71 protein-coding genes (2 of these 71 running past the window's edge) are annotated in these 55,492 nt (G+C 32.0%); 20 read left to right on the top strand and 51 right to left on the bottom strand.

All coding sequences use genetic code 11. From position 1 onward, the window contains the following. Positions 1 to 14, bottom strand: the beginning of a protein-coding gene (locus MOV42_RS13310) for a hypothetical protein (RefSeq protein ID WP_324171653.1). Its footprint begins 328 nt before the window's first position; only the first 14 of its 342 coding nucleotides appear in the window; its start codon is at positions 12 to 14; the stop codon falls past the left edge of the window. An 82-nt stretch (positions 15 to 96) separates the two neighbouring features. Continuing rightward, on the bottom strand, positions 97 to 258 hold the full coding sequence (locus tag MOV42_RS13315) for a helix-turn-helix domain-containing protein (protein WP_324171654.1): 162 nt from the start codon (positions 256 to 258) through the stop codon (positions 97 to 99). A 308-nt stretch (positions 259 to 566) separates the two neighbouring features. On the opposite strand from MOV42_RS13315, the gene MOV42_RS13320 reads away from it, so the two are divergent. The 4 genes from MOV42_RS13320 to MOV42_RS13335 are packed head-to-tail and all read left to right on the top strand — an operon-like array spanning position 567 to position 2,634. After that, positions 567 to 1,322 (top strand): DUF234 domain-containing protein, encoded by a 756-nt coding sequence (locus MOV42_RS13320; protein ID WP_324171655.1) that lies wholly within the window; start codon positions 567 to 569, stop codon positions 1,320 to 1,322. 2 nt (positions 1,323 to 1,324) lie between these two features. Then, positions 1,325 to 1,861, top strand: coding sequence for an RBBP9/YdeN family alpha/beta hydrolase (locus MOV42_RS13325; RefSeq protein WP_324171656.1), 537 nt, complete (start codon positions 1,325 to 1,327; stop codon positions 1,859 to 1,861). Between the two features lie 40 nt (positions 1,862 to 1,901). Next, positions 1,902 to 2,087 (top strand): hypothetical protein, encoded by a 186-nt coding sequence (locus tag MOV42_RS13330; RefSeq protein ID WP_324171657.1) that lies wholly within the window; start codon positions 1,902 to 1,904, stop codon positions 2,085 to 2,087. Positions 2,088 to 2,136: 49 nt separating this feature from the next. Continuing rightward, positions 2,137 to 2,634, top strand: a complete 498-nt coding sequence (locus MOV42_RS13335; RefSeq protein WP_324171658.1) for a GNAT family N-acetyltransferase — start codon at positions 2,137 to 2,139, stop codon at positions 2,632 to 2,634. A 10-nt stretch (positions 2,635 to 2,644) separates the two neighbouring features. Here the strand turns inward: MOV42_RS13335 and MOV42_RS13340 are convergent, their stop codons facing one another. Further along, on the bottom strand, positions 2,645 to 3,088 hold the full coding sequence (locus tag MOV42_RS13340) for a DUF4395 domain-containing protein (RefSeq protein WP_324171659.1): 444 nt from the start codon (positions 3,086 to 3,088) through the stop codon (positions 2,645 to 2,647). 97 nt (positions 3,089 to 3,185) lie between these two features. Here MOV42_RS13340 and MOV42_RS13345 point away from each other — a divergent pair, with 97 nt between their 5' ends. Together MOV42_RS13345 and MOV42_RS13350 are read left to right on the top strand one after the other, a co-directional pair. Further along, complete coding sequence (locus MOV42_RS13345) at positions 3,186 to 4,382, top strand: molybdopterin-dependent oxidoreductase (RefSeq protein WP_324171660.1); 1,197 nt, start codon at positions 3,186 to 3,188, stop codon at positions 4,380 to 4,382. 6 nt (positions 4,383 to 4,388) lie between these two features. After that, entirely contained in the window at positions 4,389 to 4,682 is a 294-nt protein-coding gene (locus MOV42_RS13350; RefSeq protein ID WP_324171661.1) for a sulfite:cytochrome C oxidoreductase subunit B, read from the top strand. A gap of 16 nt (positions 4,683 to 4,698) precedes the next feature. On the opposite strand, the gene MOV42_RS13355 is transcribed toward MOV42_RS13350, so the two are convergent. Continuing rightward, positions 4,699 to 6,381 (bottom strand): diguanylate cyclase, encoded by a 1,683-nt coding sequence (locus MOV42_RS13355; protein ID WP_324171662.1) that lies wholly within the window; start codon positions 6,379 to 6,381, stop codon positions 4,699 to 4,701. A gap of 56 nt (positions 6,382 to 6,437) precedes the next feature. Between MOV42_RS13355 and MOV42_RS13360 the strand changes: the two genes are divergently transcribed. Continuing rightward, a complete protein-coding gene (locus tag MOV42_RS13360) occupies positions 6,438 to 8,273 on the top strand; it encodes an ABC-F family ATP-binding cassette domain-containing protein (RefSeq protein WP_324171663.1) in 1,836 nt (611 codons plus the stop codon). On the opposite strand, the gene MOV42_RS13365 is transcribed toward MOV42_RS13360, so the two are convergent. The 5 genes from MOV42_RS13365 to MOV42_RS13385 are packed head-to-tail and all read right to left on the bottom strand — an operon-like array spanning position 8,265 to position 12,391. After that, positions 8,265 to 8,744, bottom strand: coding sequence for a glutathione peroxidase (locus MOV42_RS13365; RefSeq protein WP_324171664.1), 480 nt, complete (start codon positions 8,742 to 8,744; stop codon positions 8,265 to 8,267). The two genes, MOV42_RS13360 and MOV42_RS13365, sit on opposite strands and share 9 nt — an antisense overlap. A gap of 16 nt (positions 8,745 to 8,760) precedes the next feature. Then, the gene (gene dbpA, locus MOV42_RS13370; RefSeq protein WP_324171665.1) at positions 8,761 to 10,122 is read right to left on the bottom strand and encodes an ATP-dependent RNA helicase DbpA; all 1,362 of its coding nucleotides are present in this window, start codon (positions 10,120 to 10,122) and stop codon (positions 8,761 to 8,763) included. Further along, entirely contained in the window at positions 10,119 to 10,310 is a 192-nt protein-coding gene (locus MOV42_RS13375; protein ID WP_324171666.1) for a YwbE family protein, read from the bottom strand. The genes dbpA and MOV42_RS13375 overlap by 4 nt, the downstream gene beginning before the upstream one ends. A 10-nt stretch (positions 10,311 to 10,320) precedes the next feature. Beyond that, positions 10,321 to 11,565, bottom strand: coding sequence for an EAL and HDOD domain-containing protein (locus MOV42_RS13380; RefSeq protein ID WP_324171667.1), 1,245 nt, complete (start codon positions 11,563 to 11,565; stop codon positions 10,321 to 10,323). A gap of 46 nt (positions 11,566 to 11,611) precedes the next feature. Then, entirely contained in the window at positions 11,612 to 12,391 is a 780-nt protein-coding gene (locus MOV42_RS13385) for an RNA methyltransferase (protein ID WP_324171668.1), read from the bottom strand. 42 nt (positions 12,392 to 12,433) lie between these two features. Here MOV42_RS13385 and MOV42_RS13390 point away from each other — a divergent pair, with 42 nt between their 5' ends. Then, positions 12,434 to 13,006: a cytochrome b/b6 domain-containing protein gene (locus tag MOV42_RS13390; RefSeq protein ID WP_324171669.1), complete on the top strand. Its 573-nt coding sequence runs from the start codon at positions 12,434 to 12,436 to the stop codon at positions 13,004 to 13,006. Here MOV42_RS13390 and MOV42_RS13395 read toward each other — a convergent pair. The 5 genes from MOV42_RS13395 to MOV42_RS13415 form a co-directional block, all read right to left on the bottom strand. After that, positions 13,003 to 13,596, bottom strand: coding sequence for a 2OG-Fe(II) oxygenase (locus MOV42_RS13395; protein WP_324171670.1), 594 nt, complete (start codon positions 13,594 to 13,596; stop codon positions 13,003 to 13,005). The two genes, MOV42_RS13390 and MOV42_RS13395, sit on opposite strands and share 4 nt — an antisense overlap. Before the next feature lie 42 nt (positions 13,597 to 13,638). Continuing rightward, positions 13,639 to 15,639, bottom strand: a complete 2,001-nt coding sequence (locus MOV42_RS13400; protein WP_324171671.1) for an ATP-binding protein — start codon at positions 15,637 to 15,639, stop codon at positions 13,639 to 13,641. Next, entirely contained in the window at positions 15,626 to 16,792 is a 1,167-nt protein-coding gene (locus MOV42_RS13405) for an ATP-binding protein (protein WP_324171672.1), read from the bottom strand. Before MOV42_RS13405 ends, MOV42_RS13400 begins: the two co-directional genes overlap by 14 nt. A gap of 146 nt (positions 16,793 to 16,938) precedes the next feature. Next, a complete protein-coding gene (locus MOV42_RS13410) occupies positions 16,939 to 17,913 on the bottom strand; it encodes an iron-sulfur cluster assembly scaffold protein (protein WP_324171673.1) in 975 nt (324 codons plus the stop codon). A 10-nt stretch (positions 17,914 to 17,923) separates the two neighbouring features. Then, positions 17,924 to 19,138 (bottom strand): NifS family cysteine desulfurase, encoded by a 1,215-nt coding sequence (locus MOV42_RS13415; RefSeq protein WP_324171674.1) that lies wholly within the window; start codon positions 19,136 to 19,138, stop codon positions 17,924 to 17,926. 222 nt (positions 19,139 to 19,360) lie between these two features. Between MOV42_RS13415 and MOV42_RS13420 the strand changes: the two genes are divergently transcribed. From MOV42_RS13420 to MOV42_RS13445, 6 genes are all read left to right on the top strand, one after another. Next, the gene (locus tag MOV42_RS13420; protein ID WP_324171675.1) at positions 19,361 to 19,870 is read left to right on the top strand and encodes a hypothetical protein; all 510 of its coding nucleotides are present in this window, start codon (positions 19,361 to 19,363) and stop codon (positions 19,868 to 19,870) included. Between the two features lie 68 nt (positions 19,871 to 19,938). Next, positions 19,939 to 21,201 (top strand): 3-isopropylmalate dehydratase large subunit, encoded by a 1,263-nt coding sequence (locus MOV42_RS13425; RefSeq protein WP_324171676.1) that lies wholly within the window; start codon positions 19,939 to 19,941, stop codon positions 21,199 to 21,201. Between the two features lie 9 nt (positions 21,202 to 21,210). Then, positions 21,211 to 21,783, top strand: coding sequence for a molybdenum cofactor guanylyltransferase MobA (gene mobA, locus MOV42_RS13430; protein WP_324171677.1), 573 nt, complete (start codon positions 21,211 to 21,213; stop codon positions 21,781 to 21,783). 40 nt (positions 21,784 to 21,823) lie between these two features. Further along, a complete protein-coding gene (gene moaC / locus MOV42_RS13435; protein ID WP_324171678.1) occupies positions 21,824 to 22,294 on the top strand; it encodes a cyclic pyranopterin monophosphate synthase MoaC in 471 nt (156 codons plus the stop codon). Further along, the gene (locus MOV42_RS13440; protein WP_324171679.1) at positions 22,275 to 22,544 is read left to right on the top strand and encodes a DUF493 domain-containing protein; all 270 of its coding nucleotides are present in this window, start codon (positions 22,275 to 22,277) and stop codon (positions 22,542 to 22,544) included. The genes moaC and MOV42_RS13440 overlap by 20 nt, the downstream gene beginning before the upstream one ends. A gap of 16 nt (positions 22,545 to 22,560) precedes the next feature. Continuing rightward, positions 22,561 to 23,619, top strand: a complete 1,059-nt coding sequence (locus tag MOV42_RS13445; RefSeq protein ID WP_324171680.1) for a DUF6781 family protein — start codon at positions 22,561 to 22,563, stop codon at positions 23,617 to 23,619. 25 nt (positions 23,620 to 23,644) lie between these two features. Here MOV42_RS13445 and MOV42_RS13450 read toward each other — a convergent pair whose 3' ends face one another. The 15 genes from MOV42_RS13450 to MOV42_RS13520 form a co-directional block, all read right to left on the bottom strand. Further along, entirely contained in the window at positions 23,645 to 24,235 is a 591-nt protein-coding gene (locus tag MOV42_RS13450) for a DUF302 domain-containing protein (protein ID WP_324171681.1), read from the bottom strand. Positions 24,236 to 24,269: 34 nt separating this feature from the next. Further along, complete coding sequence (locus MOV42_RS13455) at positions 24,270 to 25,622, bottom strand: FAD/NAD(P)-binding oxidoreductase (protein WP_324171682.1); 1,353 nt, start codon at positions 25,620 to 25,622, stop codon at positions 24,270 to 24,272. Positions 25,623 to 25,648: 26 nt separating this feature from the next. Further along, positions 25,649 to 26,599: a DUF302 domain-containing protein gene (locus tag MOV42_RS13460; protein ID WP_324171683.1), complete on the bottom strand. Its 951-nt coding sequence runs from the start codon at positions 26,597 to 26,599 to the stop codon at positions 25,649 to 25,651. Positions 26,600 to 26,617: 18 nt separating this feature from the next. Further along, positions 26,618 to 27,073, bottom strand: a complete 456-nt coding sequence (locus tag MOV42_RS13465) for an MOSC domain-containing protein (protein WP_324171684.1) — start codon at positions 27,071 to 27,073, stop codon at positions 26,618 to 26,620. A 14-nt stretch (positions 27,074 to 27,087) separates the two neighbouring features. Further along, positions 27,088 to 27,537: a thioredoxin family protein gene (locus tag MOV42_RS13470; protein ID WP_324171685.1), complete on the bottom strand. Its 450-nt coding sequence runs from the start codon at positions 27,535 to 27,537 to the stop codon at positions 27,088 to 27,090. A gap of 27 nt (positions 27,538 to 27,564) precedes the next feature. Beyond that, entirely contained in the window at positions 27,565 to 28,656 is a 1,092-nt protein-coding gene (locus MOV42_RS13475) for an MBL fold metallo-hydrolase (RefSeq protein ID WP_324171686.1), read from the bottom strand. A gap of 8 nt (positions 28,657 to 28,664) precedes the next feature. Then, positions 28,665 to 28,967, bottom strand: a complete 303-nt coding sequence (gene soxZ, locus MOV42_RS13480) for a thiosulfate oxidation carrier complex protein SoxZ (RefSeq protein WP_324171687.1) — start codon at positions 28,965 to 28,967, stop codon at positions 28,665 to 28,667. 69 nt (positions 28,968 to 29,036) lie between these two features. Next, on the bottom strand, positions 29,037 to 29,498 hold the full coding sequence (locus tag MOV42_RS13485; RefSeq protein ID WP_324171688.1) for a thiosulfate oxidation carrier protein SoxY: 462 nt from the start codon (positions 29,496 to 29,498) through the stop codon (positions 29,037 to 29,039). A gap of 15 nt (positions 29,499 to 29,513) precedes the next feature. Beyond that, positions 29,514 to 30,731, bottom strand: coding sequence for a c-type cytochrome (locus MOV42_RS13490; protein WP_324171689.1), 1,218 nt, complete (start codon positions 30,729 to 30,731; stop codon positions 29,514 to 29,516). Beyond that, on the bottom strand, positions 30,712 to 32,013 hold the full coding sequence (gene soxC, locus MOV42_RS13495; protein ID WP_324171690.1) for a sulfite dehydrogenase: 1,302 nt from the start codon (positions 32,011 to 32,013) through the stop codon (positions 30,712 to 30,714). The genes MOV42_RS13490 and soxC overlap by 20 nt, the downstream gene beginning before the upstream one ends. 406 nt (positions 32,014 to 32,419) lie before the next feature. Further along, positions 32,420 to 32,734, bottom strand: coding sequence for a c-type cytochrome (locus tag MOV42_RS13500; RefSeq protein WP_324171691.1), 315 nt, complete (start codon positions 32,732 to 32,734; stop codon positions 32,420 to 32,422). 301 nt (positions 32,735 to 33,035) lie between these two features. Continuing rightward, positions 33,036 to 33,479 (bottom strand): hypothetical protein, encoded by a 444-nt coding sequence (locus MOV42_RS13505; protein WP_324171692.1) that lies wholly within the window; start codon positions 33,477 to 33,479, stop codon positions 33,036 to 33,038. Between the two features lie 5 nt (positions 33,480 to 33,484). Further along, positions 33,485 to 34,972, bottom strand: coding sequence for an FAD/NAD(P)-binding oxidoreductase (locus MOV42_RS13510; protein ID WP_324171693.1), 1,488 nt, complete (start codon positions 34,970 to 34,972; stop codon positions 33,485 to 33,487). A 129-nt stretch (positions 34,973 to 35,101) separates the two neighbouring features. Beyond that, complete coding sequence (locus MOV42_RS13515) at positions 35,102 to 35,473, bottom strand: hypothetical protein (protein ID WP_324171694.1); 372 nt, start codon at positions 35,471 to 35,473, stop codon at positions 35,102 to 35,104. Between the two features lie 157 nt (positions 35,474 to 35,630). Further along, positions 35,631 to 35,990, bottom strand: a complete 360-nt coding sequence (locus MOV42_RS13520; RefSeq protein ID WP_324171695.1) for a c-type cytochrome — start codon at positions 35,988 to 35,990, stop codon at positions 35,631 to 35,633. Positions 35,991 to 36,208: 218 nt separating this feature from the next. Between MOV42_RS13520 and MOV42_RS13525 the strand changes: the two genes are divergently transcribed. Continuing rightward, positions 36,209 to 36,562, top strand: coding sequence for a DUF6488 family protein (locus tag MOV42_RS13525; protein ID WP_324171696.1), 354 nt, complete (start codon positions 36,209 to 36,211; stop codon positions 36,560 to 36,562). A 16-nt stretch (positions 36,563 to 36,578) separates the two neighbouring features. Here MOV42_RS13525 and MOV42_RS13530 read toward each other — a convergent pair whose 3' ends face one another. The 12 genes from MOV42_RS13530 to glmM all read right to left on the bottom strand — a co-directional run bounded on the left by MOV42_RS13530 (position 36,579) and on the right by glmM (position 46,223). Beyond that, a complete protein-coding gene (locus MOV42_RS13530; protein ID WP_324171697.1) occupies positions 36,579 to 36,992 on the bottom strand; it encodes a PAS domain-containing protein in 414 nt (137 codons plus the stop codon). A gap of 10 nt (positions 36,993 to 37,002) precedes the next feature. After that, positions 37,003 to 38,076 (bottom strand): chorismate synthase, encoded by a 1,074-nt coding sequence (aroC, locus tag MOV42_RS13535; protein WP_324171698.1) that lies wholly within the window; start codon positions 38,074 to 38,076, stop codon positions 37,003 to 37,005. After that, positions 38,077 to 38,757, bottom strand: a complete 681-nt coding sequence (gene rnc, locus MOV42_RS13540; protein ID WP_324171699.1) for a ribonuclease III — start codon at positions 38,755 to 38,757, stop codon at positions 38,077 to 38,079. It abuts the gene before it with no gap. A gap of 11 nt (positions 38,758 to 38,768) precedes the next feature. After that, complete coding sequence (gene rnhA / locus MOV42_RS13545; RefSeq protein WP_324171700.1) at positions 38,769 to 39,197, bottom strand: ribonuclease HI; 429 nt, start codon at positions 39,195 to 39,197, stop codon at positions 38,769 to 38,771. Further along, positions 39,172 to 40,218 carry a tetratricopeptide repeat protein gene (locus MOV42_RS13550; RefSeq protein WP_324171701.1) on the bottom strand — a complete coding sequence of 349 codons (1,047 nt, stop codon included), beginning with the start codon at positions 40,216 to 40,218 and terminating at the stop codon, positions 39,172 to 39,174. The genes rnhA and MOV42_RS13550 overlap by 26 nt, the downstream gene beginning before the upstream one ends. Then, entirely contained in the window at positions 40,219 to 40,686 is a 468-nt protein-coding gene (locus tag MOV42_RS13555) for a hypothetical protein (RefSeq protein ID WP_324171702.1), read from the bottom strand. A 125-nt stretch (positions 40,687 to 40,811) separates the two neighbouring features. Then, positions 40,812 to 41,363 (bottom strand): peptide deformylase, encoded by a 552-nt coding sequence (def, locus tag MOV42_RS13560; protein WP_324171703.1) that lies wholly within the window; start codon positions 41,361 to 41,363, stop codon positions 40,812 to 40,814. Between the two features lie 7 nt (positions 41,364 to 41,370). Next, positions 41,371 to 42,447, bottom strand: coding sequence for a GGDEF domain-containing protein (locus tag MOV42_RS13565; protein WP_324171704.1), 1,077 nt, complete (start codon positions 42,445 to 42,447; stop codon positions 41,371 to 41,373). A 10-nt stretch (positions 42,448 to 42,457) separates the two neighbouring features. Continuing rightward, positions 42,458 to 43,048 carry an ATP-dependent Clp endopeptidase proteolytic subunit ClpP gene (gene clpP, locus MOV42_RS13570; protein ID WP_324171705.1) on the bottom strand — a complete coding sequence of 197 codons (591 nt, stop codon included), beginning with the start codon at positions 43,046 to 43,048 and terminating at the stop codon, positions 42,458 to 42,460. Positions 43,049 to 43,051: 3 nt separating this feature from the next. Further along, positions 43,052 to 44,353 (bottom strand): trigger factor, encoded by a 1,302-nt coding sequence (gene tig / locus MOV42_RS13575; RefSeq protein WP_324171706.1) that lies wholly within the window; start codon positions 44,351 to 44,353, stop codon positions 43,052 to 43,054. A 78-nt stretch (positions 44,354 to 44,431) separates the two neighbouring features. Continuing rightward, positions 44,432 to 44,887, bottom strand: coding sequence for a signal peptidase II (lspA, locus tag MOV42_RS13580; protein WP_324171707.1), 456 nt, complete (start codon positions 44,885 to 44,887; stop codon positions 44,432 to 44,434). Then, positions 44,880 to 46,223, bottom strand: coding sequence for a phosphoglucosamine mutase (glmM, locus tag MOV42_RS13585; protein ID WP_324171708.1), 1,344 nt, complete (start codon positions 46,221 to 46,223; stop codon positions 44,880 to 44,882). The genes lspA and glmM overlap by 8 nt, the downstream gene beginning before the upstream one ends. 135 nt (positions 46,224 to 46,358) lie before the next feature. On the opposite strand from glmM, the gene rpsT reads away from it, so the two are divergent. Genes rpsT through MOV42_RS13600 form a run of 3 tightly spaced genes read left to right on the top strand, consistent with a single transcriptional unit; the run spans position 46,359 to position 48,257 of the window. Next, positions 46,359 to 46,619, top strand: coding sequence for a 30S ribosomal protein S20 (gene rpsT / locus MOV42_RS13590; RefSeq protein WP_321777157.1), 261 nt, complete (start codon positions 46,359 to 46,361; stop codon positions 46,617 to 46,619). A 15-nt stretch (positions 46,620 to 46,634) separates the two neighbouring features. Then, positions 46,635 to 47,702, top strand: coding sequence for a peptide chain release factor 1 (prfA, locus tag MOV42_RS13595; RefSeq protein WP_324171709.1), 1,068 nt, complete (start codon positions 46,635 to 46,637; stop codon positions 47,700 to 47,702). A gap of 48 nt (positions 47,703 to 47,750) precedes the next feature. Beyond that, positions 47,751 to 48,257 (top strand): ferritin, encoded by a 507-nt coding sequence (locus tag MOV42_RS13600; protein WP_321777155.1) that lies wholly within the window; start codon positions 47,751 to 47,753, stop codon positions 48,255 to 48,257. A gap of 48 nt (positions 48,258 to 48,305) precedes the next feature. On the opposite strand, the gene dapF is transcribed toward MOV42_RS13600, so the two are convergent. The 5 genes from dapF to MOV42_RS13625 form a co-directional block, all read right to left on the bottom strand. Next, entirely contained in the window at positions 48,306 to 49,049 is a 744-nt protein-coding gene (dapF, locus tag MOV42_RS13605; RefSeq protein WP_324171710.1) for a diaminopimelate epimerase, read from the bottom strand. Beyond that, positions 49,046 to 49,639 (bottom strand): dephospho-CoA kinase, encoded by a 594-nt coding sequence (coaE, locus tag MOV42_RS13610; RefSeq protein WP_324171711.1) that lies wholly within the window; start codon positions 49,637 to 49,639, stop codon positions 49,046 to 49,048. Before coaE ends, dapF begins: the two co-directional genes overlap by 4 nt. Beyond that, positions 49,639 to 50,184, bottom strand: coding sequence for a spermidine synthase (locus tag MOV42_RS13615; RefSeq protein WP_324171712.1), 546 nt, complete (start codon positions 50,182 to 50,184; stop codon positions 49,639 to 49,641). Before MOV42_RS13615 ends, coaE begins: the two co-directional genes overlap by 1 nt. A 390-nt stretch (positions 50,185 to 50,574) precedes the next feature. Then, the gene (locus tag MOV42_RS13620) at positions 50,575 to 50,916 is read right to left on the bottom strand and encodes a hypothetical protein (RefSeq protein ID WP_324171713.1); all 342 of its coding nucleotides are present in this window, start codon (positions 50,914 to 50,916) and stop codon (positions 50,575 to 50,577) included. 2 nt (positions 50,917 to 50,918) lie between these two features. Further along, on the bottom strand, positions 50,919 to 51,275 hold the full coding sequence (locus MOV42_RS13625) for a hypothetical protein (RefSeq protein WP_324171714.1): 357 nt from the start codon (positions 51,273 to 51,275) through the stop codon (positions 50,919 to 50,921). A gap of 179 nt (positions 51,276 to 51,454) precedes the next feature. Between MOV42_RS13625 and MOV42_RS13630 the strand changes: the two genes are divergently transcribed. Both MOV42_RS13630 and MOV42_RS13635 read left to right on the top strand, forming a co-directional pair. Next, the gene (locus MOV42_RS13630) at positions 51,455 to 51,706 is read left to right on the top strand and encodes a hypothetical protein (RefSeq protein ID WP_324171715.1); all 252 of its coding nucleotides are present in this window, start codon (positions 51,455 to 51,457) and stop codon (positions 51,704 to 51,706) included. A 613-nt stretch (positions 51,707 to 52,319) separates the two neighbouring features. Further along, positions 52,320 to 52,568 (top strand): hypothetical protein, encoded by a 249-nt coding sequence (locus MOV42_RS13635; RefSeq protein WP_324171716.1) that lies wholly within the window; start codon positions 52,320 to 52,322, stop codon positions 52,566 to 52,568. Here the strand turns inward: MOV42_RS13635 and MOV42_RS13640 are convergent. From MOV42_RS13640 to MOV42_RS13660, 5 genes are all read right to left on the bottom strand, one after another. Continuing rightward, positions 52,546 to 52,902, bottom strand: a complete 357-nt coding sequence (locus MOV42_RS13640) for a hypothetical protein (protein WP_324171717.1) — start codon at positions 52,900 to 52,902, stop codon at positions 52,546 to 52,548. The two genes, MOV42_RS13635 and MOV42_RS13640, sit on opposite strands and share 23 nt — an antisense overlap. A 9-nt stretch (positions 52,903 to 52,911) precedes the next feature. Then, positions 52,912 to 53,352, bottom strand: a complete 441-nt coding sequence (locus tag MOV42_RS13645) for a hypothetical protein (protein ID WP_324171718.1) — start codon at positions 53,350 to 53,352, stop codon at positions 52,912 to 52,914. Positions 53,353 to 53,443: 91 nt separating this feature from the next. After that, entirely contained in the window at positions 53,444 to 54,199 is a 756-nt protein-coding gene (locus MOV42_RS13650) for a hypothetical protein (RefSeq protein ID WP_324171719.1), read from the bottom strand. Then, positions 54,199 to 55,293 carry a hypothetical protein gene (locus MOV42_RS13655; RefSeq protein WP_324171720.1) on the bottom strand — a complete coding sequence of 365 codons (1,095 nt, stop codon included), beginning with the start codon at positions 55,291 to 55,293 and terminating at the stop codon, positions 54,199 to 54,201. Before MOV42_RS13655 ends, MOV42_RS13650 begins: the two co-directional genes overlap by 1 nt. 2 nt (positions 55,294 to 55,295) lie before the next feature. After that, positions 55,296 to 55,492: the 3' portion of a hypothetical protein gene (locus tag MOV42_RS13660; protein ID WP_324171721.1), read on the bottom strand. It continues 352 nt past the right edge of the window; 197 of the gene's 549 nt are visible here — the last part of the coding sequence; the start codon falls outside the window, past its right edge; its stop codon occupies positions 55,296 to 55,298.

Genomic DNA, 55,492 nt, shown 5'->3' on the forward strand with positions numbered 1-55,492 from the left:
TTTAATTTTTTCATATTCTTTCCTTTGATTTATTTAAAATGATTGTATCATAAACAAAGCAAAGATTTATGTGATATTTGTTACATACCTTAGTGTTTAACAAATTTCTATTTTTAATCTTGATAGCTTAACAATATTGTTATTTTCAAAACCTTTTAATATTCTACTTATAACTTCACGAGAAGTCCCTATGATATCCCCTAACTCTTCATGTGAGATATGAACTATTTTTTCATCTTGCTCAAAGTAATAAAGCAATACACTTTATCCATTTTCATGCTGACGAACAACACGAACACGCCCATTAGTTAAAAACAATATAGTAGAGCAGATATCTCCTTAAGCATAAAGTTGCATTCCGGATGGTACTTTCATAAAAATAATCCTTATGTAATAAATGCTTTATTAATGTATAATACTAAAAATATATTAAAGGCTCTATCATCAGCTTAGACACTTCAAACCTAACTAAACAGTTTAGCACTTTTTACACAACTAACAAATTTGATAACCTAGAAAGAGCCTTAGAACTCTTTAGTGTTTTTGGTGGGGAAGCATGGGGAGAGATGGAAATTAGTACACCAACATTTGAACTTATCAAAAAACTTATCTTAGATGATTACACTTATATTCGTAATGATATAAGTGATACCACCACAGGGATGCCTCTTTTTCACTCTATCTTAAGCGGTATAGCTTTAGGAGATGGAAGAACACACTCTGCTTTTAAAAAAGCAAATATAACTAACGAAGTTGGTATAAAAGCTATAACTGAACTTTGTGAAATGGAAGTTATAAGACTAGAACCATCTAAAAAAGAGTTTACAACTTGGGCAGATGACTATAAAATCTCAGATAAACTTCTTTTTAACACACCCTTTATGCGTTTTTGGTTTGCTTTTGTATCGCCTATTTTTAAAGGCATAAAAGAGGGAGATTATAAAGAAGTTCAAAAAAGGTTTGAAAATAAACAAGCTGATTTTGTAAGTTTTATGTTTGAGCAACTATCTTTAGAGCTAGTAAAACTTGAATTTAAAAATGACCCAATTGTTGAGAGTGGAAGTTACTGGGATAAAGATGTAGAGATAGACCTCTATGCCAAAACAAAATCTGGAAAAATCGTAGTCGGTTCATGTAGATACTCAAATTCTAAAGTCAAAAAAAGTGAACTTACAAAACTTCAAGAAAAATGTGAAGTAGCAAAAATCAAAGCTGATATATTTGTTATATCTTCAAAAAAAGGTTTTTCTAGCGAACTTAAAGCACTAAAGGGAGATAATTTAAAACTCTTTACTCTCAAAAACTTAATAAAATTGGTTTGATTATGAAAGAAAAAGTTTTACTTCTACATGGTTGGGGAGGAAGTGATTTTCCTCATTGGCAAAGTTGGCTTGCTGGGGAGTTAGCTAAAGATTATGGTAAGGTTAGCTTTTTAAAATTCTCAAACTTTGATTTTCCAAATAAAAATGATTGGAAAAACGAGTTAATCAAAGAACTTGACGATTTTAAACCAGATATAGTAATTTGTCACTCTTTAGCAAATACTTTATGGTTTCATCTATGTAATGAGGAAAATATAAAAAGCGTTAAACAGCTTTTTTTAGTTGCTCCACCTAGCTTAAACTCTAAAATAGATGAAGTAAACAGCTTCTTTCCTGTAACTATTCCTAAAAATCTAAATGCAGATGAAGCACTACTTATTTGCTCCACTAATGACCCATATATGACTTTAGATGAAGCAAAAAGTTTACAAAAAGAACTAAAGGTAGAGATGCATGTAGTAAAAGATGCAGGACATATTAATGCTGATAGTGGTTTTGGTAAATGGCCATGGATGCTTCAAATACTACAAGACAACTAAACTGTGCTATAATTTAAGTAGCTAAATTAAAGGAGATATCATGAATGTTACTCAATATCCATTTCAATCTCCTTCACCAAGCCAGTTTCAAGTTGGAAAACCAGATACTAATTCTCAAGAAAGTAAATCTACCTCAACAGATGACTCTAAAGCTCTGCAATCAAGTCAAGTAAAAGAAGTTAAGCCAGTTACTGATTCTGAACACACCTTAGACATATATGTTTAAACCAACTCTATATTTTCTTAGATCTTCTGAGAATAAAATCGCAACAGATATGCTCTATTATGCAATGCGACTCGATACAGTAGATAAAAAAGTTCAAGCTTTTCCAAAGCTAGATATATACTACAAATTTTACGGTTTATCAAGTAAAGATTTAGGTCTATATGCACTTGATAATCATACTATCGCTGGAGCAGTCTGGATTAGACAACTTAAAGAAGAAGATAATGCAAATGCTTTTATAGATGCTAATACTCCTGTTTTACAAATCGCTGTAAAACCTGAATTTAGAAACAAAGGTATAGGTTTTGCAATGATGGAACAATTTTTCATAGAAGCTGCCGCTAGTTTTGAGCAAATAAGTCTCAGTGTACTAAAAGACTCCAAGGCTATAATCTTTTATGAAAGACTTGGATTTACAAAAGTTGAAGGCTCAAATGCAACTAGTCCGATTGACAAAAAACCTGTTTTTACAATGCTTAAAAAATTGGTTAGAAAAGAGATACTTAGACCAAGTGATGGCTATGACCCTAGAAAATGGATGGATTAAAAAGCACTCCTTAGCTCATAAAACCTGGATATACTTTTTTAATGATAAAGTAGATTTTACAACCAACACAGTAACCAAATAGAACTTCTAAAGATGTACAAACCAACAATGCTCCTGCAGTTAAATAAAGAGCAAAATCAAAACCTACAAATCCTTCTACTATAAGCATTATAGAAAAAAGTAAGCCAAATTGTGCAGCTAACCTTTTTGATCCAGCATCTGTCATATCTGAGTCTAATTTTAATATTTTTTTTACAAAACGAGAGAGTTGAAAAATTAGACTATAAGGTTTATGCCAATAAATGCGGATATAAAAGTCTATCACTAAAAAAATAAGTAAAAATATTTGCGAAGTGAAAAGATATGCAACAACCACAAGCGAAACAAAGAAAGCTCCTATTCTAACAATAGTTCCATCTATCTCTCTAAATGCTATTGGGCATGATGTATCCATCTAAAAACCTTTTTTTCGTATTATATCCCTTATTGTTAGAATTAAAACTTTTTCTTATAAATTATGCTAAAATCATTAAAAAACTCTTAGGATTTATATGCAAAGGCGTAATTTTTTAAAACTATCCCTAGTTGCTTCTTCACTGCTTCTTTCATCATCTGCATTAGCTAGCTTGACTTCTCAACCTATAACTTCTCAAAGAGTTTCAAAGATTGCATTCCCTGAAAAAAAACCTCTTATTACTTACTCTGACAGACCTCCAATCTTAGAAACACCTATTGATTTTTTTACAAAAGCCATCACTCCTAATGATGAGTTTTTTGTTCGATGGCATATGCCTCGTATTCCAACACATAAAAATATTGATATGTACCGAATAAAAGTAGATGGCTTTGTTCAAAATCCTCTTTATCTATCCATAAAAAACTTAAAACAAAACTATGAACAAGTAGAAATAACTGCTGTTTTACAATGTGGGGGAAATTCGAGATCAGCATTTTCACCAATAACTGGTGGCATCCAGTGGGGAAATGGTGCTATGGGTTGTGCAAAATTTAAAGGTGTTAGATTAAATGATATTTTAAAAGATGCAAAAATGCATAAAGGGGCAAGCTGGGTAGGCTTAAATGGTGATGACAAAGCAGCTTTTCACAAAACTGCAAACTTTGTAAGAGAGTTAAAACTTGATGAGATAGAAAATGATGTCATTATTGCTTATGAAATGAACGATGAAGACTTACCTTTTTTGAACGGTTACCCTGTTCGTCTTATCATACCAGGAAATTATGCAGATAGTTGGGTAAAGATGCTAAGTAATATAACTATCTCAAAAGAATACAAAGAGATGTTTTATATGGATAAAGCTTACCGTATCCCAGATAATGAGTGCGAATGTGAAAGCCCCGATGCTATAGTTGTAAAAACTAAAGCAATACAAAAGATGAATGTGAAGTCAATTATTGCTTATCCAAACTCTGGAGATACTTTTAAAAGAAATTCTAACATTAAACTAAAAGGTGTTGCCTTTGATAGTGGTAGTGGTATTAAAGATGTTAAAATCTCTATTGATAGTGGAAAAACATGGCACAAAGCAGAACTAGAAAAAGAACTCTCTTCTCACGCTTTTAGAGCTTTTAGTTTTGCCTTTAGGGTAAAACATAAAGGAAAACTAACATTAATGGCAAAAGCTATTAACAATCTTGGAGAGGCTCAACCTTTTTCTAAAGATATTGCTTGGAATCATGGTGGATATAGATATAACGGAATCGATAGTACTACTATTGAAGTGGTATAAATACAAATGAAAATATTATTATTAACATTATTAACTTTTATGAGTTTATCAGCAGAATATACTAAAGATATAAAACTACCTAATATTACCTTTGTTATGGCAAAAGATAAAAACTTTACAGCTATGCAAAGAAATTGTCAATGGTGCCACTCTTATGGTTATATCTTAAATCAAGGTAATCAATCACGAAAATTTTGGAATGGTGTTGTTGTCAAAATGAGAGATGTTTATAAAGCCCCGATAACTGATAAAGATGAAAAAATAATTACAGAATATTTATTTAAACACTATGGAAAGTAGATTAAGTATAAGTTTATTATCCAATCATATAAGTATTTCTACCATCTTTTTTAGCAGCGTACATAGCATTATCTACTCTTCTGAAAAGTGTCTCCTCTCCATCACCTTCTATGTAGATGCTAAGACCAAAAGAAGCTGTCAGCTTAGGTACAGGAGTAAAAGATGTTTTTGCTATAACTTTTTGAAGTTTTTTAGTCAATCTTTCTAAATCTTTTACACTTACATGATTAGCAATAATTACAAATTCTTCTCCTCCCCATCTAGCTACAAAATCATCTTCTCTAACATTTTTTGAAAGTATAGATGCAAACTTTTTTAAGACACTATCACCAACTGCATGCCCATAGTTGTCATTTACAAGTTTAAAATAGTCTATATCTACAAGTATTATGCCAAATTTTTCTTTATATCTTGAAGCACTTTTTAATTTCAAACCTATTCTTTTTATATATTCTGCTCTATTATGAACTTCAGTCAATAAATCATAGGTAGAAGTATGCTCTAGCTCTTTTGTTGTAACCTTTATGAGGTGTGTTAATGCTTTTTTAACAACATCATATTTTTGTGTAGGGACATTATTTAGAGTTCTTTTTTTTATTTTTGATGTTTCAGAAAGAGTTAAAAAGGTGGTTGTTATATTTAAGATTTCTGCTATGTTTGAGGAGTGAAAGTACTCTCCATAAGTAAAGAAACCAACTGTAGGTGCTAAAGACTCTAGTATATTCATCTCATCTTCAAGCTTATCTCCCATCAAGAATTTTCTTGCAGAACATGAGTAAACAAAAATAGATTCAGCAGGCATCTGATTATAGTAACTAAAATATTTAGCCGTATCATTAATAACATCTTCCATATTACCTATACTAAACCTTACAACATCTCCTTGTTCAAAATTTCCTGCAAATACCAAAGCATTATCTTCTGTTTTAGCAACAGCACCTCTTGCTATTAGAAGTTTATCTCTTTTTATTATTAGTGGAAAGTCTAAAGATGAAAATAGAAGATCATCTACAATATCTCTTCCAAGATATTTTTTATATATTTCAACGACTGGGGTATTATCTAATTCATATAATATATTCCCATCTACTTTGGTAACTATCATATCTTTACCAATTGGTGTCCAATTTAGAAGGTACTCATTATTTACAATTAAGTCATCTGAACTTAAACTAGCTATTACACAAGCATCATCACTTTGCGTTTGTTCGTCAAATATATAAGTTTTCTTAAACTCTAAGTTATCCCCTGCTCGACCACCAGCTATTATGATTTCAGGTTTTAAAAGAGATATTTTTTTAAGTAATCTCTCCGCATCACTCTTTAGTCCATCGCTAAAAATGATTAACACCTTTGTGTTATCCATAATTAAATCATCTTTAATATTACTTATTCTAAAACTTCCGTCTAGTTTATAAAACTTTGACTTTACAGTTGTGCTATCAAAGACACTAATAGAGATGAGTGTAGTTTTATTATGGATTTTATGTTTATATATTTCACCACTTGTTGTAGTACCAATAATGTGAGAATGAGGAAGCATCTTTTTAAGTAAATAGGATATTTTTAAACTATGTTTTTCGTCAATGATTCCAGTAAAAACTTGGATTAATATATTTTCATAATCAACTATTTTATTAGATTCAACAAAAAAATTTAAAGATTTTTCATTTTCAAACTGGATATTAAAACTTTTCATATAAGTATTATGCCATGATTTATCTAAATTTGATGAATTTATGTGTAGAATACGAAATGATTCAACTAACAAATATTTCAAAAAACTACGCAAAACAAGAACTTTTTAACAACCTGAACTTTAAAGTTAATTCTGGCAACCGCATCGGACTAGTAGGAAGAAACGGAAGTGGAAAATCAACGATTTTTAAACTTATTTTAGGTGAAGAAAGTGCAGATGCTGGTGATCTTTTCATCCCAAAAAACTACAAAATTGGTACTTTAAAACAGCATCTTACCTTTAGTAAGAAATCACTAAGAGAAGAAGCTACTTTAGCTTTGAGTGAAGAGATGCAATATGATGTTTATAGAGTTGAGAAAATTCTTTTTGGTTTGGGCTTTGTTCAAGATGACTTAGACAAAGACCCTCTTTCTTTTTCTGGTGGTTATCAGATTCGCATAAATTTAGCAAAACTTTTAGTAACACAACCTAACCTTTTACTTTTAGATGAGCCGACCAACTACCTTGATATTGTTTCACTAAGATGGTTAAAAACTTTTTTAAGAACTTTTGAGGGCGAAGTTATCATCATAACTCACAATCGGGAGTTTATGGATGATGTAACAACTCACACAATGGGTATAGTACGAAAATCTGTCAAACTTCTTCAAGGTAATACTTACAAGTTTTATGAGCAGTTACAAGCAAATGATGAACTCCATAGCAAACAAAAAGTATCTCAAGATAAAAAGGTAAAAGAATTAGAAGAATTTATAGCAAAAAATAAAGCTCGTGCATCTACGGCATCACTTGCTCAATCAAAAGTCAAACAATTAGAAAAGATGGATTTGCTTGATGATTTAAATTTTGATAATTCTCTTGAGTTTAACTTCAATTTTAAAGATACACCAGCAAAAGTTTTACTTGATGTAAAAAATTTAAGTTTTGGTTATTCAACTGATAAAATATTATTTAAAGATATATCTTTTAACTTGCAAAAGGGTGAATGCCTTGGAATAATAGGTAAAAATGGAAAAGGAAAATCAACTCTACTAAATACTATTGCAAAAGAGTTAAATCAGATGACTGGCAAAATAAATTACCACACAACTACATCTTTTGCTCACTTTGGTCAAACAAATATTGCTCATCTAAGTGATAAAAATAGTGTTATTGATGAGATTTATGTAGGAAATCCTAAACTGAGTGAAGCAAGTGTAAGAAGCATCTGTGGGGCTATGATGTTTAGTGGAGATAGTGCAAAGAAAAAAATCTCACTTCTTTCAGGTGGAGAAAAAAGTCGTGTAATGTTAGGTCAAATCTTAGCAAAAAATGTAAACTTACTCTTTCTTGATGAACCTACAAACCATCTCGATATGGAATCTATTGAAGCATTAACCCTAGCTATAAAAACATTTAAAGGCTCTGTTGTTATTGTTACTCACTCTGAAGAACTACTAAAAAGAGTTTGTGATAGACTCATTATCTTTTCAAAAGATGGCGCAGAGTATTTTGATGGTGGATATGAGCTATTTTTAGAAAAAATTGGTTGGGATGAAGAAAGTCAAGAGCAAACAAAAACAAAAAAAGCTCCAAAAACAAACCATAAAGAAAACAAAAAACTTAGAGCAGAGTTGGTTAGACAAAGAAACTCAAAAACTTCTCCACTTAAGAAAAAAGTACAAAAACTTGAAGATAAAATAATGCAAGTTGAAGAACTTTTAGAACTCCATCATAATGAGCTAATAGAACTTTCAAACTCTGGAGATAGCGCAAGTTTAATGGAACTTTCAAAAAAAGTTTCAGCAGAAGAAACCGAAATTGAAGAATTATTCGAAGAATTTGAAGTTGAACAAACTAAATTAGATGAGTTAATCCTAGAGTTTGAACAACAAATATCAAACTTAGACTAAAAGCTCTTTTATATCAGCCTCTATACTTGCTGGTGTAGTTGGAGACGCGTATCTTTTTAGAACTTTTCCATTAGCATCTACTAAAAATTTTGTAAAATTCCATTTGATTTTTTCACTCCACAAAAGCCCTTTTTGTTCTTTTCTTAAGAACTTATAAAGAGGTATGGCATCATCTCCATTTACCTTGATTTTCTCAAACATATCAAAATTTATTTGATGAGTATTTTTACAAAACTTTGCAATTTCTTCATTTCCTTCACTTTCTTGTTGTCCAAATTCATTTGATGGGAAACCTAAAACCATAAAACCCTTCTTTTTATAAGTTTTATAAAGCTTCTCTAAACCCTCATATTGCGGTGTCATGCCACAAGTACTTGCAACATTTACGATAAGTAAAACCTTACCCTTATACCTAGACATAGAAATCTCTTTACCATTAATCATCTTTACTTTGTACTTATATATACTCAATCTTTACTCCTAATTTTTACAATACCCAAACAGAGAATTTTTTATTTTTTATTTTACCACGGTTTAGTTTCTCATGTGCTTCATCTATAAGTTTACTCTCTATTGCAACATAACTTTGTCTTTCATAGATATCTATTTTACCAATTGAGCTACCTTTTAATCCAGCATCCCCCGTTAAAGCACCAAGAATATCACCTGCGCGAACTTTGTCTTTTTTACCACCCTCAATAACAAGTGTAATGTATTGAGGTTTCATCTCAAATCCATTTACTCTTTTTAAGTCTAAAGCATCTTCAAAGAGTCTTGTTTCATCTTTATATTCCTCAATATTTTCTATCTCGTAAGAAGAAAAAAGAGTAAAAGCCAAACCATCTTTACCTGCTCTACCAGTTCTTCCGATGCGATGTGTATAAGTTTCTGTTTGATGTGGCAAATCATAATTTACAACCATTGAAAGCTCTTTTATATCTAAACCACGAGCTGCCACATCAGTGGCTACTAATATTGGACAACTTTTGTTTGAGAACTGAACAAGAACATCATTTCGCTCATACTGTTCTAGCTCTCCATGGATTGCTAAGGCATCTATCTTTTGTTTTTGTAAGTTCTCGGCTAACTCTTTTGCTTGAATTTTTGTATTTGTAAAAACTATGACATTTTGAGGTTTAAAATTACTAAATATGTTTATAAGTATCTCTAGTTTTTTAGCATCTGAAGATTCATAAAATCGCTCAATAATATTGTTTCGTTTCTCAGTAGAGACAGTTTTTACACTCACCGCTTCATGCTGAAGAGTTTTACTAACCTGCATGATTTCATCTGTATAAGTAGCTGAAAAGAGCAGTGTTTGTTTTCTCTTTTTACAAAAAAGCAATACCTCATCAATCTCTTCTTTAAAACCCATATCTAACATTCTATCTGCTTCATCAAGAACAAGAATTTCTAAATCTTCTAAACTAAGTGTTTCTTTTTTTAGATGTTTTAAAATTCTTCCTGGTGTTCCAACTATGATATGTGCTCCATGCTCCAATGAACCAAGTTGTGGGCCAAAAGCACTTCCTCCACAAAGTGTTAAGACTTTAACATTGTGAGTGGCACGAGCCAATAACCTAAGTTCTTTTGCTACTTGGTCTGCTAACTCTCTTGTAGGACAAAGTACCAGTGACTGAACTCTAAACTTTTTAACTTTTAGTTTACTAAGAAGACCTATACCAAAAGCAGCTGTTTTACCAGAACCTGTTTTTGCCTCGGCAATAACATCCTTTCCGTCTAATATAAATGGAAGAGATTGTTCCTGAACAGCTGTCATTTCTTTATAACCTATCTCACCCAGATTATGAAGCATCTCTTTTGATAAAGGGAGTGAAGAAAACTTCAATATATTTCCTTAACTCTACCAACTTCACCACTCATAAGGCGTACCTTAATACCATGCGGATGAGATGCAGATGAAGTTAAAATATCTCGTACTATCCCATCTGTCAAAAGCCCACTTGCTTGGTCTTGTTTTAAAACTATTGCCACGCTTTTACCATGTTTTATATTTGTCCGTTTTGTGCCGTTCATCAGTAGCCTTTTATATCATTTCTTTTTCAAATTTATTAACATTTTCTATACTTTTAATAATAATTTTTTTAATCACTATTGGCTCTATTTCATATTTTTTAGAAAAATTTTCTAATGCAAGTATATCAAACTCTTCTATAGCTATAACTAAAGTATAGATATCACTTAGCAGGCAATCATTAAACCTGAGTAAGACATCGACTACCTCTTCACTTACATGAATTTCTCTTAAGATTTTCTCTAACTCCACGCCAAAAAGCGTATCAAGAAGAGAGAGAACACCTATAAAATATGCTTCACCTAGTATATTACTTCCAACATCTGGTTTTACAGCTATTAAAATATTTTCCATCAACTCAGTTCTACTTTTTACCATTAACATCAAAGGAGAATGTTTAGCATCTTTACTTACTGATTTTGAGTAAATCATAAGCATTAACCATTTAGCTAAAGGCTGTCTTCCCATCAGTGTTAAAACATGATGAATGCTTGATATTCTCTTTTTAAAATGAAACATTGCAGAATTCATATAGCGTAGAAGCTGAATTGTAATTTCATAATTTTTTTCAAATTCACTTGTTATTTCATCTATATTTGTATCATTTATCAAAAGATTATATAGTTTTAAGACATTAGCTTGAAAAGGCTCAAATTTTGCATTTTCTATAATTTTTGGTTTTGCAAAAAAGTAACCTTGAAAAAAATCACAACCTATACTTTTAGCTAATTCATACTTTTCATTATTCTCTATTTTAGAGCCTATTATTTTTATTTTATTGAGTCTCAATTCATCTATCATGGTTTTTAAATCATCATCAATATTTTCATTTAGATTAATTTTAATGTACGATAATTCTTTAAATATAGGGGAGAAATTTTTCATCTTATTAGCATCTAGACTTATATCGTTTATTGCTAGTTTATACCCTTTAGCTTGAAGCTGTTGGACTCTTTCTACAATTCTTTCGTTTACTTCAATATTTTCAAAGATACTAAATATAAAAAAATCTTTAGGAATATCAAAAATAATATCATGAAGAAGAAAATTTTTACCTATTTTGATGAAAGCACTATGACCACCAAGCAAAGGTGCAGTTCCAAATTTATTTAAAATACTGCTTATAACTGAAGCACTTGCAAAACGGTCATCGCTAAAATTACTCTCTTTTGTACCATCTCTATATAAAATTTCATAAGCAGATAGTTTACCTAAGTTATCTAAAATTGGTTGACGCCCTATATAAACACTTTTCATATTTTCCCTCAATTTTATTCTTTAAATTTTTTAAATTTTTTTATAATTATACCTTATTTACAAACTGATACATCATTATAGATGCCGCTACTCCTACATTAAAACTTTTAACATCTTCACTCATTTCTATGCTTACAATTTCATCACATATTTCTAAGACTTCTTTAGATATTCCTTTCCCCTCATGCCCCATTAAAATCACCCATTTTTTACTAGGCTTTACACTTGAAAGCTTTATGGCATCTAGACTCACTTCCGCTGCATATATTCTATAACCATCTTTTTTTAAATCTTTTATTGTTACAAATATATCTTCATATCTATTTATCTTTAGTCTAGATGCGTAACCCATGGAGACTCTTAAAGCCCGTCTTGCAAATGGATGTGGTGATTGTTTTGGAATTAAGTATGAACTAACTCCAAACCCTGCCGCACTTCTAGCAATAGAACCCACATTTTCACTTGAAGTTATATTATCAAGCATTATGATTTGCTCACCCAACTCACTAAGAGAACTCTCTGGAGGACGAACACCATGAAGCATACAATTATGATGAATTTTATGCCCAACTATACTTTGCATCTGCTCTTTTGAAGCGACATAAAGTTTATCAATATCTTTTTGTAAAATCAACTCGTTAAACTCATCATAATACTTACTAGTGGCTAAAATACTTTTAACTTTTATGTCAGTTTGTAAAAGTATATTCACAACTTTTGGGGAGTCTGCTATAAAGCTATTATCGCTTGTAAATGCTTTATCCCTAAGCTGATGATATATTTGTAATTCTTCTATATTTATCGTATCAATTTTAATCAATTTCATATTTGATATAATAACACAAACAATAAAAAATATGGACAAATCATGAAATACTCACTATACTTTAGAATCTGGCATTGGCTTCATGCTTTTATTATTTTGGGACTTCTAGCAACTGTTTTTTTGCGTAAAACTTTTTTGAGTTGGAGAACTAACTCTGAAATACTATTAAATAAATTAGCAGAAATAGATATAGAAATAACAGCAAGTCAAGCAAAAGTTTTAGCAAAAGCTGTTCGTGCCGGTATGTGGGAGTGGCATATTATTTTTGGTTATACTCTTGTTGTTTTGATTGCTTTTAGAATCTACCTAATGTTTAAAGACACTTCAAATAGAGAAAGCTTTTTTGATTTAACTTTGCATAAAAAAGCAGTTTTTCTATCTTACTTTTTTATCTATGGAACTCTTATTTTTATGAGTATAAGCGGTTTTATCATCTATTTTTATCAAGCCTTAGGACTTCTAAAAACTACCGCTCACGATATAAAAGAGATTCATGAGTTAGTATTTCAAGTCATTATGTATTTTGTGCCTCTACATATAATAGGCGTTATTATTGCTGAGAATAGAGATGAAAAAGGATTGACCTCTAGTATGCTTCATGGAAAAGAACTTTAAACTTTATCTATTCTAAACCAACCTGCGATTGAGTATCTTTTTCTCTTTGCTGGTAGGACTTCATGCGGAAATTTCTCACTCATAAAGACTATGAGTGTGTTAGCATCTGGTTTTACTTTTGCTAAAAAATTATCATCTTCATCATAAACAACAAGCTCTCCACCGTCATTGTCAGTCCAATCTTCATTTAGATAGTAAACTGTTGTTACAACACGATTTTTAGAGTTTTTAAAAGAGTCTAGATGCTTCTCATAAAACGCGCCCTTATCATAGATAGCGAAGTGACTTTCATAATAAGATAGTCCAAGATACAACTCTTTGTTTAGATACTCTTGTAGTCCAGATGCAAAATCTAAAAAACTAGCTTGAGCATCTGCACTTCTGCTTAACCAATGAATCTTATCTCTTCGTCTATTGCTATCTAGATGCAAATCTCCCAAACCAGAAATACCTGCTCTTTTAAAGTCTTGCTCATTTTTTGCTTCATTTAAAAGAGCTGAGGGGAGTTTTTTTTCAAGAGCATCTGTAATAACTACATAACCATCATTTACAAGAGCATCTGTGATCTGTTCATATTGTTTTTGATACATGGGAAGTATTTTAACTAGTTCCATCTTAAGAGATAGAACTACTTAAATAGCATATTTCTCTTTATAGACTTCAATCTCTTTTAGTACCTCATCAACACTTTCTTTAAGTTCACTACCCATCTTCTTTATCTCATTTGGAAAATCATCTTGCATAAGTGTCATCAATGCATACCAAATTGGTTTATATCTCTCTTTTAGTTGATACTCTGGCATCTCTAGGAATTTTTTTGCTTGATAATATTGTCCTTTTGAGATTAATAGAGTCAAATATAATACTTCTAAATCTTCGAAAAAATCACAACTTTCATATTCAAGATATTCTAAAAATTCTTTATAACTTTTTGAGAATTTTTCTTTCCATAATAAAGTATTTACTCTATTAATTGCTGATATCTTATTATTATTTACTATAAGTTCATTTGCTCTTTCTAATCCTATTCCTCTTATTAAATAAAATGTCAAATAATCATTTATCTCAGGATTATCTCCTATTTTAGTTACTCCTTTTTTAATATAAACTTCTGCTAAATCATATTGATTTTTCAACACATAACATGTAGCAATTTGTAGACTTATAAATGCACTATTTTTATTTGAACTTAATAATATTTTTAAGGCTTCTTCTGGTTCTTCAATTTTATCCAAGGACTTAATTATTATTTCCAAATCAGAGTCAGATAAGTCTTCACCATAATTAGAGTTGATACTTCTAAGATAAGCTCTTGCTTCATTTTTCAAAGATTGTTCAGTCTCTATATCTAACCCTGCATAGCTTAAAGCTTCCGTCATATTATATATATAAATAGGACTAAGGGTGTTTTTTTTAATTTTACCTATAAACTTAACTGCCCTCTCTTCCAACTCGTCCTCAGTACACCATGCCTCTAAAAACTTAACTAGCCACTCAACTCTCTGTCTGTCTTTTTTTCTACCAAAACGCATTAGGTACCAAATATTAAAAAATCTCTCTTTTATTTTGTATATCTTATTTTTTCCTATGGACTCTGACTCAACTATCTCATACTTTTCAAGTTTTTTGAGTTGAGCTGAGACTGACTTACTTGATTCTCTTGTCTTTTTAGCTATCTCATTTGTTAGCATCCCATCCCAGTTTATTGCAATTGTATGAACTATCTCTTGAAGTCCTGAGGGTAAATCATCCATTCGATGTTTATAAAGAGGTGTAGCTTCATCAAGTATTTTAAGCAAATCATCAAAAGCATTTCCATCTTCATCTAAAAATATATCAAACAGCATCACTAAAGTTCTAGGAACTCCACCTGTTATTCTTCTAAGTGTTTCTATTCTAGCGGGAGAGTTTTCTATAACATTTTGTATCTTCTCTTTTTGCTCATCTCTTGCGATGCTAAGTAAAAACTCTCTACTTTCTTTTGAGTTCAAACTTTTTAGTTTTATGATTTTAAAGTACTCATAAAAAGCTTTTGAGTAGTCATGATGATGCTCTAGCATCTTAGTAGAACCACCAACTATACGAAAGATAGACGAACTTATAAGAATCTCCCTTAATCGTCTTTGCTCTTTTTCACTAAGTTTACCTATCAACTCATCTACATTATCTATGAGTAAAAGTAGTTTTTTACCCTTAGCTTTTACAACTGATTCTAAGTATGAAAAACATTGTAAATCATAATCATCATCTTCAAAATGCTTTTCCATATCGTCTAATATAGTGCTAAATTCATATTCATATAAAGTCTGAAGATACTCAGCAACTTCTTCCCATAACCTACATAAAGAGCGAATTTGATACTGTTCTTCCGCAAATTTTATAGGTAGTAAAAATTTAGACAGTTCATCATCATTTTTAACTTCTATCTGTAATTTTCTAAGCAGTGTTGTTTTGCCCTGTCCTCTTTGACCTATGATTATATAGTGCTGATTTGTATTGCTATCATCTGATGACTTTAAATCTTCGAAGATATCATTAAATATATCTTCTCTGACAACAAACCTCTCTAAAAACTCATCTTCACTCATCTCATCTGGAGTATATTTATACCTTACATAATTAGTTTGCAACATTTTTATTCCACCATTGTCTTAGTATTGGAGAGTTGTATCTATAAACTTTAGGATTTTCATTATTGTTTATATACCCATCATAAATAAGCGTATGAATCATATCTTTAGCTTCATCTTCATTGAGGGAATGCTTAGTGGCTATATTTATTATCTGCGAATATTCCATGATATTATTTTCAGAAATAATATTTAAAATTTCTTTGACAAATAGATACTCATTATTAGAAAATGACTCTCTTAATTTTGTCTGCCAAGACTCAAAATAACTTCTATGTTCTAGTGCTTTATCTATAGCTTCATTTATGGCTTTGTTATCAATTACTCTTTTCCTATCTTCTCGTAAGAGTATCTTTAATTGCTGGATTAATAGTTGTATGTAAAATGGTATTAGCCATTCTACTTTTCCTAAAAAATAGTTTATAGCATCTTTATTCATCTCTATTTTTACACTAGAGCAGAGTTGATTTGTAAATTTATAAGCTTCAGATTTTAATAGTGGTAGTATTTTTACATTGTTTAAATCATTGATAATTTTAATTGAGTTTATCTTAGAGACAACACTCTCTAAACCAATAGAACCAGCATATACAAATGTGACCTTTTCTGACACTTTGGGATTTTGTCTTAGTGAACGATGTGCTTTCAAGAGGCTATTTGCATTTTTTACATCTTCGTATTTTATAATATTTTCAATAGTTTGGGCAAACTCATCTATCATAATAATTAGCTTTTTGTCTATGTCTAAATCTTTAACTAAGGTCTCAAATGCAAATGCATAATCAAGAGTTTTGCCATCTTCAAACTCTACTCCAAATGCAGATACCTTTTTTATCTTTATATTTATTAATTTTGAATAAAAAACTTTTGATTTTGATTTTAATTTATTTATAAAATCTTCTTCCATCATCGCATTAAATAGTTTATGCCAAAATTCATTCTCATTATCTGCGGATTCAGTATCAATATAAATGACTATATAACCATCTTTTGGTTCATCTTTAATCTTATGCATAATAGAAGTTTTACCAACTCTTCTTGGTGCAACAAGAAGAATATGACTACCAGAATCTATGGCATCCCAAATAGTTTCTAGTTCTATTTTTCTATCCCAAAAATCATTACCTCTGACAACTTGTCCAACGCAGTTTTTCATAACTAAATCCTCTTGACAATTTTTCTGTTGTCATTATATCTGACAATTTTTCTGTTGTCAAGAAAAAATAGAGTCTGAATTTAAAAGTAAAATTTAGGAGTTGAAAAATTAGTGAGGAAATTTAATAGCGGAGAACCCGCTATTAGTTAAATTGGTAAAACGCGGATATTTTTAGAAAGTTTTTCTTTTAATGTTGACTCAATTGCATAAAGCGTACCAGTTGAACTTGAAGCACATCCATTACAAGCACCCAAATAACGAATATAAATATCAATATGCTCATCAGAGTTTTTAATATCAATAACTTCCATATCTCCACCATCCATAACTAGGAACTGGCGAACACTTTCATCAATTACAGCATCTACTGCTTTGATTTGTTGAACTAGAGTCATAGTAGCAAAATCACCATCTGCACCAGCATCTGCTGCTGCTTTCATTTTTTCTTCATCCATCTCTTTTCTAGTATCTCTAAGAATATCTACTAAATAATACTCTCTACTTTCATGTCCACCTGGCTTAATACAGCTCTTACAAAAACCACCAGCTTTTGTGTAGTCAGTAATTTGCTCAATTGTTGTTAAATCATTTAAACGAATTACTTCTTGAAGTGTGCCAAGGCTAACTCTAGCACATTCACAAACTATGATTTCATCTTCAAAACTCTCTGCATCTACACCCATATAAAGTCCAGCTGCCTTTTTGATAACATCATAAGCCATAACTGAACAGTGCATTTTTTGCGGTGGGACTGCTGGAGTATCTGGGTCATCTCTTAGAGCTAGTTCAACATCAATATTTGTAATTTTTACAGCTTCTTGTACAGTTTTACCAATACACATTTCAGTCATTACATCTGAAGATGCAATAGCAGTACCACAACCAAAAGATTTAAATTTTGAATTTATAATCTTGTCAGTCTTAGGATCAATTTCCCAGTAAAGACGAACAGCATCTCCACATGATTCTGCACCAAAATCAGCAACAATAAGTTTATTACCGCGTTCCTCTGCCTCTGCTTCAAAGATTTCTCCTTGATGCTGAGGGTTATTCATAAGAGTTGTAACTTTATTTGAGTACGCATCCCAAAGGCTTTCGCCTAACATATCACTTTTTGCCATCGTTTATCCTTTAGTGATGGTGAAGTTCACATTCTTGAACTTCACCACCTTTAGTTGGTTGCTGTTTTGCAAATGAGCTTGAAATAGCTCTTAATCTTGTAACTGCACCTTTAAAATGAGCGATTGTATAATCAACCTCTTCATCTGTTGTAAAACGAGAAAGACTTAGTCTTATACCCGTATGTGCTAGTTCGTTATCAGCACCGATTGCAAGCATAACTGTGTTAGCTTCCAAATCTTCACTTGCACAAGCCGAACCTGTTGCTGCACCTATTGCACCATTATTTAAATCCCAAAGCATACCTTCACCTTCAACTCCACGAATCGAAATAAGTATAGTATTTGGAGTACGGTTCCATCTATCACCAACTACAAAAGTATCACTAAGTTCAAGCAGAGCATCTTCTAAACGGTCTCTTTTTTCTCTGATTTTTGCACCTGTTATCTCTATATCTTTAGTAGCAAGCTCTATCGCTTCACCCATACCAACTATAAGAGGAACATTTAAAGTACCTGAACGACGACCGCCCATATGCTCTCCACCATGTAAAAGTGGAGTTAAAGCTTGAGAATCTTTAATATATAAAGCGCCTACACCCTTTGGACCATGAAACTTATGAGCAGACATACTTACAAAATCAATATTTGTAGCTTGTAAATCAACTCTAATTTTACCAATGGCTTGAACAGCATCTGAGTGAAAAAGTACACCTTTTTCCTTACAAATCTCTCCTATTTCTTTTATAGGGAAAAGCATTCCTGTTTCGTTTGAAGCCCACATAATAGAAACTAAAGCTGTTTTATCTGTTATAAAACCTTTTACAGTTTGAGCTTCAACTATACCTTGATCATTTACAGGAAGGTAAGTGACTTTTACACCTTGTTGTTCCAAGAACTTACAGGTTGAAAGAATTGAAGGGTGTTCAACTTCTGTTGTTAGTATATGGTTTTTGTCTCCGTTTACTATTTTGTCTGTAAAAACAGACTGTAAAACCCAGTTGTTTGACTCTGTTGCACATGATGTGAAAACTATATCATCATTATCACTAGCACTTAGGGCTGTATATACTTGGTCTATCGCTTTACTTAAAGCTGGATGTGGTGCGGTTCCATATTTGTGAAGTGAGTTGGGATTACCATACATTTCACTAAAAAATGGCTGCATCACCTCTACAACTTTTGGGTCAACCATCGTTGTAGCATTATTATCTAAATATACTTGCATTTTTTACCTCATCTTTAAACAAGACAGATTTTGTCTTGTTTTACTTTTGACATGATAATAGGTTTGTTATTACGATATGCTTAAGCCAAAACAACTTATTCACTATTTTAAGGTTGAATTTTAATTTGATACTTAGATATTATAAGCATATACGCAACTATATAATGTATAATGTCATAACTAAAACAAGAGAAAATATATAAAAAAGAGAGTTCATAAAATATGTGTAATTTTAATAAACAAGATGAAGATGCAAAACTGCTTATCCATATGCTGTTGAGTAAATGTGCCCAAAATGTTGGTGGAGCAAACTTTTTACTTGGACTTATCGAAGCTATGAAAAAGAACAAGCCAAATCCACTTACGCATAAAGGCACTAAAATTAATTCTGAGCATCTAAGCATAACATGGAATAAAACCGTTTTTAAAGATAAACTTGATATCTTAGAAGAAGTTATACATTCTCACAAAAGTGAAGAAGGTCAAAACTTGAATATTTTAGAAAATGACAATGCTAAAAAAAGTAAAAAAATTCTAAATATGGTTAAAACTTTATCTCCCATCACTTTTGTTGTAACCCCGCAGAATCCAGAAAATGGTGCTGGCTTTGATTTTAAAATTTTTGAATCTATTGAAGATAATTGTGTAAAACTAAATCCTATCTTTGTAGCAATGTTATTTTGTTCAACAGAGTACATTAAAAAAGCGTTAAAGTATGTGCCAAAAAGCTAACTCTACAAAGTAAACTTAAACCTTAGATGCTATAATCGCGTCATTAATTATACAATCAAAGGTTCATTATGGCTCAAACTATAACAGAAAAAATATTTTCCCAACATGTCGGACATGAAGTTTTTGCTGGAGAAATTATCCGCTCAAAAATTGACATGGTTATCGGTAACGATATTACTACTCCTATTTCTATCTCTGCTTTTAATTTAAGTGGCGCAGAAAAATTAGCAAATCCTGATGGATTTTCAATCGTTCTTGACCATTTCATTCCTGCAAAAGATATAGCATCTGCAAACCAAGCTAGAATCTCTCGTGACTTTGCAAAAAAGCATAAACTTAAAAATTTTTTTGATGAAAAGGATATGGGAATCGAACATGCACTTTTACCGGAAAAAGGACTTGTTGTTCCGGGTGATGTAATCATCGGTGCAGATTCACATACTTGTACACATGGTGCTTTAGGAGCATTTTCAACAGGTATGGGTTCAACTGACTTAGCTTTTGCGATGATTAGCGGAGGAAACTGGTTTAAAGTTCCTGAATCTATAAAAGTAAACCTAAGTGGAAAACCACAAACTCACACAACTGGTAAAGATATTATTTTAGAAATTATTCGCCTTCTTGGTGTTGATGGAGCCTTGTATCAAACACTAGAATTTACTGGTTCTACAATAGAATATCTAAACATGGATGATAGATTTTCTATGTGTAATATGGCAATTGAAGCTGGAGCAAAAAGTGGAATAATTGCTTATGATGATGTAACTAAAGAGTTTCTTGCGGATAAAAACTTAGCTAGAGAACCTCGTATTCACTACTCTGATGAAGATGCTTCTTATGTAAGAGTATTAGAAATTGATGTTGCTAATCTTGAACCTGTTATAGCTTACCCATTTTTACCATCCAATGGGCATCCAATTAGCAAGGCAGTAAAAGATAAAATAAAAATTGACCAAGCTTTTATTGGAAGCTGTACAAATGGTCGTTTAGGTGATTTAAAAATTGCAGCAGAAATACTAAAAGGAAAGAGAGTTCACGAAGATGTTCGTCTAATCGTAACTCCAGCAACTCAAAGAATTTTAAAAGAAGCATATAAACTTGGCTATATAGATATCATAATAGATGCAGGGGGAGTTGTTTCAAACCCAACTTGTGGAGCTTGTCTTGGTGGATATATGGGAATACTTGGAGATAATGAAATAGCAGTTTCAACAACTAACCGTAACTTTGTAGGACGCATGGGTTCAAGAAGTTCTAAAGTATATCTTGCAAACTCTGCTGTTGCAGCAACTTCTGCAATAAGCGGTTATATTAGTGACCCAAGAGTTTAAAAACAATAGATGATTAATACCCCTTGTGTCATCTTTGCAGGTGGAAGAAGTAGCAGAATGAAAGAAGATAAATCTCTTCTTCCTTTTGCTGGATTTTCTACTCTTACCCAATACCAATACTCTCGCCTTAATAAAATTTTTAAAACCGTATATATCTCATGTAAAGACAAAAGCAAGTTTGACTTTGAAGCAAATTTCATAGAAGATATAAAAACAGATAATATTTTTGCTCCAACTGCTGGATTTGTTGCGGTCTTTAAGGAGTTAAAGAAAGAGCGTTTTTTTGTACTTAGCGTAGATGCTCCTTTTGTTAGTGAAAAAGAAATTCGTGAAATATTTAGTGCAGATACAAAAAGTACAGATGCTACTATTGCAAAAACAAGCTTTGGAATGCACCCAATGTGTGGCATCTACCACTCTTCTTTAGAAACCGATTTTATCAAGATGCTCAAAGAAGATAATCATAAACTTGGCTTTTTACTTAAGTCATCAAACACTCTCTATGTCAATTTTAATGATGAGATAACCTTTTGTAATTTAAATCATCCTCATGAATATCAAGAAGCCTTAGACCGTATTTAACCTCAAAACGCTATAATATAAAAAAATATAAAGATTAAACATGAATTTAACACATTTAGACGAAAACCAGAGACCTAAAATGGTCGATGTAAGTGACAAAGACAATACAACAAGAATTGCTGTAGCCTCAGGAATAATAGAGATGAGTCAAGATGCTTATGGCGCAATAGTAAACGAGAAAACAAAAAAAGGACCTGTTTTACAAACTGCTGTAATCGCAGCAATTATGGGTGTTAAAAAAACAAGTGAACTTATCCCTATGTGTCATCCTTTAAATCTTAGTGGGATAAACTGTGATATTGAAGAACTTTCTACATTGCCAGGATTTAAACTAACAGTAACAGCAAAACTTACAGGTCAAACTGGCGTAGAGATGGAAGCACTTACAGGAACGAGTCTTGGTCTGCTAACAATCTATGATATGGTGAAAGCCATAGATAAAGGCATGATTATTCGTAATGTTCAACTAGAAAAAAAATCCGGAGGTAAAAGTGGAGATTTTAAACGATAGAACTGACAAATTAGAACTCCAATATCCATGCTCTTGGACATATAAGCTAATCTCATTAGAAAAGAAAGCTTTACAAAAAGCAGTTCATGATGTGATTTCTGAGAGAGAACATAAGTTAATTCACTCAAAAAACTCAAAAGCTGGAAAATATATAAGCATGAGTCTTGACCTACTTGTTCACAATGAAGATGATAGAAACTTTATATATGAAGCTCTCAAAGCCCATCAAAACATAAAAATGGTATTATAAAAACAAGGATTTTAAAATGAATATAGAAGAAATAAATAATGATTTAACAAGCTCTTATAACCATAGATTTAAAAGTGTTGATAAAAGAGTAAAAGATGCTGTAGCACACCTAAGTAATGACTTAAAACTTGAACTTAACAATTTAAATCTAAGTGATATCAAAAGCATAACTACAACAATTTTAAACATAGAAACTTCAAAGCTTAAAAATGATGTTGAGTCACTTTTAGCACAAAAAGAAGTTTTAGAAAGAAGTTTAGAGAAAAAAGCTCAGGAGCTTCAAGAATCAAAATACTCAATTTTTAATGCTATTGAAAATTCTCTTGAAAACCAAACAGATGCCTTGTCTAAACTACATCAAGTAAAACTTCAATCTATTGACTTATATGATATGCTAAGTGAAATGGTAGAGTCTGCTATTATCACTGCTTTAGAAAAAGATAGTGATGGAGACATAGCACAAAGCACTGAAGAAGTAATTAAAGATATAACTTACGAGGCCATCAAAGAAGGCTCACTTAATACTATACGAGTAAGAAAAATCTTATCTACAATCTTGCAATCTTCTATTGATATTGCAGAAGCTACACCAACAAAAGCACAAGAAATTTTAAATGCAACGCTAAGAGGAATGAGAAGTGGTCTTATTCGTTCTATTGATAGATTTAAAAAGCGTTTAGCTTTTATGCCTGTTGAGGCTAAACATATTCTCATAGAAGATTATGACACTATTATGGAAGATTTGAACCAATCTGACACTCTTTTCTCTCAAGTTATTCAAAGTAAAGCAAGTGAGCATGGTCTAGAAACAAAAAAATTACTTCTAGAAATAAATAAAAATATGCGTTATGATTTACAGGAGTTAGTTCATATATCTAAAGAAACTGCAGATCTTATGCGCGAAAGATTTTCTAGTTTTGCAAAAACAGCAGTTAAGAAAGCTGACACAGCTATGAAATCACAAACTGCACAAGAAGCTAAAAGAATGGGTAAACAAGCGCTAGAAGTAGCTCGTATTGCCTTAGGCAGTGCTTTAAAAACAGCTAAAGATGCCATAGATAAAGATAAAAAATAGCTTTCTTGCTATTTTTTATTATGTTCTAAAAATCTCCCTCAGCGCCTAAATCCATCATCTTGTACATAGTGTCTCTAACATGTTCAGCTTTTTCCATCATCTCAGGAGGCAATTTGTGTCCACCATATAACATTAGTTCCATTGCCATTGTAACTAACCATCTGTCTCCATTATCATCTTCAACTATAAGGATTCTACAAGGCATAAATGCACCAAAAGCTTCTGAATAGTCAATAAATGTTTTTGCGATACTTGGAGAACAATAGTGAAGTATTCTGATATATCTCTGTCTTTTACCCGCATGGTCATATTCTTCTGCCATTCTGGAATCACCAACTTGAAGCATATTTGCATCGGTAGCTATACTTTTCATCGACTCTATTACATCTTCAGTAGATACTTCAGGATTAATTTTAACTTTTCTTATCATTGCATCTGCTGAACTTCCAGTGTCTAAAACCTTGTTAAACATATCCATGTATGCGCCCATAGCTCTAGGGTCAAGTTTTGAAACCTTAGTCATTTTATCACCTAGATCAAACTTAACGTATGCTACAAGCATCCCTACAAGAATAATTGCACCTATAACACTTAAAATATTTTTTATTAGATTCATTTTTTTTCCTTTGAAATTATAATCTATATGATTTTTACTTAGTGAACATATCTCCATATAGAGCATTAGCCCATTTATATACAGAGTGTCCATTAGATAGACCATCTTTTTTCCAGTTTTCACTGCTTGAAGTATTTGCAAAACTAAATGTTTTATTTGTCTTGTTATACTCGTATTGTGAGTATATATATATCGCCCTTTCTGGGTTAGTATCAACTATTGAAAAGCAAACTGTAGTTGGTGATTCCCATTTTAGAACTGGAGTTTTATTAATCTTTTGAGCTATTAGTTTCGCAACAAAATGACCTTCAGAATTTGAAGTATTTCCAGATTTAGAAAATCCCATTGGTCTGGAGTCACCAGTAACATAAATATCTTTTAAACCATTTACCTCATATGTCAGAGGATTAATATCTCCTTCAAGCATATTCTTTGCATCTTTGGCAATTCCAACTTTCTCTAAAATCTTTGCACCTCTAACATGTGGATAAAATGCAGCATCTTCAAACTTAATCTCATCAAACTCTGTCTCAACTATTTTGTTATCCAAATCGATATTTATAATAATTGTATTAGGCATATATTCAATATAATCACTATAAAGTTCATCAAATGCTGATAGAAAACCATCTTTTTTAATAGTTATTGTATTATTTTCGTCTAACAATATAACTTTGGCATCTAACTTTTTCTCTTTGAAATAATCTGCAATAATACAGGCTCTCTCGTAAGGAGCAGGCAAGCATCTATAGTTTCCACTTGGAACTGTAAGAATAAAGTTACCACCCTTAAAGTTCAGAATTTTATTTTTTAATGTTATATGTTCAGATCCAGGTATAAAACCTGCTGGGTACTCTTGTCTAAGTCTTGTTTCAAATGCGATATCATTTGTCCATCTTGAATAATCATAATCGATACCTGGTGCAAAAACTAAATGATCAAAACTAATATCGCCATTGCTTGTTTTTAAAATACGCTTTTCTTTATCAAGATCTATTGCAGTTGCATGAAAATATGTGTAATTATTTTCTCTTGCAGCTTGAAGATAATCATGAACTAAATACTCTAAATCCACCTTATCGACTAACCACAAATTACTCATTGGACCTGATATAAACTCATATCTCTGCTCAACTAAAATCACATCTGAATTTGGAGCAAATATCTTTGTATATTTTGCGATTGATAGTCCTGACCAACCGCCACCTACAACAACTACTCTAGGATTCTTTGAATCAGCAATTGGAGCTTTATAATCAGCTGAATTAGTCTCTTTATCGGGGTTTGTATTTGATTGCGGGCCATTTGAACTAGAACATCCTGCAACAGCTGTTGCAGCAACAGCTATGCCAGAAAGTTGTAAGGCTTTTCTTCTTGATATAGCCATTAAGACATCCTTGTAAATTTTTGTTGTTACTCTGTAACTTCGTTAACTACTTCTATCATAAGTTTTTGAGCGTCTTCTAAAACTTTTATAGATGATTTGTCTGTAATATTTAAAGATTTTAACCAGTTATATACAGACGGATACGCCATATGAATTGTTTTAGAACCTTTTTCTTTATACATATAAAATGTGCAAGGAGCGAATGCACCAGCTTCTGGATGAGCTATAGCAACTTCAAAAATAACCGGAAGTTTACAAATAGAGTATGCATCAAAAAAGTCATATTTAGCATATCCAACTTCTTTAAATTCATCACCTAGTTTATTGAAACCTGCAATTACAAATCCAACAGTTTCAAGTGAACTTTCCATCTCTTCTTGAATTCCCTCTAGCTCTTCTTCTATAGCATCAGCATCATTTCCCTCATCAAGTTCCATCTCGTAAGTAAATCTGGTAATTAATTCACCCTTAGGATCTATGACTTTGTATGAAGTTTTTTCAAAATGACCATTTGGAAGAGCATTTGCAAGAGTGTCTCTAACAAGTTTGCTATACGCTATCATATGTTTATTCTTAACTGATATACCAGTAACTTTTGCCATACCTTCTAATGATATAGATGAAATGGAAATATTATTTGAGCCATTATTCATGTAGAATGACATGCTTAAAGGTGTAAATAACGCAGCTTTCGGCGTTAATTTAATTAATTCCAAAGCATAATCTTTTCTATAAAGCGTAAAAAGATGGTACATCTTATGATTTGTTTTTTGGAACTTTGATTTAAATGCTATATTCATATCATTATTTCCAGAAATTAAAAACCCTGCATCTGCAAAAGCTTTCTCAATTGTAGCTCCTGTAATTTTACCCTTTGAATTATCAGCTGTATAAATCTGAATATCTTGTACTGCATTTGCCACTACTCCAGTCACTAAGAATAGTGCTACGACTAAATTTTTAATCATTGAATTCATTTCTTTCCTTTATTAATTTTATGAAACTTTTTCTATCTCATCTAGAAGATAAATATTATCACCTTTGTGTATTGTTCCGCTACTGATAACTTTTGCAAAAACACCTCTATCATCTTTAAGTAATTTTGGTAATTTCGCATCTATCTTTGCTAAACTTTTACAAAGTGTACAGTTTTGAGTTATCTCCAATACGAGGTTCCCAATACTTAGTCTTGCTCCTGGTTTTAAATGGTAAGGATTATAATCTATCAATAGATTTTCTCCAAGTGCACTATAGGGTGCTTTTATACCATTGCTAGCAGCTAGCTCATAACTATCATTAGAAGTTATTAAAACTGACCTTTGTATATTTTTATTATAATATTTATCTTCTATTACGCCCTTGTCATCAAGAGCCAACTTATCTGTATTAACTCTACCATCATGAGTAGAATAAAATAATTCTAATATTTTTCCAACTGGAAGTAATGACATATAATTCTCTCACTTTATTTAAAATCTTCTATGCTCATTTTCTCATAAGAGCGGCTCTGTACAAAGCGCAAAATATGTAAAAACTCATCTTCATCTTTATATCCAGGTTTAGCGTAAACTATCTCTCTGTTTTCATCTATAAAGATAGAGCTTGGGTAAAAATTATAACCTATACTTATAGCAAATTCTTGTTTAGTACCCTTAAAGTCTTCAAAGGTAACATAACCGCTATCTCCTATATCTATATCAACAAAAATAAAGTTTTTTTTGATATTTTGCACTATTTTTTTATCAGGTAGTGTAAATTCAATCATTGTTTCACAATAACTACAATTTGGTTTATGCAAAAAAATCAACACATGCTTGTGTGATTTCTCTGCTTTATCAACCATTGCATCTATATTGATGTTATCAGCGCCACTAATAGTAAAAATGGCTACTAATATAAAAAGAATCTTAATCATTTTATATTTAGATGATTCTTCCTCATCTTATTCTTCCTCTTCCTCTTCCTCATCTTCCTCATACATCTCTAGCTCTTCATAAGATCTAAAAACATTACCTGGACTTAGAAGATAATATAAATCTTTATTTCTAAATTCTTCAAGAGTTACATGTTTTGTAATATAGTCAGGATCAATTTCATCATCGATACCTTCGAGAACTCTGTCTTTTAAAAGAGTAAAGTATTGAACAGATTCATCAGCACCTGTTTTATCTGTAATAAAACCATGTCCTGGAACTAGGTGATTCCAATCTTTAGATGCAATAGCTTTAAGTGCATTTAACTGACCAACAACAATACCATCACGATTTGAAGTTACCCTACCATTCATTACAACATCACCAACAAGAACAACTTTATCTTCTGGAAGATATAGAAACCAATCCTCTTCAGAGTGAGCATAACCAACTTTTACATACTCAAATTTAATTCCATGAAGCGTAAACTCTGTTGTATCATCAAAATATCTTTCAACAGGAACTAGCTTAGTACCTCTAATTGCATTTTGGTAAAGAGCTCTAATCATTCTAGTTTGAGGTGGAATCTCTCTAGTATTTTCATTTGGCTTACCAGTATGCTCATCAAAACCTAAGTAGTTTACATTAACAGACTTTGGACCGATTACTGTTGCACCTTGTGTCTCTGTATAGTAATTATTACCTAACCAGTGATCATCATGCTCATGACTTATTATAAGCGATTTAACAGGCAGGTCAGCAATTTTTTTCATAGCTGCATGAGCTTGTTTAGCAAATATATAAGATGGGCCACTATCCCATGCAATCCAACTATCTTTACCTTTGATATAGCAACTATTTGACATATCCCCAGCATTCTCTTTAGTTGGCATCTCCATAGCACCGAAGAAACACCATACCCTGTCACTAACTTGCACTGGTTTTAAATTATAATCCCATTCCACGTTAGTACCAGTGCGTGGTTTAACCCACTCATAAAGTATAAAGTTGTCATCTGCATCTAATTTATGAGGCTCCTTAACGGTTGTACTTTTATTTCCAATAAATGGAATTGCTATAACAAATGCCACTATTGCTAGTAATACAAGTATTTTTTTCATAAGTACCCCTATTTAATTTTCTTCTTACCTGTCTGTTCTTTTGAATTGTTGTCAACTGTAGTAAAAATGATTTTATCACCTTTTTTACCCTTAAATTTAAACTTAACAAGTGGATTTTCAGACATGAAACCACTAGTAGATACTTCATATACTACAACATCATTAACTTTAGCAGTAATATATTTAATATATGACGCTTTAATACCTTTCTTAACCGCTTCTTCTTTGTCAGCCATTAAGCTTGTAAACATTGCCTTTACTTTAACAACACCTTTTTTTTCTTTTGCTTTAATTTTCATTTTTTTAGCCATGAATCTTTCCTTTATTATTTATTTATTTTTATCTATATCTAAAATTGCACTTGTGGTAGGATGATTAAATCAACCTCCACAACCACCAATAGATACATCTATCTCTTTTGATGCAGTATAAAGAGTACCTGTGCCTCTTTCTTTACCTACTATTGTAACAACAGCTGTTTGTCTCATTTTAATTCTGAAATCATACTCAATGATTGCACCTTTTGGAACTGAGAACACACAAGTTAAACATCTAGGATTAGCATCTTGAAAAAGTGCCACCGACTCTAGGTCCAAAGATGATTTAATCGTAATTGGGATTGAACCACCATTTTCAGCTAATTTTGGAGCTTTAAATATTAATTTATTGCTTTTCTTCAATCCAGCATTACCGTAAAGTGCTTTAATTCCATCAACTGTTTTCTCTGATTCCCATGCCTTTGGTTTAGTATCTCTAAAGTTCATTGCTTTTAAATCTGTTCCTGGCATAACGACTGCAGCAAAAGCTGCGATACCTACACCTAAAAATTTTCTTCTATCCATTTGTTATCCTTTTATTTAATGTTTTTCTTTACTTGAGTCTATCATCCACTCAACTACTAATTTAATGTCTGAAGGTAATAAATCCTCATTACCACCTTTTGCTGGCATTCCACCTATACCGTTTATAGAATTACGAAGGACCATATCAAAACCTTTTTCTCTTACTTCAGTCCATGCTTCTATATCTCCAACAGCTGGAGCACCCATTTTGTCAGTTGCATGACAAACTTTACAAGACTCATTGTAGATTTTTTCACCTTTAGAGATACTCTTATCTTCTACTTCTGGTGGTAAATCTCTAACTGTTGAGTACGCTGGTACTACATCTTTCATCTCGTAACCGATTTTCATAACTTTAGCTTCTGTTTTACCATCCATACCTGGATCTTTACAATCTGTCATACATCTTGTACCAGAACCAATATTTTTAGCACGATCGGCAAAAAAAGCTTTTACGTCTGCTGGACCAGTTGAACCATCGATATTTGGATAAAAACCGTTATTGTTTGCTAGAACTACTTTTACAAGTTTTTCTTTATTAAGAACATATTCATCATCCATCTCTTCGCCATCTATCTCAACACCATTTTGAGCTAATAAATAAGCGGTAATAGCATATGTTTCATCGTTACTTAAACTCTTAGGAGTTGCATATGGCATAGCATCTCTGATATATGTAAAAAGTGTAGTAGCTTTTGGCCAGTATGTACCGATGGTTCTTTTTGGAGCATCCATACCTGGTTCAAGTCTCTGATTTTTAAGAGTGATAACAATTCCGTTCTTATCTTTATCTTGATTACCGCCAGCTAGCTGTGGATAACCATTTCCACCACCACCAAAATCACCGTGACAAGATGCACATTGTTCTTCATAGAGTTCATCACCCTCTTCAACAGAACCTTCACCTGCAGGTAAACCTGTGCCGTCTGGCAGCGCATCTATATCCCATGCTTTAATTTCATTAGCTGTTGCAATTCTACCAAAGCTAACACCTTTAGTGCTTTGCTCATTGTAGCGATAGGCAGTCTCTATACCATGTTTTCTTTCATAAGTAACACCACCATCAATAGCAGTCTTATTTTTTATAGAATAAACTCCAACAGTACTTGGTGCTCCAACAGTAGCAGAAGCACTATTAGAAGTCGAACCACCCATGCAACCTGATAGCAATAAAACAGAAGTAGCGAAAGACGCAGTTCCAATTATAATTAATTTACGATCTAACTTGAACATTGTTTACCTCTCCTTTAGCATTTACAGCCCATGTATGGATAGCATTTCTGTGATAAACACCTTCAACACCAACTACTTTTTTCTCTTGATTAACAGTAGGTTGAACATTATCAGAATCATCATATGAACGACTTTGTAATAACAACGGTCTACCCTCATATCTATACATATAAGAGAATTTTGTCCAAGCTTTTGGTAATACTAAACCTTTAAGAGAAGCCTCTACCCAATTTTTACCACCATCAAAGCTGATATCAACTCCTCTAATAGTACCGTGTCCACTCCATGCTAAACCTTCAATCTCAACTAAATCACCTTTTTTAAGATCAGTCCATGGAATCTCTGGACATGGTGAAGTGATAACTGAATTTGTCTCAAGCGCGTAGAAGTGTTGAATAGCTTTACCACTTGCAGTAAGTGCAGTATATTTAGAAGTTTCTTCTTTAGCATACCATGGTTTATCGCCAAACTCTAATCTTTTTAACCACTTAACACATAAGTTAGCTTCCCAACCTGGTGCCATTAAACGAACTGGATATCCTTGTTCAGCTCTTAATGCCTCACCATTTTGTCCATAAACTATCATAACATCATCAAGAACTTTCTCAATTGGTAATGTTCTACTCATTTCTGAACCATCACTGCCCTCAGCAAGCATCCATTTTGCTTCAGGCTTAAGACCAAGTTCATCAAGAATTGTTTTCAAGCGAACACCTGTCCACTGAGAACAACTCATCATACCTCTTACAAACTGTAAAGAATTAAACTGTGGACCTTTCCACTCTGCAGCACCATTTGATGGACACTCCATAAATAGAATTTTACTTTCACTTGGATATCTCTTTAATTGTTCTAAAGTAAGAACAATTGGTTTCTCAACAAGACCGTGAATCATTAATCTAAATTTATTTGGATCAATATGAGCTACACCGTTGTGAGTACGAGTAAAGTGTAAACCATTCGGAGTGATAATACCTTTTTGCTCATGCAATGGAGTCATAGAAATAGCAGCATGCATATCACCAGCTGATGACATTAGAGCAGATGTTCTTCTAACTATGTTGTGCTCATACTTTGATGGCAATCCATAAGGATTATAATTACACTCATCTCCTAAAGTAGTTCCCCACTTTGAGTGATGCATAATATTTGGATCATCGGCAAGCAGTGTACCTGGTGCTAGAATACTAGCAGCAGCAACTGCACTAACAGATGCAGTTCTTTTGAAAAAATCTCTTCTGCTGATAGATGTTAATTCTTTTGAATTAGGTGTTTTATCCACATCTTCTCCTTTTTTATGTTCATATTTTATATTTACGATTTAACGCATAACACAAAATTATATAGAAATATGAATTAACTGCTCTGAAAATAGCTCTAATATCACAAAATAATCACAAATTTAACTCTATTTCGTCACAAAACGAAACACTCTTCTTATTATAATTAGTAATATAAACAAAATTCATGAATATTATTTATCTTTATATAATGATAGTAAATGTTACTACTTAGATTTTTGAAATATTAACTCTTTATTTGTAGTATTTTTAACGAAACAGGAAAAAATTGAAAATTAATTGAAGAGAACAGAAAATTTTAAAAAGATATTACAATTGACAACGACCATAAAAGTGCATTAACTACAGTCGTTGATAATAATTCTAAATCAGTATACTGATTTAGAATTATTTTAATTCGCTAATATATTTAGCAATAGCAACAATTTTATCTCTAGAAAGACTAGAAGTTGAATCTTTCATTACCTGACTACTTTTATGCATAGTATAGGTTCCAATTCTTTCATCTTGATCTCTATATGCTCTTATTGTCAATGCTAATTCAGTTACATCTCTACCAGCTAATATTGGTACTCCCTTGAGAGGACTTTTTAGAGCTTTATCGCCATGGCACAATGCACATCGTTGTTTATAAAGTTTTGCACCATCCGCGGCCATTAAACTAATACTTGCTAGTACTACTATAAGAAGAATTTTTTTCATTGTTACAACCTTTATTTAAATTTGTATCGTATTTTTACCTAAATAGACAATAGATGAAGAAGTCTATTAAAACTAATGTTTCTTTTTTTCAAATATACCCACCACAAAGTCTATAATTTTTCTTAAAATAAAGACTACACTATAGACAATAAAAGAGTATAAAAAAGGATGTGAATAGTTTCCTTTTTCCCCCATTGTTTGCAACCTAGAAAATGGATCGCTCAATAGGTCAACATGCATTATTAAAGTCAACACCAATAATGTTAACAGATAATAAAGTATCTCTTTTTTTATCGTAAGTTTAAACTTTTGAATCATCTTCATCTTCTTTTAACTCGATGATAAATTCTTGTCTTTTAATCGCTAGTTGATTTAGAATATCTTGACCAACCTCTTCTCTATCCTGCCAATCTATTTCATGATGAATATCAAAAAGCTTTTTAAAATAATCATAATGAACATCAGAGCTTGTAACTTTAAAAAAGTAATATCTTCTAAAACTAATATCATTTACATCACAAATTGCTATTTTTTTACCAATGTCGTTTGGATAAACTTCTTCTTTTATCCAATTTAAAAAAAGTTCAGACTCTTTAAAGTAATTATAAAGATGTAAATCATTATCTTTTAAGAGATTGAATGTTTCTTCTTCGTCCTCAGTAAGTTCGAGATTATAGACATTGCTGTCCAGTTCAAACTTATCATTGGATTCATCATAAATAGCGAACTCTAATTTTACTTGCATACGAATTAAGCTTTACCAGAAAGCATTCCGTACATTGTCATTGGTTTAAGAGCATAAACTTTCATTAGCCAAAATACCCATCTTTCTACTAGTGGATCTAGTGGGAATGATGGTGTAGGTTTAACAGTCCAGTCAAACTCAGCTAACATAACAGTACCGATATCTGTTATCAATGGACAAACAGTATAACCAGCATATTTTGAAGGTAATTTTTTCCCTTCCATCTGTGCTATTAAGTTATCTACAAGAACTTTATATTGTTTTCTTATCGATCCACCTGTTTTGCCCATTGGTACTTGAGCAATATCACCAAGTGAAAATACATTATCAAACTTAACATGTTGAAGTGTCTCTTTATTTACCGGAACCCAACCTTTAGCTGAACCAATATCAGATTCACCTACTTCTCTTGGAGCTACAGCATCTGGAGTGATATGTAAAAAATCATATGGAACTCTTATCTTTTCATGTTTAGAGATAACCTCAAAATCTTTCATAATTGGATCGTAAGGTCCTTTTTCTTGCCACTTAGAATCAAAAATAGCTATTTTATTCTCTTTTTCTACACCTATAAGGTTAGTTCTATAGTGCCACTTAAAGCCTTCTCTCTTGAATTGCTCATGAATAGTATCGTGATATTCAGGAACACCAAACATAGCTCCACCATTTGGATAAAAAGTAAGTTCAGCATTTTCTCTAGCACCGGCTTCTTTAAGTCTTGCGTTTGTAAGATACATAATTTTCTTTGGAGCACCACCACATTTAATAGGTGTACTTGGATGTGTGAAAAGAAACTGTACCTTTTTACCATCTTTAGCATTTTTTGCTAACTCTATAGCTTTTTGCATCTCTACCCAAGTTTTAGCAGCACCTTCGCCTGTATAGATTGAACATATACCATCATTACCTATAGCTTTGTGAAGTCTTGAATTATCTCCAGTTGAGTAAGCACGACCAGCATGCTCTAAACCTTCAATTCTTTCAAAATCAAGTTGTAAACCAGTAGCTACAATCAAATAATCATAATCAATAACTTGACCTTTTGCAGTAGTTACTTGATTGTTTGTTGGATCAAAGTCGATAACTTTATCTTCAATTATCTTCGTACCTTCTGGTACAAAATCATCTCTATTGTAAACAATTTCATCTGCATCCCAAATACCAGCTGCAACTAATGTTTGACCTGGCTGATAAGATACTGATTGTTTATTAGGCTCAATCACAGTAATATCTGGATTTTTAAGATTAAGAGTTAATCTTGCAGCTGTACTCATACCAGCAAGTCCACCACCAACGATTACAATCTTTCCATTAACGCCTGATTTAACAAGTTCTTTTTGATCTTTTTCCATTGCTTCAAGATCGCTACCGCCCATCATGAAACTTGCACCTGAGATACCAGCTAATTTCATAGCATCTCTTCTGCTCATACCTTTTGAAGATAAATCCTTGTCCATCTTCGATAACATATTATTAAGATACTTATAATCCATGCTTATCCTTTCATTTCTTTAACTTATAATTAGTTGTAAGGTATCGTAAAATATTTGATTTGGGACTTAATATAAATGCATTTTAAAAAAAATTACAATAATGTGATAAAATTGTAACATTATTGTAGTCTATTGAGATGCTGCTTGAAAACTCACTAATCCTAAAAGGACATTGATTTTCTTTTCTTCATCAATATAGAATGGTATTGTATAGCCTTGATTTTGAATATCTTTTATATTTTCATTATCAAAGTAAATAGATTTTTTATACTTCTTTAGCTTAGTATGCATGTTAATTATAATTGTATCAAGATACATCTCAAAACTACTAACATCAACTTCACCTTGCTTTTTTATTAGCTCTGAAGCCTCTTTTAATTGTTCTTTATAAAGTTCTGAAGAAAGAACATTCATACCAGGATAGTATGAAGTAAACTCACCTCTATTTTTAAGATATTTATCTAGTTCATTTTCAAGTTGTTTTTTAATATCATTTTGCATACTTATATCCTTTATCTCTCAGCTCACAATACTTAAACAATATCCCTTATTTACGCACAGGGTTGTCTTCAGAAGCTATTTTATATTTTTTAAGAAGTTTATTGAGAGGTATTTATATATAAAGCTATATGCTGAATTTCAGCATATGCTTGAAGTTTTATTTTATACTATCACTAATATATTTAGCAAGAGCATCTATCTCTTCATAAGAGAGATCTACAAGTGAACTTTTCATTAAAGCACCATAACCATACTTGTTAACACTTCCAAATCTATAGTCTTTTAACTCTTTTGCTAATTTAGCAGCATCTAATCCATTAATTGGAGCATATTCGATTCTAGAAGAACCTTCAAATGTAATTTGTTTTCCATCAGCAGCATGACACATGATACAATCTTTTTTATAAATTGCCTCACCATTTGCTGGTAACAATACACCTGACTTATATACTGATGCACTGTCTGCAGCTATTAAAGTAACACTTGCTAATAATATGCAAAGAATAATTTTTTTCATTTTGAACCTTTAAATCATAAAGTTTGTGTCACATTATAATCACAAAAATCTTAAATTACCTAAAAAATATCTTTGAACTACTTATTTTGAAGTATAATGTTACTTTATAACTGATTCTTATTTAAAGAAATATATTGGTCTATTTTGGTTCAAGTATCTTTAATATAGTGATAGATATAGTTTAAAAAAATATTTCTTTATATAATAGGTACTCAAAAATGGCAAAATCAATTAAAGCATCACTTATTCTATTAATACTAACTTTTACAGCATTATATGCAAAAAGCGGATACGATTATTACCATTATGGAAATAGTGGTTCTTCTTATAAAAAACTAAACAAAACGGCTATAAGTAAGATAGCAAAAGCAGAAGTTAAAAAATTAACTATGGCAAAAAAAATTCCAAAAAGTTGGAAATCAATACCCATATCAAAAATAAAAAAGTTTAATTCTAATGATTGGATAGTTAGTTTTAATAATTTAAAAATAAAAGACAAATCAAAACGAGACTTGTATATATTTGTAAGCATCTATGGGCGCGTCAAAGGTGCCAACTATACTGGTCAATAAAATAGGGTATATATATTTACTCTTTAGATTTTAGATCAGCATATAATGAAGTACAGGCTTGAACCGATGCTCTGTCTGGAACTCTTCTAACAGAAAGGTATGTAACAGAACCGTCCGAATGAACTCTTTTTAACGCTGTTGCATACACCCAGTAATAAGCGCCATCTTTTCTAAGATTTTTAACTACTCCTGTCCAAAAACCTTTTGTTTGTATATCATCCCATAAGCCTTTAAAGGCAATTTTTGGCATATCTTCATGTCTAATAATATTATGAGGTTGCCCTAGAAGTTCTTCAAGTGTATATCCTGCTAACTCACAAAACAAATCATTCGCATATATGATTATTCCCTTTTCATCAGTTTCACTAAGAATATATTGATCAGAAGAAAAAAACCATTCTTCTGTTTTTTCACTCTTTACAATGCTCATCAAGTCTCCCTTATTTATAGTATTTACTTACTCCATCCATAGTTGAACCCATATTTAACAGTAACATATCTGCAATCACAAGCGCAGCCATCGCTTCACAAACAACAGTTCCTCTGATAGCAACACAAGGATCATGTCTTCCTTTTAATGAAAAATCAAGCTCTTCATTTGTAGTTGTAACAGTATGTTGTGTTTTAAATATTGATGGAGTTGGTTTAAAGTAAACATTCATTATAATATCATCACCATTTGATAGACCACCTAAAATTCCACCTGAATGATTTGACTCAAATCCATTCGCTCTAATTGCATCATTATTAGTAGATCCATGAGCAGATGCACTCAAAACTCCATCTCCAATCTCAACAGCCTTAACTGCATTTAAACCCATCATTGCATCTGCTAAGACACCATCTAGCTTATAATAAAGTGGCTGACCTAAGCCAATTGGAGCACCTTTTATTAACACTCTTGATACACCACCAACAGAGTCATGATTATTCTTTGCTTCAAGGATAACATCTTTTTGTTCTTGTTCTTTAGTTTTATCTAAAGCATAAATAATACTTTTTTTAGCCATTTCATAATCAAAAATTTCAGATTTTACACCACCAACTTCACTAATTCCACTTAAGACTTCAATATCTAACTCTTTAAGCATTAGTTTTGCAATAGCTCCTGCTGCAACTCTAGCAGCTGTTTCTCTCGCAGATGCACGACCACCACCTCTATAATCTCTTATGCCATACTTATGAAAGTAAGTAAAATCCGCATGTCCAGGACGAAAAACATCTTTAATATTTGTATAGTCTTTTGACTTTTGATTTGTGTTAAAGATAATCATTGCTATGGGAGTTCCCGTACTTTTTCCTTCAAAAACACCACTTAAAATCTCCACCTCATCAGCTTCTTTTCTAGCAGTTTCAAACTCACTTTTACCTGGTTTTCTACGATTGAGTTCACTTTGGATATATACTTCATCAATATCCAAGCCTGCGGGTACACCATCGAGCAAACAACCAATAGCCTTACCATGCGACTCACCAAAAGTGCTATATCTTAACTTCATTCCAAAACTGTTCAATTATTTTTCCTTTTCTAGCATCTCAACCGCAATTTTTGCAGATTCTTGTTGGGCTATTTTCTTACTTTTGCCTATCGCTCTAGCGTATTCTTTATCTTGAATTATTACCGCTACTTCAAACTCTTTTAAATGGTCGGGTCCACGACTAGCTACAACTTTATACTCAGGAGTTATACCAAACCTTGATTGCGTTAGTTCTTGAAGAGTTGTTTTAAAATCATTAAATAGAAAATCTAAAGATATCTCTTGATGATTTTTCTCTATTAACTTTATAGCAATTTTATCTACTTTACTTAAACCTGCTTCTAGATAAATTGCTCCCATTATAGCTTCAAAGGCATTTGAAAGTAACGATGACTTCTCTCGTCCTCCATTGTTTTGCTCAGCATTTGACAAGTAAATAAACTCTCCCAAATCCAAAGACCTAGCCAGCTTATCAAAACCCGCTTCATTTACTAAAGAAGCTCTGATTTTTGATAGTTTCCCTTCATCAGATTTTTTAAACTTTTTATAAAGATACTCACCTACAATAAGGTCTAAAACCGCATCTCCTAAAAATTCTAATCGCTCATTATCGTAGGGCTGTTTATAACTTTTATGTGTCAGCGCTTCGATAATGAGCTTTTTATCTTTAAATTCATATCCTAGTTTATCTTCTAAGATTTCTATGTTTTTACTCATTAAATTTTCTCCTATAGTGAATCTTTCATTTTTTGCGCTTCATCTCTTGCGAGCTTATCGCACCTTTCATTTTCATCATGCCCAGCATGACCTCTAACCCAAATAGCATTTATTTTATGACCTTGAGAAACCTCTATATATTCCTTCCAAAGGTCAGGGTTTTTGACTTTTTTAAAATCTTTCTTTATCCAATTACTTAGCCATTCATTTATACCTTTTACAACATAAGAAGAATCTGAAATAACATCAACTTCACACTCTTGACTTAATGCCCTTAACCCTTCTATAACTCCCAAAAGTTCCATTCTGTTATTTGTTGTATGAACCTCGGCTCCAGATATTTCTCTCTCTTTATCCCCGTATCGTAAAATCACACCATAGCCACCAGGTCCAGGATTACCTAAGGCACTTCCATCACTGAAAAGAGTTATTTTCTTCACTAAATTTCCTATTATAATTTTTACTTAAACTAAGCTCAATACGAGAGGTATCTATACGATGACAAGAACTACAGCGATTAAAAGTAAATGGGAAAACTACTTTACAGTTATCGCATATATACTCAAAACTAAGTGTCGCATTTGCTTTTTGTTTTAGGTTTATCAATACATCTAACTCAAATACTGAACTATTTTCTGCCATATTTACATCGCCACGGGCAGTGTATAACTCTCTTAAGTACCCATTTTTTTTTACAATATCTAAGTCAATCTCTTCTTTATCTAACTGCCATAAAATATCTGATAGCATTTCACTTTTTGAACTATCAAAATTTTTCCATGCTAAAGCTGGCTTCATTCTAAAAAGAAATTCAAAAACCATATGCGTAAGTTCATGATTTTCTGCATAAATGTTTATAATTTTTTCTATTTTTTGCTCAACTTTTAAGTCCATATTATTTAGTAATTTCAAAAGTTTTAAGTATGCCTTGTCTTTTTTTGTGTCTTTTTTAAGCTCATCTAATGGCTCTAAAATTTCTAAAGCTAAAGAATACTCTCTCATATGTTCATGAACCAATAAGAGATAATTTAGTGCCTGTGGTGTTCTAGGATTATTTTGTAATATTTTTAAAAAAATCTCTTTTGCGCGTTCTAAAAAACCTGCTTTAAAGTAAGTTCTACCAAGTAAAAACAGTGTGTCTCGGTAGTTTTTTTTATTTCCAACTTTTAAAAGTTCATTATAAATTTCTATACTCTTTTCATAATCTCCATTTTTAAAGTATAAATGAGCAAGTAAAAGCCATGATTTTTCTGATAAATCGCCTTTTGTTATAAGAACTTTTAGTTCATCTTTTGACGGTAAAGAACGAAACTGTCTTAAAAACCTATCTAGATGCCTATGATCTTCTTTTTTTCTAAATCTACTCCACCAGTAGGAAAAAAATGTAATCACAAAAATCAATACAAAAAAGACAATTATTCCAAAAAGAGGATCACGAAATTCTATAAAAAAACTATTCATTTATTCGTAAACTATGATGCCGTAGTCATTTTTTAGATTGTAAAAAGTTGAATTTGGGGTAAATTCTAAATCTTTTATCCGTCCAAGTTGTACGATAGCATTTTTATTAGCCTTGATACCAAACTCTCTAAAGAACTTTTTTATATTTACAAACTTAACATCTTCTACAAATTTATACTCAAACTCTTTGTAAAGTTTCATTTTTTCATATGAAAAAATATGCTCATTAACATGTAGTCTATCAGATGCAAATTTTATAGGCAAGTATCCAGAAAGGTCTGTTAATATATCTTCAACATACTCATGTTTTTTTGGTAAAGTGTTTTTTTGGATAAAGATATATTTGTTATTTAGCTTAAGAGTTGGCGTACTTTTCCAATACTTATATGCTGGATTAGAAACACCAAGCTTTGATGAGACTTCTCTCCAGAGCCAAAAAGAATTTAGCGTATTTGATAAATGCGACATTATGACTCCTTTCCTGAGGGTTTAGTTCATTATATAGTTTTATTTTATATAGTTTTATTAAAGATAGTATACAATATCGGTATGAGTATTATAATGACCTGAATAGTAAAAATGGATGTAGAAAACTATGCACCTTTTTTTACTATTAAGTCTTTCTTAGAAGTTTTTTTCTCTTTAAGCATTCTCTTGTACTCTTTTTCAAATTTTTTTCTTCGTGAATAAGAAAGTTTATCTATAAAAAGAACCCCATTTAAGTGATCGACTTCATGCTGAATCGCAATGCTTAAGAGTCCATTTGCTTCAAGAGTTTTTGTATTGGCATCTCTGTCTTGATAGTTAATAGTAATGTTTTCAAATCTTTTAATATCTTCATAAAAAGATGGGACACTCAAACAACCTTCTTGATAAATAGTTTCACCATCTTGACTAGTAATAACTGGGTTAATTATCTCTAAAAGATTTTCTTCTAGTTGTTCACCATCTTCTTCTGGTATATTTAATATCAACGCAGCAATAGGATGAGCTACTTGCACGGCTGCTAAACCTATACCATTTGTATTCATCATAATTGGATACATTGAATCTAAAAGTTCATGTAAATTTTTATCAAATTTTTTAATAACTTTAGATTTTTGCCTTAATCTTTTATCTGGATATTCTACTATATTTAATTTCATTTATTTACTATTGTTTTGGTTGCGAAGGAGGTGCTGTTCTTAAAGAGACTGCGAAATCTATTTTCTTATCATTATATGCTTTTTCAATTCCTTCCATAGCACTAACAACAATCTCTTCAACAGAATAAAGTGTTGTGACATCTGTTACACCTATAGAAATTTTTAACTGTATTTCTTTGTCTGCTAAAAAAAAGTTTGAATTTGAAACTAAATCAACTAACCTTTGGCTAGCTTTTTTTGCACTCTTTATATCTGTGTGCTTTAAAAGCATTGCAAAAATTCCGTTTCCATAATGAGCAACAGTATCACTTCTTCTTGAAGTTTTTAAAAGGAGTCTAGCTATTGTTCTAGTCATTAGCATTAGTGCTTTATCGTTTTTAATGCCCTCTTGGAGTTCACGAGACAATTCAATCATTATAAGAGAACTTTTATGTTTAAACTCTGTTACTAGCTCAACTTCTTTCTCTATTCTTGTCATTAGATATCGTTTATTATAAACGCCGAATTTATTATCAAAAATAGTTTCATTTTCTACATTTTTCACTATTTTTGCAGTATCATCATATAAAGTTTTCATATAAGAACTTTGTTTTTTTAAGATGCTATTTAACTTGCTTACATCGCTTCCTAAAGAAGCCGCGATACTAGTAGCAGCTTGAAGTTCTTTGTTTTCTTCAAGTTCAATTTTTCTCTTATCAAGTATTTTTGTCATAAGCGACATGTTTTTATATAAGTTTGCAGTAACACTTAAAATACTCTTAACAGAAGAAAAGCCTCTTTTCAAACTTTGCTCTAAAAGAATAGTATTTTCATTATCATTACTCTCTTCAAGTTCAAGCATAGAGAGTATTTTTTTGCGAAGGTTTTCACTCTTATCCTCAAGAAGTCTATCAAAATAGAGTGAAAAGTTGTTTGGGGTAGGTGGCAGGTTGTCTTTTATAAGAGCACTAAGAACCTCCTTAGAATATATCTCTAAGTCACTTGTAGGTTCATCCATTTCTAATGTTACTTCTGTCGGTTCTGTCGGTTCTTTTGCCGGTTCACTTATTTTTCGACGATTTCTACTTCTTAATGTTCCTGCCATTGTATCCCCCTTACTCTTTATCGTTCTTAACTAAAATCTCATCAATCATGCCGTACTCTAATGCTTCTTTTGCACTCATAAAGTTATCACGATCGGTGTCTTTTTCTACTGTTTTTTTATTTTGACCTGTGTTTTTTGCTAAAATCGAATTCAATTCATCTTTCATTCGTAAAATTTCTTCAGCTTGAATAGCTATATCTGTTGCTTGACCTTGAGCCCCACCTAAGGGTTGATGAATCATAATTCTAGCATGAGGAAGAGCATATCTTTTCCCTTTTTCACCAGATGAAAGTAAAAACGCACCCATAGATGCTGCTTGTCCGATGCAGATTGTTGTAATATCTGAACGAATATAATTCATAGTATCAAAAATAGCCATGCCCGCAGTTACAACACCACCTGGAGAATTTATGTAAAAATAAATATCTTTTTCAGGGTCTTCAGCTTCAAGAAACAGCATCTGCGCAACGATAGAAGAAGCAACAGCGTCGTTAACTTCTCCACTTAGCATGATTATTCTATCTTTTAAAAGGCGAGAGTAGATGTCATAAGAACGCTCACCACGACCTGTTTTTTCTACTACATAAGGAATATAACTCATGCTCTACGCTTCTTTTATCTTTGAGTTAAGAAGTCCTGATAAAACTTTATCCTCAACAATTGACATTTGAATTGCTGGAAGGTATCCAGCATCTTTATACTGATCGTAAGCAGCTTTTGGATCCTGCCCTATTTGCATTGCTTCATAGTAAATAGTTTGCATTACTTCTTGCTCCTCTACCTTTATGTTTTGCTCAATCGCAAGCGCATCTATAATAAATGTTGCTCTTACACTTTTTTGGGCATCATCTCTAAAAGTATCACGAAGTTTATTTAGTTTTTCTTCACTCTCACGAAGTTCTTTTATCTCATCTTCACTCATGCTTTGAGCAGACTTATTAAGAGCCATATCGATCTCTTGTTCTACTACAAACTCTGGTAAGTCAAATTTAAACTCACTAACAAAAGATTCTAATAAAGCTGGTTTTAACTCATCATTATAAAGTTTACCAAGTTCTTCACTTTCCATCTGTGTTTTAATTTGTTTTTGTAACTCGTCTACAGTTGCATCTTCTTTACCTTGAAGAATTGTTTTTGCAAGATCATCATTGATTTCAACATCACCTTTTACTTTGATACCGTTTACTTTTACTTTAAATTCAGCCTCTTTACCAGCTAATGCTTTTGATTGGTATTCTTGTGGAAATGTAACTTTTACAACTATTTCTTCATCTCTTTTTACGCCAATAAGTTGCTCTTCAAAACCTGGAATAAACTGACCTGAACCTAAAAGAAGCTCAAAGTTTTCAGCTGTACCACCTTCAAAAATTTCTCCATCAACAGAGCCTTCAAAATCTATAACAGCTGTATCGCCATCTTTCATTTTTCGGTTTCTTTTTATGTCTTCTAGTGGCGCTTGTGACTCTGCAATAGATTTTATTCTTACATCTACATCTTTATCTTTTACAACAGGCTTTTTAAAGTCTTTAACCATTGAAGCATAATCACCAAGCTCTATGATTGGGCGCATTGCAACTTTTACAGCTACTTCTATTTTGTCATCACTCTTTTCAAATTTAGAAATATTTGGCTCACCAATCAACTCATCATTAGAAATACTTAAATCTTCTAAACCTTTAGATAGAACTTCACGAAGAGCCTCAGCTTCAGCATCTTGAACTAGTTTTTCGCCATATTGTTTTTTCACAATAGAAACAGGAACTTTACCTTTACGAAAACCTTGTACACTTGCGGTTTTTTGTAATTCTTTAGCAATTTTTTCTATGTTTGCATCAACAACTTCTTTTGGTACAGTAGCTTCAATAGTAGCATTAGCCGCATCTATCTTGTTTGATTTAATTTCCATTAATTTCCTTTAATTATATCTTTAGTTATTTTTTTAACTATATCTCATTAGGCAATAATACCTAAAATCTGCTTTTAGTTAGCTTTTACAAAACTTCGGCTTAAAATTCAAAACCAAAAAACACACCACTGCTACATCTATCATAACATCAGCAAAGTTAAATACAGCAAAGTTGAATCCGCAGTGCCAGTAAACCATATCTACTACGCCGCCGTGGATAAACCTATCATAAATGTTTGAAAAAGCTCCACCAAGCATTAGTCCCGCTGGAAAAGCAAAACAAACTTTTTTAAGAGTTACAATATAAATTAAAATTCCAAAAACCATAACAAGCTGTATATACTTTAACCATTCATCTAAAAAAGAAAGCATTGAAAAAGCAACACCTCTGTTATAAACCAAAATCAAGTCTATACACTCTGTATAGTAACGAAAACCGTCTACAAAAAGCATCTTAATATTTTGATCTATTATAAAAATACCCGCCATTGTAAAAAACATAATGGCGCTAAGCCTTAGAGTTGTTTTATCCATTTAAAGCTTTTTGAAAAAACTCTATCATCGTATCCATCTCTTTTTCCATTATTTTAGCATCTATACATTCTAGTAAAACTCGTAGCTTGTTTTCAGTCCCTGAGTATCTTATGAGATGACGAATATGTTTATCATCTAAATTTTTAAGTTTAGCATCTAGACCCTCAATTTTTTCAAGTGGCTTTTTAGCTTTTATATTTATATTTACTAGTTTTTGAGGATAAAGTTTAAATGGACGAAGAACCTCAGATGCTTTAGTATTTGTGTTGATTAAAAGAGCTAGAACTTGAAGTGCGCTTACTAACCCATCTCCTGTTTTTGCGAAATCACTTATGATTACATGACCGCTTTGTTCACCACCAAAGTTAATGCTCTTTTTTTTCATTATTTCTAAAACATTTTTATCTCCAACATCTGAACGAAAAAGTTTTAAATTTTTTGAAGTCATGTAGTCTTCTAGTCCTTGGTTACTCATAACTGTTGACACTATGCCTTCTCCCTTCAAAACGCCTGTATCATTCATATAAACACCCAATGCACCTAATAAATGGTCACCATCAACTATCTCACCATTTTCATCAACAACAACAAGCCTATCAGCATCTCCATCTAAAGCTATCCCTAAGTCTGCTCTGTATTTAACAACGCTATCTTGTAAGTCTTTTGTGTGAAGTGCTCCGCAACCTTCGTTTATGTTAAATCCATCTGGTTTATTATGAAGAACTATAACATCAGCACCCAATTCTTCTAAAACAGTTGGTCCTACTATATAACCTGCTCCATTTGCAGTATCAAGAACTATTCTCATACCTTGAAGCGACAACTCTCTAGGAAAAGAATTTTTAAGTTGAACTATATATCTACCTATAACATCATCGATTCTTTTTGCTTTTCCAATTTTTTTGGCACGAACTTGAGCTTCTTGAAGTCTTTCATCATCAGCATAAATTTCTTCAATCTCGCGTTCAACACTGTGAGATAGTTTATCTCCCTGTCCATCAAAAAATTTTATTCCATTATCTTCATATGAATTATGAGATGCACTTATCATTATTCCTGCATCGCATCGCATGTTTTGTGTTATAAATGCTATCGCAGGTGTTGGCATCGGACCTATTTCGATTACATCATAACCAATTGCAGTTAAACCACTTACAATCGCATTTTCTATCATATAACCACTTCTTCTCGTATCTTTACCTATTAAAATTTTGTTTGTTCTTGAGTGGGCTTTAAAGTAAATTCCCGCTGCCATCGCCACTTTCATTGCCATAGACGCTGTTAAAAAAGAGCCTGCTTCTCCTCTAACTCCATCTGTTCCAAATAATTTATTCATAATAGTTTCCAATTTTTAAAGTTCCATATTTTAGCGAAATAGATAAACTTTTGCAATTCACCTTGTCTTTAACTTAATTTTAATTATCTTTAAGCTATTATTTCGCACTTAAATTTCATGAGAAGGACTCATTACATGGCAAATCACAAGTCATCAATAAAGAGAATTCGTCAAACGATTAAAAAAACAGAAAGAAATCGTTTCTACAGAACTCGTCTTAAAAATATTGTTAAAGATGTTACTACTGCTATCGAAGCAGGGAACAAAGAAGAAGCTGCAACAGCATTTCAAGTTGCAAACAAACAAATTCATAAATTTGTAAGCAAAGGTATCTTAAAAAAAGAAACTGCTGCTAGAAAAGTTAGTCGTCTTCACAAAGCCGTTAACGCTATATAATCAGAGCATAACTTAATGCTTGCCGATAAACTTACCCCGTTTATCAACCGCTATGATGAACTTAGCAGACTGCTAAGTTCACCTGACATAACTTCTGACATCAAAAAAATGACAGAACTCTCAAAAGAACAATCAAATCTTTTACCCATCGTTGAAAAAGCCAAAGAGTATAAATCTGTAATTGAGCAAATTGCTGAATCTAAAGAGATGCTAAGTGACTCAGAGATGATAGATATGGCAAAAGAAGAGCTTAAAGAGTTAGAACCTCAACTTCCTAGAATAGAAGAAGATATTAAAGTTCTACTTCTGCCAAAAGACCCAAATGATGATAGAAATATCATTGTTGAGCTTCGTGCTGGTGCTGGTGGTGATGAAGCTGCTATTTTTGTTGGAGATCTGTTTGATGCTTATACTCGCTATGCAGAATTACGGAACTGGAAGATAGAGCTTATTAGCACATCTCCCTCTGATTCAGGTGGCTTTAAAGAAGTTACTGCCCTCATAAAAGGAGAGCAGGTTTATAGTCGGTTGAAGTATGAAGGAGGAACTCATCGCGTTCAAAGAGTTCCTTCCACTGAATCTCAAGGTCGTGTTCACACCTCAGCAATAACAGTAGCTGTAATGCCTGAAGTTGATGATGTTGAAGTCATAATCGAAGATAAAGATTTAAAAATAGATGTTATGCGTTCATCTGGTTGTGGTGGTCAGTCTGTTAATACAACAGATTCTGCTGTTAGGATTACTCACTTACCAACAGGCTTAGTAGTAACCAACCAAGACCAAAAATCTCAACACAAAAACCGCGAAAAAGCTATGAAAGTTCTTAAAGCTAGACTTTATGACCTAGAGATGCAAGCACAACAATCTGAAAATGCAGCCGAGAGAGCAGCACAAGTTGGAACGGGAGATAGAAGTGGGCGTATTCGTACTTACAACTATCCTCAAAACCGTATGAGTGACCATAGAATAAATTTAACTCTTTATAGATTAAACGAGATTATGAATGGTGGTCTTTTAGATGAAGTTGTAGAACCTCTTATAACTGATAATCAAGCAAAAATTGTTGAGGCTGCTGGACTTTAATTATATTTAATTTCCTTTTGTCTATAATATCTCTTTAAAGGAGATATTATGATATCAAAAAAAATGACAAAAGCCCTTTCCCTACAACTTAATCGTGAATTTTACTCAGCTTATTTATATCTATCTATGTCAGCATATTGTAACCATATTGATTTTAACGGTGCTGCGAACTGGTTTAAAATGCAATATGAAGAAGAACATATGCACGCAACAAAAATCTATAACTATTTAACAGAACAAGGGGTACATGTTAATCTAGAGCAGATTGATAAGCCACCAAGAAAATTTGGAACAATTTTAGAAATTTTTCAACAAAGCCTTGATCATGAAAAGTTTATGACAAAAAACTTAAATAACTTAAGTGATAAAGCACTTAAAGTAAAAGACCATGCAACATACAACCTATTGCAATGGTTTGTCAATGAGCAAGTTGAAGAAGAAGCATCAGTAGAAGAAATAATCTCTAAAATTAAGTTAGTGAAAAATAGTGGTTATGGACTGCTTATGGTTGATAATGAACTTGCACAAAGAGCAGCACCAGAAGCAAAATTATAAGATATTTGAAGTGCTAAAAGAGCTATACAACTCTTTTAGCTTCTCTCTTTATATACTCCAATGGGTATTAAAAGTATTTTTAACTTCACCCTTAAAAGTAATAGTTTTCTCATTCATTCCAAGATATAAAGTTTCTCCACTTTTAGGGTAAACTTCTATCGAATCACTCACTAAACTTTCTTTTACTGCCCTGTAAAAACAAGCTGCCATTCCAGTTCCACAAGCTAAAGTTTCATCTTCAACACCGCGTTCATAAGTTCTAACCCTTAGATTATTACCGTCTATATAAGCTATATTTACATTTGCGTTGTATTTGTAGCGAAGCTCTCTTGCTTCATCTAAGTTAAACTCTTCTATATTTGATGTAAAACTCACCAAATGAGGAACTCCAGTATCTATCAACCACCAAGATTTTTCATTAATCTCTATACCTTTGTCTAAGATTTCAGGGGGAGTTAGTTCACTTAAGACCATATTTGCATCTACGCTAGCCTTTATAACACCCGCCTCAGTTAAGAAGCTCATCTCCTTAGATGCTAACTTGTTTTCATAAGCATAATGCGCACAAGCTCTGGAGCCATTTCCACACATCTCAGCACTGCTTCCATCTGAATTATAAAATTGCCACTCAAAGTCATATTTGTCATTTGGCACTACAACTATCAAACCATCTGCGCCGATACCATTTTGTCTATGACATATCTCTTTTGCTAAAGCTGTTCTATCTTTTTTTATATCACTATGAAAGATTACAAAATCATTTCCATTTGCACTATATTTTGAACATTTCATAGATAAATACCTTTAATTTTTTCAACAAAGTCTTCTACCTCTTGTTGAAGATGTTTTAAGTTTTTAGAGTTATCTATAACCCAAGTTGCTCTGTCTTTTTTTTCATCTATTGGCATCTGAGAAGCTATGCGTTTTAAAGATTCTTCTTCTGGGTAAGCATTTCTCTTCATAAATCTTTGCAACTGAACATCAGCGGGAGTATAAACAACAACACTCTCTTTTATATCATAAGCACCTTTTTCGAAAAAAAGTGGAATGTCTATGAGATAAGGAAATTTAAAACTATCTTGTTTTACACTAAGCTGTTCTATCTCATCACGAATTTTTGGATGCAAATATCCTTCTAGAAGTTTCTTCTTTTCTTCATTTGAAAAAACTAAACCACCGAGTTTTTCACGATTAACTTTTATACCATCTATAAACTCTTCACCAAAAGTTTCTTTTACCCAAAGATGCGAAGCATCTAGTATTTTATGCGAAATAGTATCAGCATCTATAACTCTCATACCATTTAGTGCAAGCAGAGATGCAACTGTACTTTTTCCAGTTGCAATTCCTCCAGTAAGTGCGATAGCATATTTAAAAGCCATTAGTTTTTTATGCTTCCTAAATATTCTTTACGGATATAGTTACCCATAGCAAATGAAGCGATATGAACATCACAGTTGTAAAAATTCAAATCATCTAGCATCTCAGCACGATGAAGATTTATATCTGCTGTTGGATGATATTCTTTAGATGCAAGAAGTGCGCTATAACCATTATATAAATTATAAGGCATTACTACTTTAAAGTACTTTCCAAGAATTTCCATTAAAGCTTTATTTTGCTCTACTTCTCTTAAAGAAGGATGCGAGATACTTAACTGTCCATCTTCTTTTAAAACACGGCTAATATGAGCTAAAATAGCACTATCATCATACTTTTCACAAATAACTACATCAACGCTAGCATCTACTTCATCTCTCAAAGTATCGATACTACAAGGTATAACTTTATAGTTAATTTCATCATGTTTTTTCATCTCTGCTTCTAATCTGCTCGCATTATCACTAATGATTAAAATATTTTGTGGGTTTTTGCTAGTACATACTGGTACATGCACCATCATTTCTGGGTAAATAAATTCTTTCATTTCATATTTCCTTATTTTATACCAATAATTTACCGCGATTTTATCATATTAGGATTAATTTTACTTAATATAGTATTCTATGTTTAAAACAATAAGAATGTAGTAAGTTTACTTTAATTTGGGTTTTGTGAGTAGAAAGGTAACACTTTATAAAGTTATTTGCCCATAAAGTGTTTGATTAAGAGTTCTAGCTGTCCCTCAATTTTATTTAGAGTTTTTAACTCTTCGGAATGAAGTCTGTCGTTAGTGAATAAAACCTTGATTTCATTCTCACAGACTTCAATACGACTGTTTTGTTTAGATATGAAGATAGTTAGAAGTATAATATTACTAAGTAATATAACAATTAAACCGCCTAATTCTACTATAAACTCCATATTCATAAACTACCTAATGTGCTTGCAATCTTGATGAAACTACAACTACCTTATCAGCCTTGATACCATTGAAAGTTTTACCTTGGAGAGCAGGGAATAAATCTATCTCATCTTTAGTTGCTTTAAGGACGAATTTCAAATATGTTTTTCTATTATCTGAATTTTGTTGAATCATAACATTTACAGCAAAACTTTCATCTGCTTGGTCGCTTCCAACTGGAGTAGTTTGAGAATAGACTGTCAACTCTCCATCCATTACAGCTTCAGCGAATGATAGAGCGTCAGCATGACCAGCAGGAAAATAATTAGTAATAGTTCTTTCTCCCAGTTTTTGTGTTACCATAGACTTACCCATAATTAGTTACCTCCATTTTTTGATGAATCATAAAATAGATTAAGCTTTTCAGCTTTAATCGCAGTTTCCCAATCGCAGTCTAGTTTACCTATCGCTGCAGCCCTAATAGCACGGGTACCTACAGAAGCTTTGCAATGGCGGATTGTAACAGATACACTATTTTCATCTTTACGCACAGAGAATTTTTTTGTATTTTTTGAATAAGGATACGGTTCAGAAGTTCCCGCAGTTCCCTCCTCTTTATATTGAGTTACTTCACCTTCTAATAAAGCAAGTACATCTGTTAAATCAGCTTCAGAGGCAAGAATTGCAACTCTGTTCACACTTCGACCCTTAATTGTTTGTGTAATTAATGGCATTTGAATCCTTTTGTTTTAATTTTGAAACAATGAATTGTTATTTAATTTAAGTTAATTGTAAAGTGTCAAGTTTGTTTTAATGGAAGTACCTAATATAGGGCTTATTGGATGGTACTACTTGACACTTTTTTTTATTAATATTTTTTAATAGTATGTTTTAATCAAAAAGAAGGTTTATTATGAGAAAAAAAGAGTTTTTAAAAATATTTAAAGAAGGGTTTGAACTAGATAGCGTAGAAGGGTATAGGAGTCAACTAAAATGTTTTATTTGTCACGAAAGAACAGGGTTGAGGAGAATTAACAGAAGATGGAAAATCAGATGTAGAAATAAGCATACTTTTGAACTAATAGATTATACAACGACTCATATAATGGCAAGAGATGGGCTATTAAAAAAACAACTTAAAAACCTCTGTATGTTCAACTTTTAAAAATAATAAATATCCTTAGCGTTCTCTTTGCGGTTTAGGTGGAGCGAATGCTCCAAGCTATGGTAGCTCAAACATGATTTAATACATTAGTAAGATTAACGCAAATAAAGTCAAAAGACTCATACAGCTACGCCTCCCGAAGTATGTATCACTTTTTTTGCAAAAAAAAGTAAAAGAAAAAAAGCTTTGCTGGTGTGTATGGCTTAAGAGGGAATCAGAATCAGCTTTCAAAGGCATTGTTAAAAGAGAGTACCACCGAACTTAACTTTCATGCTAAATTTTAACACTTGAAAACATTAAGCCAAAATGAACAAACGAAGCTGGCTTTAAAGCAAGTGGCAGAGCCACTTGAAGTGGAACCGCTTGTCAAGTTTGGAACCTAAGGTTTAAGTGTAAAAAATAGCTATCAAGATGAAGATTCGGAGGCATTCTCTTTAGAGAATTAAGGCACTTGTTATGGTAAGGAAAAAGCTTTTATGTCTTTGAAAGGCTCTTTATAAAATGAGTAATTAAAGTGTATTTTTTTTTCTTATAATACTAGAAAACCCCTATTTTAGGGGGTTTTAAGCTTAATTTAGGTATAATATAACATATATAAAGAGAGGGTTTTATTATGAAGACATCATCAATTATTTTAGAAAGACCTAGATTGTTTTATTTTATGATTCAAGGTATTGTAAATTACAAAAATGAACTAATAGGTTTTATAAAAACTTCAACTATAATAAGAAAACAAGATAATCAAAGTAGATTAAAATCATTACATAATAAAATATATAATTTTATAACTAAAATTTGGAAAGACATAAGCTCAATAAAAAATTTCTTACTACAAAATCCTATTTTTTATAAAGGACTGTAGTAATAGAATCAACTCTTAAACCTTGAATTTCCATGTTTTGTTTTATACTATCATAGAGTTGAGAATCTGAAAGAGTAACTTTTAAATTATTAAAGATAACCTGTCTTGACTTTCTAGTGTCTTCATTTTTAACAAAAGCCTTGAATTGACTCATATAGTTATAATCATCAATTGGAGGAGTAGTTTTATCCTCGTATTCTACTTTTAATATCTCACTAACCTTCATAGTTGAAATAGTTTTATAATGAGTTTTAACTGCTTGAAGATTTTTAAACTCTCCATGAGCAACAATAGTTCTTTTACCTTGTTTTAGTTGTATCTTGTAGTTTGGCACAGATTATCCTTATTTTAATTTAAAGTTACTACCGAATACTCTACTTATAAGTTTCTGAATATCTTGAGGCGTAACTTTAAATTTCTTGCGATGTTTAAAAATTATAGAAGAATGATGAATTTCCACATAAACATCTCCTCTAAAATAGGTAACATAAAGCCTGACAGAATCACTAATAAGAAGATTATTAAGGTCAGCAGAAGAATATTTCTCATGATAATAACCAGAAATGGTTTCAAAAATATTATCATTTAAAAAAAGAAAAACATTAGAAGGAGAAGGAACATAATTAATAGGAGTTGAACGCAAATTAACAATAGCAATATTATAAAAATTATGAGGATGAAAAAAAGAAAAGACACCATCGACATATTGAAGCTTGAGAGCATGACTGTAACTAAAATCATGAACATAATAAAAATTACAACAACAAACCATACTATATATCACTTTCTTTGATTCCAAGAAGTTTAGCTATTGCAAGTAAAATTCTAGTTTGTAGCATTGCGTTCTCTTCACAAGTTGTAGGAATAGTCATTTTTTAAACCTTATTATGTAAATAGCCTAAGCCATTAATTATGCTAAATAATTGCTCACTAAGACCTGTCATGTTTCCGCTTTCATCTTTTGTAAACATAAAATCAGCAACTTTGTTCATATCTTCTATATCTAACTTAGCAGAAGAATCACGACCTAATATTTTTTTAAGCATAGTTTTATCTTTAGAATTAAAAGTTTTAGTAGCCATTTTTAGCATAAGCGTTTCATTGAAATTTTGGGTCATACTTTTAGCTACAGAATGGTTTAGTTTTTCTTTCTCAACCATAGACGCTTTAACAGCTGTTGTAGTATTTAGTCTTAACAAATCATCGCTTGTTCCACTATCAGCTTGAAAGTGTTGACTTGTTTGTTGAGACACTAAATTAGCAGTAGCTATTCTATCAGATTGAGAACCACCAAAAAGTTTTAGTTTTTTAAAAAGTTTTACACCTTTTAATTTACCTAATGTCTTATTTTTGAATTTTGATAAATGACCACTACCTAATAAACCCAATATCAAGAGTTTAGACTTAGCGAATACAGAGTCTATAAAACCTTCTTGTGTTCTCATGAGCTGAAACATAATACCGCTAACGATTATTCCGCCTGCACCTGCTAAAGCTTCTTGTAGTAACTTATTATCTACACTATTTGTAAACTCTGACAGCTTACCTCTAGCCTCTTCATAAGCTATACCATAGAAGATGGTTTCGGCAAACTCTTCTACACCGTTTTGACCGATTTGTGAGAGTGCCATTATGAATTTACCCCCTCAATAGTTCTAGCACTTTTATAGTTATAATTAAAAATACTTGCTAGATCTGGCATAGTAAACCAATCGTCATATTCATTCTCATCTAAGTCAAAAGTATTCTCGTCACTATTCTTTTTTGCTACTGCAACATCTTTTAATGCTCTCATCTTTTGAGGTGTAACTCTAGGGATATTATCGCCTAAATTATCCAATTGAATTTCAGTAGTTTCAAAAGTTATGTGCGCTAACTTCTTAGAAGTTAGATTCAACTCGTCTTGAGTCTTTTGGACTTGTATTCCGTTCTGTAAAAAAGTTGAAACAGTTGCAATTTTTGAAGCAATGTTTTGCAAAGTTGTATCTAGTCTATCAGAGTTAGAGAGATTTACCTCGTTATAAGCTGTATTTATACTTTGACTAGTTTTCATTAAAGATGATATTTCAGCAACTCTTAAAGATACTAGCCTTATCTCTTTAGTTAAATTGTTAAAGTTTTGAGATTGTAATTCGCTATAAGCTATATTGGTTTGTGATTGTTTTGTAAAATTATCACTCATTTGCTTTAAGGCACTTGCTAATTCGTTTCCACTATTTAAAACTATACCGTTATTTGCTTCTAATTGCCTAGCTATGGAGGTATTAACAAGGGTTGAGTCTTTTAATACACTTAGTAAGGTATCTCCGCTGTCAATAGGTGTAGGAGATGTAACGATAAGTTTAGGAGTTGTAGCAGAAGGCACAATTTTTTTAGTAGCTTCTAAAGATTTCTTCTGTTCAGCTTGAAATTCCATACCATAATTATAAAGTTCTGTACCTTTTTTAAAAGCATTTGGATTCTTTTCGGCAAGAGTTTTATATGCAGAGAGACCTTTTTCGGTTAGCAACTGACTAAGAACAACTAAGCCAGTAGTAGCAACACCAAAAGGATTAAAAAGGCTGCTTGATGAAGATACACTTTTGAATGATTTACTACTGTTTTTTAGAGAACGAGATAAAGGGTCATATTTAGAGTTTCTTGATTCAACTGATTTATCGAAAAGTTGCTGTAACTTTTTACTAGACTGAACGGGATTATTATTTGGTTTTTGTAAAGCACCCATAATCAAGTACCACTGTCAGGACATTCGTCAACATGAATCCACTCATCAGGATTAACCTCACGGACATAAGAACTTGCAAAATCTGAATATACTGGCTTACCATCAATTTCTTTTTTAAGAGTGTAAACGACTGTATAATTCCAATCGCCATTAGGTAGGAATTTAGAACTTACTACCTCAAAAATGCCGTGAGTAATTT

It is taken from the genome of Sulfurimonas sp. (assembly GCF_029027405.1).
Taxonomy (GTDB): domain Bacteria; phylum Campylobacterota; class Campylobacteria; order Campylobacterales; family Sulfurimonadaceae; genus Sulfurimonas.

What these genes read in the sequence shown, in the direction of transcription:
- MOV42_RS13415 (WP_324171674.1), bottom strand. Translation starts at nt 19,138, where the DNA reads ATGCAAGTATATTTAGATAATAATGCTACAACGATGGTTGACCCAAAA.
- coaE (WP_324171711.1), bottom strand. Translation starts at nt 49,639, where the DNA reads ATGGCTTTTAAATATGCTATCGCACTTACTGGAGGAATTGCAACTGGA.
- rpsT (WP_321777157.1), top strand. Translation starts at nt 46,359, where the DNA reads ATGGCAAATCACAAGTCATCAATAAAGAGAATTCGTCAAACGATTAAA.
- MOV42_RS13460 (WP_324171683.1), bottom strand. Translation starts at nt 26,599, where the DNA reads ATGAATTCAATGATTAAAAATTTAGTCGTAGCACTATTCTTAGTGACT.
- mobA (WP_324171677.1), top strand. Translation starts at nt 21,211, where the DNA reads ATGATTAATACCCCTTGTGTCATCTTTGCAGGTGGAAGAAGTAGCAGA.
- MOV42_RS13330 (WP_324171657.1), top strand. Translation starts at nt 1,902, where the DNA reads ATGAATGTTACTCAATATCCATTTCAATCTCCTTCACCAAGCCAGTTT.
- MOV42_RS13625 (WP_324171714.1), bottom strand. Translation starts at nt 51,275, where the DNA reads ATGCCATTAATTACACAAACAATTAAGGGTCGAAGTGTGAACAGAGTT.
- MOV42_RS13550 (WP_324171701.1), bottom strand. Translation starts at nt 40,218, where the DNA reads ATGAATAGTTTTTTTATAGAATTTCGTGATCCTCTTTTTGGAATAATT.
- MOV42_RS13630 (WP_324171715.1), top strand. Translation starts at nt 51,455, where the DNA reads ATGAGAAAAAAAGAGTTTTTAAAAATATTTAAAGAAGGGTTTGAACTA.
- MOV42_RS13485 (WP_324171688.1), bottom strand. Translation starts at nt 29,498, where the DNA reads ATGGATAGAAGAAAATTTTTAGGTGTAGGTATCGCAGCTTTTGCTGCA.
- MOV42_RS13655 (WP_324171720.1), bottom strand. Translation starts at nt 55,293, where the DNA reads ATGGGTGCTTTACAAAAACCAAATAATAATCCCGTTCAGTCTAGTAAA.
- MOV42_RS13615 (WP_324171712.1), bottom strand. Translation starts at nt 50,184, where the DNA reads ATGAAAGAATTTATTTACCCAGAAATGATGGTGCATGTACCAGTATGT.
- MOV42_RS13530 (WP_324171697.1), bottom strand. Translation starts at nt 36,992, where the DNA reads ATGAGCATTGTAAAGAGTGAAAAAACAGAAGAATGGTTTTTTTCTTCT.
- def (WP_324171703.1), bottom strand. Translation starts at nt 41,363, where the DNA reads ATGAAATTAAATATAGTAGAATATCCAGATAAAAGATTAAGGCAAAAA.
- MOV42_RS13600 (WP_321777155.1), top strand. Translation starts at nt 47,751, where the DNA reads ATGATATCAAAAAAAATGACAAAAGCCCTTTCCCTACAACTTAATCGT.
- MOV42_RS13475 (WP_324171686.1), bottom strand. Translation starts at nt 28,656, where the DNA reads ATGAAAAAAATACTTGTATTACTAGCAATAGTGGCATTTGTTATAGCA.
- moaC (WP_324171678.1), top strand. Translation starts at nt 21,824, where the DNA reads ATGAATTTAACACATTTAGACGAAAACCAGAGACCTAAAATGGTCGAT.
- MOV42_RS13355 (WP_324171662.1), bottom strand. Translation starts at nt 6,381, where the DNA reads ATGAAAAGTTTTAATATCCAGTTTGAAAATGAAAAATCTTTAAATTTT.
- MOV42_RS13620 (WP_324171713.1), bottom strand. Translation starts at nt 50,916, where the DNA reads ATGGGTAAGTCTATGGTAACACAAAAACTGGGAGAAAGAACTATTACT.
- MOV42_RS13455 (WP_324171682.1), bottom strand. Translation starts at nt 25,622, where the DNA reads ATGGCTATATCAAGAAGAAAAGCCTTACAACTTTCTGGCATAGCTGTT.
- MOV42_RS13395 (WP_324171670.1), bottom strand. Translation starts at nt 13,596, where the DNA reads ATGTATCAAAAACAATATGAACAGATCACAGATGCTCTTGTAAATGAT.
- MOV42_RS13450 (WP_324171681.1), bottom strand. Translation starts at nt 24,235, where the DNA reads ATGAATCTAATAAAAAATATTTTAAGTGTTATAGGTGCAATTATTCTT.
- MOV42_RS13335 (WP_324171658.1), top strand. Translation starts at nt 2,137, where the DNA reads ATGCTCTATTATGCAATGCGACTCGATACAGTAGATAAAAAAGTTCAA.
- lspA (WP_324171707.1), bottom strand. Translation starts at nt 44,887, where the DNA reads ATGGATAAAACAACTCTAAGGCTTAGCGCCATTATGTTTTTTACAATG.
- MOV42_RS13465 (WP_324171684.1), bottom strand. Translation starts at nt 27,073, where the DNA reads ATGTCATTACTTCCAGTTGGAAAAATATTAGAATTATTTTATTCTACT.
- rnc (WP_324171699.1), bottom strand. Translation starts at nt 38,757, where the DNA reads ATGAGTAAAAACATAGAAATCTTAGAAGATAAACTAGGATATGAATTT.
- MOV42_RS13320 (WP_324171655.1), top strand. Translation starts at nt 567, where the DNA reads ATGGAAATTAGTACACCAACATTTGAACTTATCAAAAAACTTATCTTA.
- MOV42_RS13390 (WP_324171669.1), top strand. Translation starts at nt 12,434, where the DNA reads ATGAAATACTCACTATACTTTAGAATCTGGCATTGGCTTCATGCTTTT.
- MOV42_RS13650 (WP_324171719.1), bottom strand. Translation starts at nt 54,199, where the DNA reads ATGGCACTCTCACAAATCGGTCAAAACGGTGTAGAAGAGTTTGCCGAA.
- MOV42_RS13565 (WP_324171704.1), bottom strand. Translation starts at nt 42,447, where the DNA reads ATGGCAGGAACATTAAGAAGTAGAAATCGTCGAAAAATAAGTGAACCG.
- MOV42_RS13445 (WP_324171680.1), top strand. Translation starts at nt 22,561, where the DNA reads ATGAATATAGAAGAAATAAATAATGATTTAACAAGCTCTTATAACCAT.
- MOV42_RS13340 (WP_324171659.1), bottom strand. Translation starts at nt 3,088, where the DNA reads ATGGATACATCATGCCCAATAGCATTTAGAGAGATAGATGGAACTATT.
- MOV42_RS13405 (WP_324171672.1), bottom strand. Translation starts at nt 16,792, where the DNA reads ATGAAAAACTGCGTTGGACAAGTTGTCAGAGGTAATGATTTTTGGGAT.
- soxZ (WP_324171687.1), bottom strand. Translation starts at nt 28,967, where the DNA reads ATGGCTAAAAAAATGAAAATTAAAGCAAAAGAAAAAAAAGGTGTTGTT.
- MOV42_RS13525 (WP_324171696.1), top strand. Translation starts at nt 36,209, where the DNA reads ATGGCAAAATCAATTAAAGCATCACTTATTCTATTAATACTAACTTTT.
- MOV42_RS13510 (WP_324171693.1), bottom strand. Translation starts at nt 34,972, where the DNA reads ATGGATTATAAGTATCTTAATAATATGTTATCGAAGATGGACAAGGAT.
- glmM (WP_324171708.1), bottom strand. Translation starts at nt 46,223, where the DNA reads ATGAATAAATTATTTGGAACAGATGGAGTTAGAGGAGAAGCAGGCTCT.
- MOV42_RS13470 (WP_324171685.1), bottom strand. Translation starts at nt 27,537, where the DNA reads ATGATTAAGATTCTTTTTATATTAGTAGCCATTTTTACTATTAGTGGC.
- MOV42_RS13500 (WP_324171691.1), bottom strand. Translation starts at nt 32,734, where the DNA reads ATGAAAAAAATTCTTCTTATAGTAGTACTAGCAAGTATTAGTTTAATG.
- MOV42_RS13400 (WP_324171671.1), bottom strand. Translation starts at nt 15,639, where the DNA reads ATGTTGCAAACTAATTATGTAAGGTATAAATATACTCCAGATGAGATG.
- dapF (WP_324171710.1), bottom strand. Translation starts at nt 49,049, where the DNA reads ATGAAATGTTCAAAATATAGTGCAAATGGAAATGATTTTGTAATCTTT.
- MOV42_RS13380 (WP_324171667.1), bottom strand. Translation starts at nt 11,565, where the DNA reads ATGAAAAGTGTTTATATAGGGCGTCAACCAATTTTAGATAACTTAGGT.
- MOV42_RS13515 (WP_324171694.1), bottom strand. Translation starts at nt 35,473, where the DNA reads ATGCAAAATGATATTAAAAAACAACTTGAAAATGAACTAGATAAATAT.
- MOV42_RS13385 (WP_324171668.1), bottom strand. Translation starts at nt 12,391, where the DNA reads ATGAAATTGATTAAAATTGATACGATAAATATAGAAGAATTACAAATA.
- MOV42_RS13425 (WP_324171676.1), top strand. Translation starts at nt 19,939, where the DNA reads ATGGCTCAAACTATAACAGAAAAAATATTTTCCCAACATGTCGGACAT.
- MOV42_RS13635 (WP_324171716.1), top strand. Translation starts at nt 52,320, where the DNA reads ATGAAGACATCATCAATTATTTTAGAAAGACCTAGATTGTTTTATTTT.
- MOV42_RS13325 (WP_324171656.1), top strand. Translation starts at nt 1,325, where the DNA reads ATGAAAGAAAAAGTTTTACTTCTACATGGTTGGGGAGGAAGTGATTTT.
- MOV42_RS13520 (WP_324171695.1), bottom strand. Translation starts at nt 35,990, where the DNA reads ATGAAAAAAATTATTCTTTGCATATTATTAGCAAGTGTTACTTTAATA.
- MOV42_RS13350 (WP_324171661.1), top strand. Translation starts at nt 4,389, where the DNA reads ATGAAAATATTATTATTAACATTATTAACTTTTATGAGTTTATCAGCA.
- MOV42_RS13360 (WP_324171663.1), top strand. Translation starts at nt 6,438, where the DNA reads ATGATTCAACTAACAAATATTTCAAAAAACTACGCAAAACAAGAACTT.
- clpP (WP_324171705.1), bottom strand. Translation starts at nt 43,048, where the DNA reads ATGAGTTATATTCCTTATGTAGTAGAAAAAACAGGTCGTGGTGAGCGT.
- MOV42_RS13345 (WP_324171660.1), top strand. Translation starts at nt 3,186, where the DNA reads ATGCAAAGGCGTAATTTTTTAAAACTATCCCTAGTTGCTTCTTCACTG.
- tig (WP_324171706.1), bottom strand. Translation starts at nt 44,353, where the DNA reads ATGGAAATTAAATCAAACAAGATAGATGCGGCTAATGCTACTATTGAA.
- MOV42_RS13420 (WP_324171675.1), top strand. Translation starts at nt 19,361, where the DNA reads ATGTGTAATTTTAATAAACAAGATGAAGATGCAAAACTGCTTATCCAT.
- MOV42_RS13505 (WP_324171692.1), bottom strand. Translation starts at nt 33,479, where the DNA reads ATGCAAGTAAAATTAGAGTTCGCTATTTATGATGAATCCAATGATAAG.
- MOV42_RS13375 (WP_324171666.1), bottom strand. Translation starts at nt 10,310, where the DNA reads ATGAACGGCACAAAACGGACAAATATAAAACATGGTAAAAGCGTGGCA.
- MOV42_RS13490 (WP_324171689.1), bottom strand. Translation starts at nt 30,731, where the DNA reads ATGTTCAAGTTAGATCGTAAATTAATTATAATTGGAACTGCGTCTTTC.
- MOV42_RS13555 (WP_324171702.1), bottom strand. Translation starts at nt 40,686, where the DNA reads ATGTCGCATTTATCAAATACGCTAAATTCTTTTTGGCTCTGGAGAGAA.
- prfA (WP_324171709.1), top strand. Translation starts at nt 46,635, where the DNA reads ATGCTTGCCGATAAACTTACCCCGTTTATCAACCGCTATGATGAACTT.
- MOV42_RS13410 (WP_324171673.1), bottom strand. Translation starts at nt 17,913, where the DNA reads ATGGCAAAAAGTGATATGTTAGGCGAAAGCCTTTGGGATGCGTACTCA.